This window comes from Paenibacillus sp. ISL-20 (assembly GCF_018613005.1).
GTDB lineage: Bacteria > Bacillota > Bacilli > Paenibacillales > Paenibacillaceae > Paenibacillus_AQ.
The window spans coordinates 1-57,671 of sequence record NZ_JAGGRD010000053.1 but is presented as its reverse complement, the minus strand read 5'-3'; the positions used below and the strand labels follow the sequence as shown (position 1 = coordinate 57,671).

The 57,671-nt window shown below is 50.8% G+C and carries 49 protein-coding genes and 3 riboswitches (1 of these 52 running past the window's edge); of the genes, 36 read left to right on the top strand and 13 right to left on the bottom strand.

The genetic code is table 11. From position 1 onward, the window contains the following. The 6 genes from J7E85_RS26660 to J7E85_RS26635 form a co-directional block, all read left to right on the top strand. On the top strand, window positions 1-1,022 hold the 3' portion of the coding sequence (locus J7E85_RS26660; protein ID WP_215162993.1) for an extracellular solute-binding protein. The gene continues 556 nt to the left of window position 1, outside the view; the window shows 1,022 of its 1,578 coding nt (coding positions 557-1,578); its start codon lies beyond the left edge, outside the window; its stop codon occupies window positions 1,020-1,022. A gap of 109 nt (window positions 1,023-1,131) precedes the next feature. Further along, window positions 1,132-2,181, top strand: a complete 1,050-nt coding sequence (locus J7E85_RS26655; protein WP_215162992.1) for a response regulator transcription factor — start codon at window positions 1,132-1,134, stop codon at window positions 2,179-2,181. Further along, on the top strand, window positions 2,178-4,049 hold the full coding sequence (locus J7E85_RS26650) for a cache domain-containing sensor histidine kinase (RefSeq protein WP_215162991.1): 1,872 nt from the start codon (window positions 2,178-2,180) through the stop codon (window positions 4,047-4,049). The genes J7E85_RS26655 and J7E85_RS26650 overlap by 4 nt, the downstream gene beginning before the upstream one ends. Before the next feature lie 15 nt (window positions 4,050-4,064). Further along, on the top strand, window positions 4,065-4,832 hold the full coding sequence (locus tag J7E85_RS26645) for an SDR family NAD(P)-dependent oxidoreductase (protein WP_215162990.1): 768 nt from the start codon (window positions 4,065-4,067) through the stop codon (window positions 4,830-4,832). A gap of 8 nt (window positions 4,833-4,840) precedes the next feature. Continuing rightward, entirely contained in the window at window positions 4,841-7,084 is a 2,244-nt protein-coding gene (locus J7E85_RS26640; protein ID WP_215162989.1) for a heparinase II/III domain-containing protein, read from the top strand. Next, a complete protein-coding gene (locus tag J7E85_RS26635; RefSeq protein ID WP_215162988.1) occupies window positions 7,068-9,437 on the top strand; it encodes a DUF4962 domain-containing protein in 2,370 nt (789 codons plus the stop codon). Before J7E85_RS26640 ends, J7E85_RS26635 begins: the two co-directional genes overlap by 17 nt. A 173-nt stretch (window positions 9,438-9,610) precedes the next feature. On the opposite strand, the gene J7E85_RS26630 is transcribed toward J7E85_RS26635, so the two are convergent. Beyond that, window positions 9,611-10,498, bottom strand: a complete 888-nt coding sequence (locus tag J7E85_RS26630; RefSeq protein ID WP_215162987.1) for a helix-turn-helix transcriptional regulator — start codon at window positions 10,496-10,498, stop codon at window positions 9,611-9,613. 187 nt (window positions 10,499-10,685) lie between these two features. Between J7E85_RS26630 and J7E85_RS26625 the strand changes: the two genes are divergently transcribed. From J7E85_RS26625 to J7E85_RS26585, 10 genes are all read left to right on the top strand, one after another. Next, window positions 10,686-11,726, top strand: a complete 1,041-nt coding sequence (locus J7E85_RS26625; RefSeq protein WP_215162986.1) for a Gfo/Idh/MocA family protein — start codon at window positions 10,686-10,688, stop codon at window positions 11,724-11,726. A 433-nt stretch (window positions 11,727-12,159) separates the two neighbouring features. Then, on the top strand, window positions 12,160-12,534 hold the full coding sequence (locus J7E85_RS34325) for a hypothetical protein (RefSeq protein WP_251036067.1): 375 nt from the start codon (window positions 12,160-12,162) through the stop codon (window positions 12,532-12,534). A 270-nt stretch (window positions 12,535-12,804) separates the two neighbouring features. After that, window positions 12,805-13,002: a glycoside hydrolase family 88 protein gene (locus J7E85_RS34680; RefSeq protein WP_353049562.1), complete on the top strand. Its 198-nt coding sequence runs from the start codon at window positions 12,805-12,807 to the stop codon at window positions 13,000-13,002. Between the two features lie 164 nt (window positions 13,003-13,166). Continuing rightward, a complete protein-coding gene (gene iolD / locus J7E85_RS26615; RefSeq protein ID WP_215162985.1) occupies window positions 13,167-15,032 on the top strand; it encodes a 3D-(3,5/4)-trihydroxycyclohexane-1,2-dione acylhydrolase (decyclizing) in 1,866 nt (621 codons plus the stop codon). Window positions 15,033-15,221: 189 nt separating this feature from the next. After that, window positions 15,222-16,118, top strand: coding sequence for a myo-inosose-2 dehydratase (iolE, locus tag J7E85_RS26610; protein ID WP_215163020.1), 897 nt, complete (start codon window positions 15,222-15,224; stop codon window positions 16,116-16,118). Between the two features lie 269 nt (window positions 16,119-16,387). Further along, window positions 16,388-17,401, top strand: a complete 1,014-nt coding sequence (iolC, locus tag J7E85_RS26605; RefSeq protein ID WP_215162984.1) for a 5-dehydro-2-deoxygluconokinase — start codon at window positions 16,388-16,390, stop codon at window positions 17,399-17,401. A gap of 252 nt (window positions 17,402-17,653) precedes the next feature. Continuing rightward, on the top strand, window positions 17,654-19,099 hold the full coding sequence (locus J7E85_RS26600) for a CoA-acylating methylmalonate-semialdehyde dehydrogenase (RefSeq protein ID WP_215162983.1): 1,446 nt from the start codon (window positions 17,654-17,656) through the stop codon (window positions 19,097-19,099). A gap of 24 nt (window positions 19,100-19,123) precedes the next feature. Beyond that, on the top strand, window positions 19,124-20,155 hold the full coding sequence (gene iolG / locus J7E85_RS26595) for an inositol 2-dehydrogenase (RefSeq protein ID WP_215162982.1): 1,032 nt from the start codon (window positions 19,124-19,126) through the stop codon (window positions 20,153-20,155). Window positions 20,156-20,368: 213 nt separating this feature from the next. Continuing rightward, the gene (iolB, locus tag J7E85_RS26590; protein ID WP_215162981.1) at window positions 20,369-21,169 is read left to right on the top strand and encodes a 5-deoxy-glucuronate isomerase; all 801 of its coding nucleotides are present in this window, start codon (window positions 20,369-20,371) and stop codon (window positions 21,167-21,169) included. 149 nt (window positions 21,170-21,318) lie between these two features. Continuing rightward, window positions 21,319-22,329 (top strand): LacI family DNA-binding transcriptional regulator, encoded by a 1,011-nt coding sequence (locus tag J7E85_RS26585; RefSeq protein ID WP_215162980.1) that lies wholly within the window; start codon window positions 21,319-21,321, stop codon window positions 22,327-22,329. Between the two features lie 208 nt (window positions 22,330-22,537). On the opposite strand, the gene J7E85_RS34955 is transcribed toward J7E85_RS26585, so the two are convergent. Next, complete coding sequence (locus J7E85_RS34955) at window positions 22,538-22,777, bottom strand: helix-turn-helix transcriptional regulator (RefSeq protein ID WP_215162979.1); 240 nt, start codon at window positions 22,775-22,777, stop codon at window positions 22,538-22,540. A 173-nt stretch (window positions 22,778-22,950) separates the two neighbouring features. Here J7E85_RS34955 and J7E85_RS26575 point away from each other — a divergent pair, with 173 nt between their 5' ends. Together J7E85_RS26575 and J7E85_RS26570 are read left to right on the top strand one after the other, a co-directional pair. Then, window positions 22,951-23,142, top strand: a complete 192-nt coding sequence (locus J7E85_RS26575; protein WP_215162978.1) for a hypothetical protein — start codon at window positions 22,951-22,953, stop codon at window positions 23,140-23,142. Between the two features lie 64 nt (window positions 23,143-23,206). Further along, window positions 23,207-23,797: a TetR/AcrR family transcriptional regulator gene (locus tag J7E85_RS26570; RefSeq protein WP_215162977.1), complete on the top strand. Its 591-nt coding sequence runs from the start codon at window positions 23,207-23,209 to the stop codon at window positions 23,795-23,797. Window positions 23,798-23,937: 140 nt separating this feature from the next. On the opposite strand, the gene J7E85_RS26565 is transcribed toward J7E85_RS26570, so the two are convergent. Further along, the gene (locus J7E85_RS26565; RefSeq protein WP_215162976.1) at window positions 23,938-24,918 is read right to left on the bottom strand and encodes an oxidoreductase; all 981 of its coding nucleotides are present in this window, start codon (window positions 24,916-24,918) and stop codon (window positions 23,938-23,940) included. A 170-nt stretch (window positions 24,919-25,088) separates the two neighbouring features. Here J7E85_RS26565 and J7E85_RS26560 point away from each other — a divergent pair, with 170 nt between their 5' ends. Next, window positions 25,089-25,502, top strand: a complete 414-nt coding sequence (locus J7E85_RS26560) for an Lrp/AsnC family transcriptional regulator (RefSeq protein WP_215162975.1) — start codon at window positions 25,089-25,091, stop codon at window positions 25,500-25,502. Between the two features lie 172 nt (window positions 25,503-25,674). On the opposite strand, the gene J7E85_RS26555 is transcribed toward J7E85_RS26560, so the two are convergent. Continuing rightward, window positions 25,675-26,283, bottom strand: a complete 609-nt coding sequence (locus J7E85_RS26555) for a TetR/AcrR family transcriptional regulator (protein ID WP_215162974.1) — start codon at window positions 26,281-26,283, stop codon at window positions 25,675-25,677. 225 nt (window positions 26,284-26,508) lie between these two features. On the opposite strand from J7E85_RS26555, the gene J7E85_RS26550 reads away from it, so the two are divergent. The 8 genes from J7E85_RS26550 to J7E85_RS26515 all read left to right on the top strand — a co-directional run bounded on the left by J7E85_RS26550 (window position 26,509) and on the right by J7E85_RS26515 (window position 35,940). Further along, window positions 26,509-27,267, top strand: a complete 759-nt coding sequence (locus tag J7E85_RS26550) for an SDR family oxidoreductase (RefSeq protein ID WP_215162973.1) — start codon at window positions 26,509-26,511, stop codon at window positions 27,265-27,267. A gap of 195 nt (window positions 27,268-27,462) precedes the next feature. Further along, window positions 27,463-29,466, top strand: a complete 2,004-nt coding sequence (locus J7E85_RS26545) for a Na+/H+ antiporter (protein ID WP_215162972.1) — start codon at window positions 27,463-27,465, stop codon at window positions 29,464-29,466. A gap of 141 nt (window positions 29,467-29,607) precedes the next feature. Continuing rightward, window positions 29,608-30,057, top strand: a complete 450-nt coding sequence (locus tag J7E85_RS26540) for an RrF2 family transcriptional regulator (protein WP_098746062.1) — start codon at window positions 29,608-29,610, stop codon at window positions 30,055-30,057. Window positions 30,058-30,180: 123 nt separating this feature from the next. Continuing rightward, the gene (locus J7E85_RS26535) at window positions 30,181-30,816 is read left to right on the top strand and encodes a nitroreductase family protein (protein WP_215162971.1); all 636 of its coding nucleotides are present in this window, start codon (window positions 30,181-30,183) and stop codon (window positions 30,814-30,816) included. A gap of 444 nt (window positions 30,817-31,260) precedes the next feature. Then, the gene (locus J7E85_RS26530) at window positions 31,261-31,506 is read left to right on the top strand and encodes a hypothetical protein (RefSeq protein ID WP_215162970.1); all 246 of its coding nucleotides are present in this window, start codon (window positions 31,261-31,263) and stop codon (window positions 31,504-31,506) included. 235 nt (window positions 31,507-31,741) lie between these two features. After that, on the top strand, window positions 31,742-33,529 hold the full coding sequence (locus J7E85_RS26525; RefSeq protein WP_215162969.1) for an ABC transporter ATP-binding protein: 1,788 nt from the start codon (window positions 31,742-31,744) through the stop codon (window positions 33,527-33,529). Continuing rightward, complete coding sequence (locus J7E85_RS26520; protein ID WP_215162968.1) at window positions 33,526-35,388, top strand: ABC transporter ATP-binding protein; 1,863 nt, start codon at window positions 33,526-33,528, stop codon at window positions 35,386-35,388. Before J7E85_RS26525 ends, J7E85_RS26520 begins: the two co-directional genes overlap by 4 nt. 75 nt (window positions 35,389-35,463) lie before the next feature. After that, complete coding sequence (locus J7E85_RS26515) at window positions 35,464-35,940, top strand: GNAT family N-acetyltransferase (protein ID WP_098746052.1); 477 nt, start codon at window positions 35,464-35,466, stop codon at window positions 35,938-35,940. Window positions 35,941-35,982: 42 nt separating this feature from the next. On the opposite strand, the gene J7E85_RS26510 is transcribed toward J7E85_RS26515, so the two are convergent. Next, complete coding sequence (locus tag J7E85_RS26510; RefSeq protein WP_215162967.1) at window positions 35,983-36,828, bottom strand: chemotaxis protein; 846 nt, start codon at window positions 36,826-36,828, stop codon at window positions 35,983-35,985. A 238-nt stretch (window positions 36,829-37,066) separates the two neighbouring features. Here J7E85_RS26510 and J7E85_RS26505 point away from each other — a divergent pair, with 238 nt between their 5' ends. Both J7E85_RS26505 and J7E85_RS26500 read left to right on the top strand, forming a co-directional pair. Beyond that, complete coding sequence (locus J7E85_RS26505; protein ID WP_215162966.1) at window positions 37,067-37,894, top strand: sensor histidine kinase; 828 nt, start codon at window positions 37,067-37,069, stop codon at window positions 37,892-37,894. Beyond that, window positions 37,891-38,544 carry a response regulator gene (locus J7E85_RS26500; protein WP_215162965.1) on the top strand — a complete coding sequence of 218 codons (654 nt, stop codon included), beginning with the start codon at window positions 37,891-37,893 and terminating at the stop codon, window positions 38,542-38,544. The genes J7E85_RS26505 and J7E85_RS26500 overlap by 4 nt, the downstream gene beginning before the upstream one ends. A gap of 87 nt (window positions 38,545-38,631) precedes the next feature. Here the strand turns inward: J7E85_RS26500 and J7E85_RS26495 are convergent, their stop codons facing one another. The 3 genes from J7E85_RS26495 to J7E85_RS26485 form a co-directional block, all read right to left on the bottom strand. Further along, window positions 38,632-38,979: a hypothetical protein gene (locus J7E85_RS26495; protein WP_071218526.1), complete on the bottom strand. Its 348-nt coding sequence runs from the start codon at window positions 38,977-38,979 to the stop codon at window positions 38,632-38,634. Window positions 38,980-39,228: 249 nt separating this feature from the next. Further along, entirely contained in the window at window positions 39,229-40,935 is a 1,707-nt protein-coding gene (locus tag J7E85_RS26490; protein WP_215162964.1) for an ABC transporter ATP-binding protein, read from the bottom strand. Between the two features lie 63 nt (window positions 40,936-40,998). Beyond that, window positions 40,999-41,340, bottom strand: a complete 342-nt coding sequence (locus J7E85_RS26485; RefSeq protein WP_215162963.1) for a hypothetical protein — start codon at window positions 41,338-41,340, stop codon at window positions 40,999-41,001. A 205-nt stretch (window positions 41,341-41,545) separates the two neighbouring features. On the opposite strand from J7E85_RS26485, the gene J7E85_RS26480 reads away from it, so the two are divergent. Next, entirely contained in the window at window positions 41,546-42,046 is a 501-nt protein-coding gene (locus J7E85_RS26480) for a nucleoside deaminase (RefSeq protein WP_215163019.1), read from the top strand. 42 nt (window positions 42,047-42,088) lie between these two features. Here J7E85_RS26480 and J7E85_RS26475 read toward each other — a convergent pair whose 3' ends face one another. The 4 genes from J7E85_RS26475 to gcvT form a co-directional block, all read right to left on the bottom strand. Beyond that, entirely contained in the window at window positions 42,089-42,871 is a 783-nt protein-coding gene (locus tag J7E85_RS26475; protein ID WP_215162962.1) for an arylamine N-acetyltransferase family protein, read from the bottom strand. A gap of 361 nt (window positions 42,872-43,232) precedes the next feature. Beyond that, window positions 43,233-44,690, bottom strand: coding sequence for an aminomethyl-transferring glycine dehydrogenase subunit GcvPB (gene gcvPB, locus J7E85_RS26470; RefSeq protein ID WP_215162961.1), 1,458 nt, complete (start codon window positions 44,688-44,690; stop codon window positions 43,233-43,235). Continuing rightward, a complete protein-coding gene (gene gcvPA, locus J7E85_RS26465) occupies window positions 44,687-46,036 on the bottom strand; it encodes an aminomethyl-transferring glycine dehydrogenase subunit GcvPA (protein WP_215162960.1) in 1,350 nt (449 codons plus the stop codon). Before gcvPA ends, gcvPB begins: the two co-directional genes overlap by 4 nt. Next, window positions 46,033-47,145, bottom strand: coding sequence for a glycine cleavage system aminomethyltransferase GcvT (gene gcvT / locus J7E85_RS26460; protein WP_215162959.1), 1,113 nt, complete (start codon window positions 47,143-47,145; stop codon window positions 46,033-46,035). Before gcvT ends, gcvPA begins: the two co-directional genes overlap by 4 nt. Window positions 47,146-47,256: 111 nt before the next feature. After that, a riboswitch (glycine riboswitch) is annotated at window positions 47,257-47,362 on the bottom strand. Window positions 47,363-47,365: 3 nt separating this feature from the next. After that, a riboswitch (glycine riboswitch) is annotated at window positions 47,366-47,467 on the bottom strand. A gap of 186 nt (window positions 47,468-47,653) precedes the next feature. After that, a riboswitch (glycine riboswitch) is annotated at window positions 47,654-47,775 on the top strand. Window positions 47,776-47,969: 194 nt separating this feature from the next. On the opposite strand from gcvT, the gene gcvH reads away from it, so the two are divergent. Then, window positions 47,970-48,359 carry a glycine cleavage system protein GcvH gene (gcvH, locus tag J7E85_RS26455; RefSeq protein ID WP_215162958.1) on the top strand — a complete coding sequence of 130 codons (390 nt, stop codon included), beginning with the start codon at window positions 47,970-47,972 and terminating at the stop codon, window positions 48,357-48,359. A gap of 115 nt (window positions 48,360-48,474) precedes the next feature. Here the strand turns inward: gcvH and J7E85_RS26450 are convergent, their stop codons facing one another. After that, the gene (locus tag J7E85_RS26450; protein WP_076321722.1) at window positions 48,475-49,389 is read right to left on the bottom strand and encodes a DMT family transporter; all 915 of its coding nucleotides are present in this window, start codon (window positions 49,387-49,389) and stop codon (window positions 48,475-48,477) included. A 97-nt stretch (window positions 49,390-49,486) separates the two neighbouring features. Between J7E85_RS26450 and J7E85_RS26445 the strand changes: the two genes are divergently transcribed. The 5 genes from J7E85_RS26445 (at window position 49,487) to J7E85_RS26425 (ending at window position 57,471) form a co-directional block, all read left to right on the top strand. Continuing rightward, a complete protein-coding gene (locus J7E85_RS26445) occupies window positions 49,487-50,968 on the top strand; it encodes an aminotransferase-like domain-containing protein (RefSeq protein ID WP_215162957.1) in 1,482 nt (493 codons plus the stop codon). Window positions 50,969-51,207: 239 nt separating this feature from the next. After that, the gene (locus tag J7E85_RS26440; RefSeq protein ID WP_215162956.1) at window positions 51,208-53,277 is read left to right on the top strand and encodes a catalase; all 2,070 of its coding nucleotides are present in this window, start codon (window positions 51,208-51,210) and stop codon (window positions 53,275-53,277) included. A gap of 371 nt (window positions 53,278-53,648) precedes the next feature. After that, the gene (gene tnpA / locus J7E85_RS26435) at window positions 53,649-54,122 is read left to right on the top strand and encodes an IS200/IS605 family transposase (RefSeq protein WP_215162955.1); all 474 of its coding nucleotides are present in this window, start codon (window positions 53,649-53,651) and stop codon (window positions 54,120-54,122) included. 170 nt (window positions 54,123-54,292) lie between these two features. After that, window positions 54,293-55,576, top strand: a complete 1,284-nt coding sequence (locus J7E85_RS26430; protein ID WP_215162954.1) for a histidine--tRNA ligase — start codon at window positions 54,293-54,295, stop codon at window positions 55,574-55,576. Between the two features lie 116 nt (window positions 55,577-55,692). Beyond that, window positions 55,693-57,471 carry an ABC transporter substrate-binding protein gene (locus tag J7E85_RS26425; RefSeq protein WP_215162953.1) on the top strand — a complete coding sequence of 593 codons (1,779 nt, stop codon included), beginning with the start codon at window positions 55,693-55,695 and terminating at the stop codon, window positions 57,469-57,471. Window positions 57,472-57,671 lie beyond the last annotated feature (200 nt).

The following is a 57,671-nucleotide window of genomic DNA, read 5'->3' as shown; positions in this document are numbered from 1 at the left end:
TGGAGAAAGTAGGCAAGGAGATCCCGACAACGGTGGAAGAGACGATGGATGTGCTGCGCGCACTCAAAGAAGCCGGAGTGGAGCAGCCTTATGCTGGACGACAGAATTTCAAATACGCGGATACCTTTTTCGGCGCCTATGACGTGCTGGGTTACCTGAACCAATTCAAGGTGTTCCCGGACGGGAAAGTAAAGCCAACCTTTTTTGATGAAGAAAATATGAAGCAAGCGATCCAAATCTATAAGACAATGCACGAGGAAGGATTGATCAGCAAGGAGTTCGCGACCATTGAAAGCGCGGATTTCAAATCCATCGTCACGAGCGGTAAAGCGGGCATGTGGTCCATGAATGCCAATGAGCTCCCGATCTGGGGCACCCAGCTGAAGGAGAATGTGCCGGACGCGAAAGTGGCGCTGATTCCTTCGCCTGTAGGACCTGACGGTAAAGGGGGATATGCCCATTACAATCCGGTAACGCGTTCCTTCTTCATCAACGCGAAGGCGAAGGATAAAGCGGAGGATATCGTGAAGTTCTTCAACTGGATGGTCAGTGAAGATGCGGAATTGTTCTTCAGCTTCGGCATTGAGGGCGAGGATTATCAGGTAACCGACGGCAAACCGGTCTTCGAGGTTCCAACGGACACCGCAGGTGCGGATAAGATGCGTTATTTGAACTACTGGCTGTGGCTGGTGCAGGACACAACCTACAACAAACGCGTATCCGAGTTGTCCGATTCCGGCAAAGAGCTGATTGAGGCTTTTGATAACTTGCTTTCGAATGAGGGCCGCCGGGGCATTGAATTCGATCCGCGACTGGAGGCGATGGTGAAATATCCGGAGCTGAATCCGAAGTCGGATGAAATGCCGCAGCTGATTCTGGAGCATGTGCTCCGCATGGTATACGGCAGGGAGCCTATCGATAACTACGGCAAGGTGCTCGAGGAATATCTGTCCAAAGGCGGCAACGAGATTATTGAGGAAGCCACGAAACGATATAACGAAAAAGAAAACGCTTTCGAATAAGCGGAGCATGTTTTAGTATAGTGTTGAAGAATGACTCCTCTGCTTGTCTGGCAGAGGAGTATCTTGCTAAACCTAAACTACTCTCGCTGTCTTGAAAGGGGAATGGGTGATGTACCGCATTCTGGTCGTTGATGATGAACCTATGATAAGAATGGGCTTGGCGAAACTGATCACGCAGACGGATCCGGCCATGATTCAAGCGGCAACGGCCGGCAACGGCATGGAAGCATTGGAAGCGATCCAGACGGCACGACCGGACTTCATTTTTACGGATATCAAAATGCCCAAGATGGACGGCCTGGAGCTAAGCAAGCAGCTATATGAAACATACGGCGATATCACGGTAGTTGTCATCTCCGGTTACAGCGATTTCGAATATGCCCAGAAATGCATGTCGTATGGGGTTAAGGAGTATCTGCTCAAGCCCGTGACCAAATCGGTGGTACATAACACCATGAATAAATTGATGGCGGATCGAAAGTCCATGCAGGAGAAGCAGCGGTTTTATTTTCCGCTCTCCAAGCTGGAGGATTGGCTGGAGCAGCTCGAGCTGGCCGTATGGCATTTGCAAATGAACGATATCCAGGCGAAGCTGCAGGAAATCGAGGATTATTGCAGTGAGCGCCGGCTCGAATCGATTCAGCTTCAGGAGCTGCTGGATGAGCTGTACGCGAAACTGATCAAGCAGTTAAACGGCAGGGACGTGTATTCGTTTGAACGCATGACGGGAATCTCGGGGGCTGAACCCGGAGGGAACCATCATTATTTCGAGAGATTTCGTCAGGCCGTGGATCAGACGGTAAAGCTCATACGCGACAAGAGAAAAGGAAATGCCAAGGAGCCTGTCGAGGAAGCAAAAGCCTACATTGAGCGCAATTTGTCCCGCGATCTCTCGCTGGATGAGGTTGCCGATATGCTCGGGCTCAATCCGTCGTATTTCAGCCAGCTGTTCAAACAGATGACGGACGAGACCTTTGTCCATTACCGGATCAAGAAACGAATGGAGAAGGCGAAGAAGCTCCTTGCCATTCCGCATTATAAAATTACGGACATTTCGTTCGAAGTGGGGTATGCGGATCATCCCCATTTTACGAAAACCTTTAAGAAGGTCACCGGATACACCCCTTCCGAATACCGGGAGATGCTGGGGATACAATGATGCGGAGGAGCCTGTCCCGTCAAATCTTCCTGTACTTTTTCATCGTCGTGATGTTCTCGCTTACGACGGTCGGCGTCTTCTTCTATATGAAATCATCCGAAGCGATTGACGAGCAGGTCGAGAAGTATATGACCACCGTCATCACGAACGCCGCAAGGCAAACGGATAATCAGCTGAAGATGTTTGAGCGGATCAGCGATACGATTTTGCTGCAGGATTCGGTGAAGCGATTTTTGGATATGGACCCCAGCGACAGCTACGAGCATTACCGGTTCACCCATCTCATTCGAAAGGATGTCTTTCAGAAGATCTTCATTCAATACCCCACGCAGACCCATATGATGTACATACTGGGGTTCCATGGCCGGTCGATTTTCGATCAGAATCAGAATTTCTCCGCCATGTCGATCGATCCGTCGGACCGACTTCGTGAATTGACGGAGAAGACGCCGGGGAACGGGGAGATCGTCATCTTGAAGACCAGCCTGCTGGAACAGGATCGCGACAACGTCATTACGGTTGCCCGCAAAATCCGGGGAATGGATTCCTACGACGTTAAAGGCGTGCTCGCGGTGGAGTTCAATGAAGATCAGTTGTCGGGTTTATGGAATGGTGTCGATCTCGGAGAACAGGGTTTCTTCTTCATCCTGGATCGCGAAGGCGAGGTCGTCTATGCCCCAGATCACGTGGATATGGAGGGAATTACGACCGCGGACCTGCCGAAGCGCATTATCGCTAAGGGTGATCATCGCTTCATTGAACCGGTGCTAGGCGAGAAAGCGATGATCATCTCGCGCCAGTCCGAGTATTCGGGCTGGAGCCTCGTCATTATGATGCCGCTGGATGAGCTTCGGGCGCCGATTTCGGGCATTCGCTCCACCACCATTATCGTAGGCTTCGTTACCCTGATCATTGCGCTCATTCTTGCCTATCGATTCGGCAAATCGATCGTGAACCCGATCCGCAATCTGAAGAACGGAATGAGGCAGACGGAGAAAGGGAACTGGACGCATATCACCGATGTGAAGCCGCGGGAGGACGAGATCGGCGGATTGATCCATAGCTACAATCTCATGGTCAGCCGCTTGTCCGATATGATCGAGCAGGTATACGACACGGAGCTCCACAATCAGAAAACGCAGCTGGAGCTGCAGGACATCCAGCTGGAGCGCCAGCGGGCAGAGTTCCAGGCGCTTCAATTACAGATTAATCCGCATTTTCTCTACAACACGCTGGAAACCATCAATTGTTATGCGATCGTTCAGGATTCCGACGAGATCTCGGACATGGTGGAGGCCATGGCTTTCATGCTTCGATACTCCATTCAGACGAATCTGGAGGAAATTACGATCGCGAACGAGCTCAATCATGTACGGCATTACATGATGATCTTGAAGCATCGAATCGGGCGCGATTTCGAGATCGAGGTGGCAACGCCACCCGAGCTTCTATTGGAGAAGATGGTCAGGCTCTCCTTGCAGCCGATTGTCGAGAATATTTTTCAGCATGCTTTTCCGGAAGGGATCGAAGCATGGCACTACATTCGGATCGACACGAGAATAGAACAGGACAACTTGCTGGTTATCGTCGAGGACAACGGGGCAGGTATAGCGGACCGTAACCTTCATAAACTGCGCAAGCGGCTCGAGGAAAACCGTCTGGTCGATGATGATGACGGAATACATGTTAGGCGTAAGGGCGGAATCGGCATCGTCAATGTCCATCGGCGAATTCAGATGGTTTACGGCGAAGAATACGGGATTACGGTGCATAGTTCGCCGGATCAAGGCACGAGCATTGTCATGACGATGCCGCGAATGGAAAGAGTGCGTGAACAAAAAAACAGACTGAAACAGCTGCAAACCTAATCAGGAGGGATCAATATGCATATTAACTTATCGGGTAACATCGCATTAGTCACAGGTTCGAGTGGAGGGATTGGTCGTGCAGTTGCGTTGAAGCTGGCAAGAAGTGGGGCTAAGGTAGCTCTGAACTATCTGAGCAGCAAGGATGCCGCTGAAGAAGCCGTAGCGGAGATTCGAGGTTTTGGCGGTGAGGCTCATGCATTTCAAGCAGATGTTACGCATGTGGAGCAGGCAGAGGCGCTCGTAGCTGAAGTAGAGAAGGCATTCGGCGGCCCGGTTACGATTCTGGTTAATAATGCAGGGCATTTGGTTGAGCGTCTGGCGAATGCCGAAATGACCGAGGAGCTCTACAGCAAGGTCATGGATGTAAATATGAAAAGCACGGTATTCGTGAGCAAAGCCGTCATTCCGGGTATGAAAGCCGCAGGTCAAGGTCGCATTGTCAATATGACCTCCGTTGCGGCACATAACGGCGGCGGGCCCGGCGCAAGCATTTATGCAGCCAGCAAAGCTGCTGTCCTGAGCTTTACCAAGGGGCTGGCAAAGGAGCTTGCTGCAAGCGGCATTAACGTAAACGCCGTATCGCCAGGTTTTATCGGACAAACGGCATTTCATGCCACCTTTACCCCGGATGACGCGCGAAAAGCAACAATCAAGGGCATTCCGCTCGGCAGAGAGGGCACCCCGGACGATGTCGCCGGCTCTGTTCTGTTCCTCGTCTCGGAGCTGTCTTCTTATCTGACGGGGGAGACAATCGAAATTAACGGCGGCATGTTCATGCGATGAGGGATTGGATGAAGGTCAACGCGAAGTCGAAATTCTATCCGTGGAGCGAACGCACAGTCGATATCCTGAAGGCCGAGCTCGATCAAGTCATCGATCGGAGGCTGGATGTTCCCGTTGATCCAGGCGGCTGGTGGCACCAATACGTGTGTCCCGAACATCATACGGAACTGATGTTTGATCCACTGGAGGCGGACTGCAGCACCTTTCGTTGTCCGTATGGTTGCGAAGTGGAAGGAGAACCGTACAGGGGGGCATGGCTGGTATTCAAGCATCAGTCCATGGCCCGATATGTCCTGCAATCTGCCGCCGTCTATGCCGGTACCGAAGAGAAGGCCTACGCCGATCTTGGAAAAAAGTTGATTGTCCGCTATGCGGAGCAATTTCCGCTATACCCGGTACATCCCGATGCCCAGCCCTGGATGCTGAAAGGGCGGGCATTCCATCAGGCTTTGACCGAGGCCATCTGGGCCACGACATTGCTTCGAGGCTATCTGCTTTTGAAGGATGCGCAAGTGTCGTTCGACGAAGCTGATCAACACAAGATTGATGAATTCCTACATATGCTGGAGAGCAGCATGACGGAATATCATGATATGTTGACCCGGGAGCGCGGAAATCCTGAGAACAACTATACCGCCTGGCTGATTGCCGCGCTGTTCAGTATCTATGCGGTACAAGGCGAAACGGAGAAGCTGCGGCAGCTGGTCGTGAAGGAAGGCGGCCTGCGGCATCATCTCAGCATTGCTATCAGGCCGGATCAGCTTGAATTTGAAGGCAGCATGTATTACCACGTATTCGTACTACGTGCTTACCTGATTGCTGCGGAAATGGGGACTCGGGCTGGTGAAGAGCTGTTTTCCCTGAGAGGAGAGCAAGGCCAATCCATGCAGGGCATGCTGACGGTACTGGTTCGATTGGCAGACCCAAACGGCTTCCTGCCAGCACTTCACGACGGTCCTTATTGCAGGGCTCCTTATGCGCGAGAAATTGCCGAGATTGCGGAAATCGGTTTATCCGTATTTGGAGACAAGAGCTATCAACGACTGCTAGACAATGTGTATCGTGAACTGAATGGAGAAGCCGGCCGGGTTGGCATGCTGGAAGCTCTGTTATACGGAACGGGCCATTGGGATGGAAGATCCGGAGTGGCTTCTTCTGAGACGAAGGGTTCTCATAGGGAGATAGCGGGAGGAGTATGGGAAGTAGGGGACATCATCGAAGTACGAGTTACACGAGAAGTCCAAGAGGCAGGCGATACAGAACATGCAGACCAAGCAGGTCATGAACCTGAAGGTAATGAAGCATGGGACATCGAAGGCCGAAATGAGGACGGTTTCCCTGATGTGTTTACTCCTTCCGTCTTTCTTCCTCACAGTGGATTTGCCCTGTTGAAGTCGCAGCCTTCGAATGGGCTTCAGGCGTTGGTCGATTTTGGCCCTCATGGTGGATCACATGGTCACTTCGATAAACTGAATTTGATGATTCATGTCGGGAACCAGCAGCTTTCGCCAGACCGTGGAACCGTACCATACGGTTCGATTCTAAAGAAGGATTGGTATCCCCATACAGCCTGCCATAATACCGTCTCGGTTGGACGTCGCTCCCAGAATCCAACCGAGGGTAAATGCATTCGGTATGAATCCGGTTCGAATTTTTCCTATCTCTGGGTTCGGTCTGATCAGGCTTATGAACATGGCGTTCTGGACCGGCACCTGATATTGACGGAAGAGTGGCTGCTGGATTGGTTTGAAGTGGAATTGGATGAACCGGCAGTCGTGGATTGGTGGTTCCATTACGTTGGCATGGGACAGCTGAGCGGACTTCAAAATGCTGATCAGGGCCGCGTTAAAACGGATCTTGGAAACGAAGATGGATACGCATATGTAAAAGAGAGGTGCACCCACGTCTTGTCCCAGGATGGCTTGCAATTCAATCTCCACATTGCCAATGCATCAGGGCCACTCGCGGTAATCTCATTTATCGCCTTCGAGGGTATGGAATGCTCACAGGTGGAGTCACCTGGGCTTGCTGACGATCCCAGCCGCCTCATGGAAGGAATCCGGCTTCACCGATTAGATTCGAAAGCCCGCTTCATTGCCGTTTACCGTACCGGCACCGAGCCGCTCACATTGGAATGGAACCGTTCGGAGAATGGGGACTGTCTCAGCTTATCCGATGGAAGGATCGCGAGAAGCTTCACGATGACCAACAACGGGTTGAAGGAGAGGGTACTCGATGAAAACCTTGTTTGAACCGAAAAGCGGATTATTGTCCGTGCCATATCAACCGGATGAAGAGAGTAAGCTGCTTGAGAATCCTCCCCGTTTCACCTGGATGCCTGGACAGCTGGAGAACGACCGTTATATGCTGCAAATTTCGACCTCGCCCTCGTATGAAACGGAAGCGACAACGACGATATCGCGGATTCCCTATAACTTATACACTCCGGAGCAACCGCTGCAGCCGGGTACTTATTATTGGCGATATGCCTTGCTGACCGGGGAGCAAGTGGAGGATACGGCAGATTTGGACCATAACCGTTCTTCTTGGAGCCAATCCCGAATGTTTCATGTCCCGGAGGGGCTGCCAGAAACTCCCCTGCCTGGCAGAGGGGAGCGGTACGAACGCACGCATACCGGTCATCCGCGGTTATGGCTGGACGAAAAGGGGATTGAGGCGTTCCGGGAAGGTCTCCGAAAGGATGATGATTACTGCGGCTGGCGCGCTTTTCACGAGAAATCGGTCCTTCCGTGGCTGGATAAGCCGTTAATCCCGGAGCCGGAACGTTATCCCGGCAATAAGCGTGTCGCCAAGCTGTGGAGAAAAATGTACATGGATTGCCAAGAAACGCTGTATGTTATCCGGCACTTAAGCGTGGCAGGGGTCATTTTGCAGGATGATGTTTTAATAGCCAAAGCGAAGACTTGGCTGCTCCACGCGGCCCGGTGGGATACGGAGGGAACAACATCCAGAGATTATAACGATGAAGCCGCGTTTCGGATGGTGGGTGCACTTGCATGGGGATACGACTGGCTCCACGATTACCTCAGCGCAGAGGAGATTAATCTCGTCAGGGGAGCTCTTCTGCGACGTACGGAGCAGGTGGCCTTCCATGTGATGGAGCGCTCGAAAATCCATCATGTCCCTTATGACAGCCATGCTGTTCGTTCGCTGTCCTCCGTGCTTGTTCCGGCCTGTATTGCCATGCTTCATGAAGAGGCTGAGGCACAGACATGGCTGGATTACACGCTGGAATACTACGCCTGCCTCTATTCGCCTTGGGGCGGAGAAGATGGAGGCTGGGCCGAAGGGCCGCTCTATTGGACAACGGGCATGGCATTTGTGATCGATGCGCTCAATCTCATTCGCAACTACGTAGCCATCGATTTCTATCAACGGCCGTTCTTTGGGCGCACGGGCGATTTCCCACTCTACTGCAGCAGTCCGGATACGATCCGGGCCAGCTTCGGGGACCAGTCCTATCTCGGCGAACCCGTCAGTCTGAAGACGGCTTTCAATATTCGCCAGTTTGCAGGCATTACAGGGAATGGATTATATCAGTGGTATTATGAACAAGTAGCTAAGGTGGATACGGACGCCGACTCCAAGTTTTACAATTACGGCTGGTGGGATTTCCGCTTTGACGATATGCTGTATCGGCATGATTACCCTCAGGTGGAAGCTGTTTCTCCTTCTGTTACCGTTCCGTTTTCTATAGATAACGTCTCGGAAGCGAAGGATGGAACCATCCAAGCCGTCAAATGGTTCCGCGATATTGACTGGGTGGCGATGCATCACCGCATGGATGATCCGGATGAGCACATTATGCTGCTTGCAAAGAGCAGCCGTTACGGTTCCATGAGCCACAGTCACGGTGACCAGAACGGATTCCTGCTGCACGCGTATGGTGAACCTCTCGCAATTGAAAGTGGATATTACATCGCTTTTGGAAGCACGATGCATATGAATTGGCGCAGGCAGACGCGTTCCACGAACAATATTCTCATTGATGGCCATGGTCAGTATGCGGGAAAAGATAAGGTGCTTTGCATCGAAGCCAGTGGAAAGGTCGAGCAAGTAGTTGCGTCATCGGGTTATGGGTACGCCCGTATGAACGCTACGCAGGCCTATCGGGAGAATGTCCCTTATCTGGAGCGGTATGTGCGCGAGATCTATTTTTTTGACGAATCTTATTTTGTCATCGTGGATACGGTGGATCTTGCCAAGCCAGCCAGCATCGAGTGGCTGTTTCATACCCTGAACCGGATGAAGCTGTCGGGGCAGACGTTTCGGGTGATGGGCAGCAAAGCGGAAATGGAAGGGCGATTCGTATACAGTTCATCCGGCGACTTGTCGCTGAATCAGCATAATCAGTTCACCGATGTCGACCCCAAAGAAATCGATGGGCTGGATAATCAGTGGCATCTTCATGCTGAGAGCAAATCAGCCGCAAGCCATCGCATTGCGACTCTCCTGGTTCCTATGAGGGCGAATGAAAGTAAATACGTCTCGTATTTTCTGGACGATCAGGACCATGGGGTTCATATCTATTTCACGAATGAGGATGGGAACACCAGAAAGGTGGAAGTGCCTAAGGCATATTAGGTCTTAGAGGCGCTGATTCGATCCAGAATTCACAAAAAGACTCTACTTCAGCGAAAGCTGCTGCATGTGGAGTCTTTTTTTTGCATATTCGTCACCATGCTTATGATTCAACTGGCGTTTCGTACAGGTTATGGCCGCAGATTCTTCGCTAAGGAGTGTTCTGGAACCCGGATCTATAACTGCCTAGCCTGAGAAGGCGTCATGCTCTTGTACTGTTTGTACAGCTTGGTAAAATAATTCGGGTTGCTGCAGCCGACGATGCCGGCAATCTCCGTGATGGTTAACGTCCGTTCACGAAGCAGCTTCTCTGCTTCATTCATCCGGGTCAGGTTGACGTAATCGACGAATGTGCGCCCTGTTAAACGCTTGAACATTTTGCAAAAATGAAACGGATTCAAACCGACCTCTGCAGCAGCGGTCTCTACCGACAATTTCTCACCGATGTTGCTCTCGATGTGCTGAATGAGTTTTTTATAACGATCCCGATTCGCAAAATACGGCTCGGCCGACTTCTCCGTGAACTGTGTGGGCATAAGTGTACGTGCCAGCAGAACGAACACCGTGTACAGCTTGGACTTGGCAATGAGCTCATAGGCCGGACGGCGGGCAACAAGCTCTTCAATCACTTCATCCAGCAGCGGATAGCAGTCTGCGCCAGCAGGGTGGTTCTCGGCAGGCTTGACCGGGAAACGGAGCTGGCCTTCCATATAGGGAGCGACATAACGCACATGAATCGGATCATGGAGGAAATCGTTAAAGAGGGATGCATTCACCACGACACAATCAAATCGCACGTCGCCATCTTCAAGGGCATATCCCACGTGCAGGCTGCCGCCGGGGATGATGATCATTTCTCCAGCCTTTACGTCATACGGAGTTGTATCAATATGGAATACCGCATGCCCTTGGCGCATGCTAATGATCTCAAAATGTTCATGCCAGTGGAGATACAGGATACAGTCTTTCGTTTTGGCATGGGAGCAGAAGTTATTAAATACCTGCACAGGATAGGCTTTATAGTCTAGTCTCGTATTTTCATGAAGCTCTTTTGGATTGGACATGTGATTTCACCTCGGACCGCAAGATAAGAGTGGTAATGCACAAGGTTGTATAGAGAAATTGTTGAGTTTCGCCATTATAATGAAGTTGCTTCATTTACATTAAGCCAATATTGGAATGATGACAACGGGTTAGGATGTGAAATTGTAAGCGGTTTACAACATTATGACGTATTCAGAGGGAGTTAGCATGACCACGACATTTAAAGTTGTGATAGCAGGATGCGGCAGTATGGCGAATACATGGGCGGAATATGCGAAAGGGCGAGAGGACGTTGAAATCGTGGGCCTCGTGGATATCCAAGAGAAATTTGCAAAGGCATTTGCTGATCGGCATGAACTTTCTTGTCCCCTATATACCAATATTACGGAGGCCCTTACTTCAAGCGAAGCGAATATCGTATTTGATGTGACCATTCCCGCCAGCCACTATGGGATTAGCACGGCAGCGCTTAAGCACGGGTGTCATGTATTCAGCGAAAAACCGTTAGCGGAATCGATGACGGAATGCCTGGATATTGTGAGGCTCGCAGAGTCGGCAGGCAGAACTCATGCCGTCATGCAAAACCGCCGATTTGATCCGCGAATTCGGGCATACAAGGATTTGATTGAAGGTGGAGTGATTGGAAAGCCCGGGTTCATAGGGGCGGATTTTTTCCTTGGCGCCCATTTTGGCGGGTTTCGGGACCTGATGGACAGTCCCCTGCTGCTTGACATGGCCATTCACACCTTCGATCAGGCCCGAATGATCAGCGGTGCCGATCCGGTATCCGTGTACTGTCAGGAGTTTAACCCGCCGGGTTCCTGGTATGCCGGAAACGCGATGGCGATATGCATTTATGAAATGTCGGACGGCTCCGTGTTCAATTCCCGCGGTTCCTGGTGCGCCGAAGGAGCCCAAACCTCCTGGGAAGCCGCATGGCGCGTAACGGGAGAGAAAGGAACGGCGATCTGGGACGGCCATGATGATATTTATGCGGAGATCGTGGCGGAAGGGGATCAATCAGGAAACTTTATCCGGAAGTATGAACGGATTGAAGGTACGCTGCCCGAAATGGAGAAGACTGGACATCACGGCTGCCTGGAAAATATGTTTCATGCTCTCGAAGCCGGCATCAAGCCGGAGACGGATTGCAGCGACAACGTCTACAGCATGGCGATGGTGCTGGCTGCATTGGAGAGTACCAAGACGGGACGAAAAGTCATGATTTCGGAGTTCATGAAGGGTTGAAGGGAACGAGAGAGTAGCCTTAGGACATTTTGATACAACTTTGGCCTTGGCTGGACGGTAGCCTGCTCATGCAGGTGTTGTTGGTGACGAAAACATATAGGGTAAATGAAGCCGCGGATTCGCGGCTTTTTTGTTTTAAGTACCGTGTTGAGAAGATGATTGACTGTACCTGCTTTTTCGGTGCGAATGATGCATGAAGCAGGAAGAAACCGATTGCATTCAAGTGTTAGAGATGGAGAGGACAGTATTCGTAAAATCTTGCACTAATAACATCGTCTGAGTTGGTTTCTCGAATCAGAATGACCATGGTGTAAGGTAAAAGATGCCTTTCAGGAGTCCTTCCTTTGGAGTCACTGCTCTTCCATTGAGGGACAAAGCCGTGCTACAATATAGCACAAGCATAAGTAAAACGCTTAACCTGGAAGAGAAAGTAATGACCTCTTTGCAGCAAAACTGGTATCGCAAGCTGCTTCTTTCCTATTTCCCCATTTTCCTTATCACCATTACGCTTATCGTGTTTCTTTCTTTTATTATGTTTAACAAGGCCTCACGCGAAGAGGCGGCCAAGGCGAACGGTATATCCACCAGATTTATTATGGAAGACCTTGACCGCTCCATCCATGCGATTGAGATGAATGTGCTGAACGAAGTGGAGGCAAGTTCCCTATACTCAAGCTATCTGTTCAGGACCCCGTCATCCGACCAGAATCTGATGTACTCGCTGGTGAAACGACTTCGCGTGCTGCAAACGGACAGCGACTTGATTGATCAGTCTATTTGTACTGTCATTCGGATCAATCAGTGCTGACCACCAGCGGACAGAGTTCCCTCTCATCGTTTCCGGACCGTTCTTATATCGAGCACGCCGCGAAGGAGCACGATTATCGGGGTTCGTCGGCCGTACGCTCCATGACGGGTCTGGGGGAGAACGAACCGAAGCAGGTCGTCTCCATGTACAAAAATTTGCCGCTCCCCTTTGGAAGCCAGGGTCTGCTGGTGATAAACGTCAGATTGTATCGGTTGGAGCAGATGATTAATCTGATAATAAATGACAGCGTTTCCTTTTTGAAAATTCTGGATTCCATCGTTCGCCGATATCGCCATTCGGGCATGGCAGGGGCTGACCGGAAAAGCCAACGATCGCCGCGGGAGCGTGCACGGGGTATGCAGCGGGTCCCGTTATTCCTTTACCGGGGATTATTACAAGCAGGATCTGCTCATGGTGGCGAATGACAATCACGGGACCGGCATCATGATGCTGGCGGGCGTATCATAAAATTAAAAGGCATGCTGGGCGGCCAGTAAGGCATACACTTTCTGTAAAGCGCTTAACTCTTAGATGGTTAAGCGCCTCGATCCAACAGGTTAAGCGCTTAATTCACATTAAGTTTTATCCATAGGATGCAACGACGATGAAAAGCTGAAAAGGAGATGAACCGGTTGACGACGACACGATTAACGATGGCGCAAGCACTGCTGAAGTTTTTGGATGCACAGTATATTTCTGTTGATGGAGTGGAGACAAAATTCGTGCACGGTGTGATGGGGATATTCGGACACGGGAATGTAACCGGTCTTGGGGAGGCCTTGGAACGAAGCTCGGGAGACCTGGTTTATGTTCAGGGCAAAAACGAACAGGGTATGGTACATACCGCCGCGGCATACGCAAAGCAAAAAAACCGGCGGCAGATATGGGCCTGCACCTCGTCCATCGGACCCGGTGCGCTCAATATGGTCACCGCCGCAGCTACGGCAACGGTGAACCGCATCCCGGTACTGCTGCTGCCTGGCGACAACTTTGCCTGCCGCCAGCCTGATCCGGTGCTGCAGCAGATTGAGGCCCCGTCGGATTACACCGTGTCGGCCGCAGATGCATTCAAGCCGGTGAGCCGGTATTGGGACCGGATTTCCCGGCCGGAGCAGCTTATCGCGGCCGCCCGGCAGGCGATCCGCGTGCTGACCGATCCGGCGGAGACAGGGGCGGTTACGCTGGCGCTGCCTCAGGACGTGCAGGCCGAGGCGTACGAATATCCGGATTCGCTGTTTGAGAAAACGGTACACGTCATCGACCGCCGCCCGCCGTCGGCGGAAGGACTGAAGCGTGCGGCGGCACGGATTGCAGCCAGCAAGCGTCCGCTCATCATTGCAGGAGGAGGCGTTCACTACAGCGATGCTGCCAAGGACCTGGCTGCATTTGCGGAAGCTTTCGGCATCCCGGTTGCTGAAACGCAGGCCGGGAAAAGCGCGCTTTCTTGGAAACACCCTCTGAACCTCGGCGCCATGGGCGTAACGGGCTCACTGGCGGCGAATCGCGTCGCGGCGTCTGCTGATCTGATTATCGGCGTCGGCACCCGGTATTCGGACTTTACAACGTCCTCCAAATGGGCGTTTCAAAGGGAGGACGTATCGTTCCTGAACCTGAATGTCAACAGCGCGGACGGCGCCAAGCTCGGCGGCGAAGCACTGATTGCCGATGCGAAGGAAGGGTTGAAAGCGCTGCATCAGAAGCTGTCTAGGGACGGCTTTCAAGCGGGTTACGAAGAAAACGAGCTTGCCAGTTTGAAAGCAGAGTGGGACAGCGAGGTGGACCGCCTGTACGCTGCCGAGCATCCGGACGGCTTGTCGCAGACGAGAGCCCTTGGCGTCATCAATGAGGTCATCTCCCCATCTTCCGTCATCGTCTGTGCGGCAGGCAGTCTGCCGGGAGACCTGCACCGGTTATGGAGACCTTCCGAACCGAAGACGTACCACATGGAGTATGGCTTCTCCTGCATGGGGTACGAGGTGAGCGGCGCCTTGGGTGCGGCCCTCGCGGAGCCGGACCGTGAAGTCTATGCGCTGGTCGGCGATGGCAGTTACCTGATGATGCATTCGGAGCTGGTCACCAGCTTGCAGGAAGGGCGGAAGATAACGATTGTGCTGTTCGACAACCACGGTTTCCAATGCATTCATAATCTGCAGCGGAGCAACGGCAGCGACGGGTTCGGCAATGAGTTCCGACGCCGCGAAGAGGGGACTGGTCGCTTGACCGGAGAGTACATCCCGATTGATTTTGCCGCGCACGCGCGTGCGCTCGGCGCTAAAGCCTACAAGGCCAACACGCCGGAGGCACTGCATGAAGCGCTACTCCTGGCGTTGAAGGAAAACGTGACAACGCTGATCGAGATTCCGGTCGTTCCGGGAACGAACACCGACGGTTATGAGTCCTGGTGGCGCGTAGAGGTGCCGGAGGTGTCGGCCTCAAGCAAGGTGACCGAAGCGCAGCGCCAGATGGCGGCCCGAAGCAGGGAAGCAAGGCCCTACTAACGACTGCAGCAGCAAAGCAAGTAAGATCTTGCTAACGACCGGAGTAGGGGCAATATGAAGCCGGCTCGAGGCAAGAAAAGTCCGGGGCAAGGAATGGCTATACAAGTGCCTCGAGCAAGGAAGCTGGTTCGACTGAGGGATCTGGACAAGGAAGCAACCCCTACTAAACAAAACAAAGGAGCGCTGGTTATGAGCAACAGGCTGTTCAAGCTTGGGATACATCCGATTAACTGGGTCGGCGAGGACGTTAGGGAGCATGGAGACGACACGACGTTTGAGATGATTGTGGATGATATTGCGGCTTTGGGTCTGACAGGCACGGAGATGGGAAGGAAATTCCCCAAGGATCGGGCAGTGCTGAAACGGGAGCTGGATGCGCGCGGCATTCAGTTGGTCTCCCAGTGGAAGTCGGTGCTGTTCTCCGATCCCGACTATCGCAGGCAGGAGCTGGAGGATTACCGACGGCACGCAGAGTTTCTGGCCGGGTTCGACAGCAAGGTGATCAGCACGGCGGAGGTAGGGGGATCACTTCACTTCGATCCCCGCCGGACGCCGAATGAGAACATCGTTCTCCGTCTGGATGACGCCGGATGGGAAAGCCTGGCGGAAGGACTGAACCAGGCTGGAGGGATTGCGGCAAGCTACGGCATGAAGCTGGCTTATCATCATCATGGCGGCACGGTTGTGGAGCAGCCGTACGAGATCGACCGGCTGATGTCCATGACTGACCCTTCGCTGGTGTCTCTCCTGTACGACACCGGTCATGCCTATTACGGGGGAAACGACCCGCTGGAGCTGCTCCGCAAGCATTATGACCGGATCGCGTATATCCATCTGAAGGATATCCGGCTTGATGTGCTGGAACAGGCGCGCCTGGACAACTGCGATTTCGTAAGCTGCATCCGCAGGGGCGTGTTTACGGTTCCTGGCGACGGATGCATCGATTTTGCGCCGATTATCGGAGAGCTCGTTGAACGCAGCTATGACGGCTGGGCGATGCTGGAGGGTGAGCAGGATCCTGCGCTTCATCCGGCCAAGGAGTATGCTCAACAGGCGATTGAATACCTGGACGGCCTGGAGACCTGACATAGATGCAGGGCTGAAGCCACGGCTCGAGGGTCGAGCCAGGCTCAAGGCGATGCGACTGAGTTCGAGGGTGGAATCGTAACATACTTATCGGACAAAAGTAAACTCATTCAAGTGCGGGCGGATCTATCTGGGAGTGTCTATCGGTTGGAAGTATTTTTGAACTGTAAGTATTACGAGAGCTGCAAATGATTACGGCCATTAGCGAACGGAGTCATGCAGTCATATGAAGTCTCAGCCGCGGCCGATCTGATCAAGGAGGTTTATCCATGAGTGAAATCACGTTCAATAACGCAAAACCGATGGATTTTGTGGCTGTAGGGAGGCTGTGCATCGACCTGAATGCCAATGAGATTAACCGGCCGATGGAGGAAACGACCACGTTTACCAAATATGTCGGAGGATCACCCGCCAATATCTGTATCGGGATGGCCCGCCTGGGCCTGAATACAGGCTTCATCGGCAAGGTGGCGGACGATCAGATGGGGCGTTTTATTACAAAGTACCTCGAAGATAACCGGATTACGACGAAGGGCGTGACAATCGATCGTACGGGAGCCGTAACGGGTCTTGCCTTTACCGAGATCAAGAGCCCGACCGACTGCAGCATTCTGATGTACCGCGACAACGCCGCGGACTTACTGCTGGAGACGGGAGATGTGAGCGAGGAGCTGATCGCCTCCGCCAAAATGGTACTGATCTCTGGAACCGCGCTCGCGGCCAGTCCTTCCCGGGAAGCCGTGTTTCTGGCTCTGGACTATGCCAAGCGCCACGGCGCCGTGATCGCGTTTGACCTCGATTACCGTCCGTACACATGGAAATCCCCGCAGGAGACGGCAACCTATTACAATTTAGCGGCGGAAACATGCGACATTATCCTCGGCACGCGCGAAGAGTTTGACATGATGGAGCAGTTCGGGGGTAATCCGGAGCGCAGCGATCGCATCACGGCGGCCAAATGGTTTGATTATAAGGCCAAGATCGTGATTATCAAGCACGGCAAGGAAGGCTCCATCGCATATACCCCAGGCGGTGCCAGCCATACGGCTCGGAGCTTTCCGGCGAAAGTCATCAAGACGTTCGGGGCGGGGGATTCATACGCTGCCGGCTTTCTGTACGGCCTGATGCAGGGCTGGACCATCGAGCGCTGCATGGAATTCGGCAGCGCGGCGGCTAGCATCGTCATATCCAGCCACAGCTGCTCCGATGCGATGCCGACGAGCGCGGCGGTTCACGATTATATCGAGCGCTGCAAGCGAGGCGAGATTACTGCCAATACCTAAGTTTAGTCCATGCTCAGGATCTTTATTGAGATCTATCAATACTGAGATTTCGCCCGTTCATAAGATTTCGTGCTTTTGAGATAAGGCCTGTTTTGTGATTACCCTTGTTCGTGAGATTACTCCTGTTCTTGAGAGTGTATTCTTTCTAGGAATTTCACCCCTTCTTGTGATTTTGCTAATCTTCATTTCTTGTAGAGCAGAGCATTCATTTTTTCTATCTTTACTGATCCAATCGAAAGGGGCATACCAGCCATGACGCAAACCCTGAGCAATTATATCGGCGGACAATACGTTCCATCCCGATCCGAAACAACTGATCCCGTATACAATCCGGCAACGGAAGAGATTCTTGCTTACGTCCCGCTATCCACGAAAGAGGAAGTGGATCAGGCCGTACAGGCGGCCGCCAAAGCGGGACGTACCTGGGCCAAGACGGCCGTGCCTCGCCGCGCGCGCATTCTGTTCAAGTATCAACAGCTGCTGGTGGAGCATTGGGAGGAGCTGGCGCGCCTGATTACGGCGGAGAACGGCAAAAGCTATGCAGAAGCCTACGGCGAAGTACAGCGGGGCATCGAGTGCGTGGAGTTTGCCGCCGGTGCGCCTACGCTGATGATGGGCAAGCAGCTACCCGATATCGCCACCAACCTGGAGTCCGGCATGTACCGGTATCCGATCGGCGTAGTGGCGGGAATCACACCGTTCAACTTCCCGATGATGGTACCGTGCTGGATGTTCCCGCTCGCCATCGCTTGCGGCAATGCGTTTGTGCTGAAGCCGTCAGAGCGCACGCCGCTCTTGGCACAGCGTCTGGCGGAGCTGTTCGCCGAAGCCGGTCTGCCAGACGGCGTCCTGAACGTCGTTCACGGCGCGCATGATGTGGTCAACGGCATTCTGGAACATCCCGGCATCGCCGCCGTATCCTTCGTGGGCTCCCAGCCGGTGGCGGAGTACGTGTACAAAACCGCTTCTTCCCACGGCAAGCGCGTGCAGGCTTTGGCGGGGGCGAAGAATCACAGCATCGTGATGCCGACTGCGGACTTGGATGGGGCCGTGACCCAGATCGTCAGCGCGGCCTTCGGTTCTGCCGGCGAGCGCTGTATGGCCTGCTCCGTCGTCGTGGCCGTGGGCGACGTGGCGGAACCGCTGATGGAGAAGCTGAAGCAGGCGGCCGATGAGATTACCATCGGCAACGGAGCGGACGAAGGCGTTTTCCTCGGGCCGGTTATTAGGCAAGCTCACAAGGAGCGCACGATCCGTTATATCGAGGCGGGCGAGCAAGAAGGCGCTAAGCTGGTGCGCGATGGTCGAAGCGACGAGGCCGTGAGCGGTGACGGATATTTTGTCGGACCGACGATTTTTGATGAGGTGACCAGCGAGATGAAGATTTGGAAGGACGAAATTTTCGCCCCGGTGCTGTCCGTCATGCGGGCGGAATCGCTGGAGGAAGCGATTGAAATCTCCAACCGCTCGGACTTCGCGAACGGGGCCTGCCTGTTCACGCAGGATGGCAGCGACGTGCGCCAGTTCCGTGAGCATATCGATGCTGGCATGCTTGGAGTCAACCTCGGCGTTCCAGCGCCGATGGCGTTCTTTCCGTTCTCCGGTTGGAAAAATTCTTTCTATGGGGATCTGCATGCGAATGGAACGGACGGCGTGGAGTTCTATACCCGCAAGAAAATGGTAACAGCGCGCTGGTAGCCTTTAAGCAGAGGAGACGTTCATATGAAAACTATTAATATCGGCATTATCGGTGTTGGACGAATCGGCAAAATCCATGCGGATCATCTGCTGCGCACGCCTGGTGCGAAAATTGCGGCCATCAGCGATTTGTTCGCCGGCGACGAGCTGAGGGCCTGGGCCGCGGAACGCGACATTCCTATGGTTACGACTAATAGTAACGATATCATGGAGCATCCGGATATCGATGCCGTGTTGATCTGCTCCTCGACCGATACGCATGTCCCGCTGATCAAGCAGGCTGCGGCGAAAGGCAAGCATATTTTCTGCGAGAAGCCGGTCAGCATGAGCGTGGATCAGACCCGCGAGGCGCTGGCGGCCGTGGAAGCGGCCGGCGTAAGTCTGCAGATCGGCTTCAACCGCCGGTTTGACCATAACTTCAGCAGGGTTCAGGAGATTGTGTCAGAGGGAAGAATTGGGGAAACGCATCTGATTAAGATTACCTCGCGCGATCCTAACCCGCCCCATCCGGATTACATTAAAGTGTCCGGCGGGCTGTTTATGGATATGGCCATTCATGATTTCGACATCGCCCGTTTTCTATCGGGCAGCGAGGTGATCGAAGTGTACGCCCAGGGAGCGGTACTGGTGGACCCTGCTATCGGAGAGCTAGGCGACATCGACACCGCCCTCACCATGCTCCGTTTTGCTGACGGAGCGCTCGGCGTCATCGACAACAGCCGCAAGGCCGTCTATGGTTATGATCAGCGGATCGAGGTGTTCGGCTCCGGCGGAAGCGTCTCCGTCGACAACGACTATCCAAGCACCGCTGTCGTCAGCGGTCCGGATGGCGTTACCCGCGACAAACCGCTGTATTTCTTTCTGGAGCGGTACAAGGAAGCGTACATGAACGAGATGCGGCAATTTATCGAAAGCTTGCAGAACGGCACCCCGGTGCCGGTCAGCGGCCATGACGCCCTTCAAGCAGAGCTGATCGCCCTGGCGGCCAAGCGTTCGCTGCAGCAGGGCCGCCCGGTAAAGCTGGCCGAGCTCACCACCGGCATTTCGGCAGGCTAAATCTGGAGAGGCTGTAATTGGCAGCATGATGTAGGGAGATGCCTAAGCTGTCTGAACAAGAAGAAATAACCGTTTGTATTCGCTAAGTATCTGCTTGAAATCGGTATATGAGAAGCTGTTGCCCAAGCGCTGGAATATCTTGCTCAAACGGGAGAGCGTATCTATTGAAACTACATCATTAACAGACCAGATCCATAAAAGAGGAGGAACACCATGCCGAACTTAATTGTATTCATAACGACGCCGGACCTGGACGGGCGCGTGCTGTCCATTACGCCGGAAAGCGCAGGCTGGGCATATGTGGGCTTTGAAGTATTTCGTTTAAGGGAAGGACAGACGCTGAGCCGAGCCACGGGAGATCAAGAAGCGGCTCTTGTTCTGTTAACCGGGCGAGCCGACGTGAAGGCAGGGGGAGAGAGCTGGGACAACATTGGCAAGCGCATGAGCGTGTTTGAAAAAACGCCTCCCTATACGGTTTATGTGCCATCACAGAAACAGTTCGAGGTCACGGCATTAACCGAAATGGAGCTGGCCGTGTGTCTTGCTCCGGGGAAAGGCACTCACCCGGCCCGTCTCATCGCGCCGGAAGATGTCGGCGTGGAGAACCGCGGGAGCGGGAGCATGTCGCGTCTGGTGCATAATATTTTGCCGGAGCAAAAGCCGGCGGATAGCCTATTGGTGGTCGAGGTGTTTACGGATGGGGGCAACTGGTCCAGCTACCCACCGCACAAGCATGACCGCGATGAGCTGCCGGAGGAATCGCTGCTGGAGGAAACCTACTACTACCGGGTTCAGCCGGAGTGCGGTTTTGCCGTTCAGCGGGTCTATACCGATGACCGTTCGCTGGACGAAACGATGGCGGTTAAAGATGGCGAGGCCGTAATGGTGCCCGAGGGCTACCATCCGGTATCCGCGCCTCCCGGGTATAATGTGTACTACCTGAACGTCATGGCGGGGCCGAAGCGAATATGGAAATTCCGCAATGATCCGGATCATGATTGGCTTATGAGATAAAGCAAGCTAAGTCAGGGAACGTGCTATGGACCAGGATCCTAGGTGTGCATGTCTGCAGGCAGTATTAACGACAAAACGGCCTTGCGTTAAACGAGATGAAAGCCCATAATAAATTGAAATGCCAAAATTAAACAAATGGAGCACAAGGGATGATAAGAGCGACTATTTATGACGTTGCGCGCGAAGCCGGCGTTTCCATTGCTACCGTCTCTCATGTCATGAACGGCAAGGGCAAGATCAGTCGCGAACGTCGTGAGGAGATTCTGGATATCATGCAGCGCCTGAATTATCGGCCGAACGCGATTGCCTCAGCCCTCGCCGGCAAAAAAACCTATACCCTGGGATTGCTCGTCCCCGACATCTCCAACCCCTTTTTTGCCGAGATTGCACGCTCGGTCGAGGATCACGGGCATCAGCTTGGATACAGCGTGATCATCTGCAGCACGGACAACCAGGAAGAGAAGGTAAAACGCTATGTCAGCCTGCTGAGGCAAAAGCAGGTGGATGGCGTTATTATCGGTACGGGCGTATCCCATGGTGAGCTGCTCAAGCCGTTTCAGGAGCATTCGCTGGCTATAGCGCTTATCGCCCGGGACAATCCGGCACTTGGAGCCAGCAGCGTTCGGGTTCATGACTTGGAAGGGGGCCGTCTCGCTGCTGAGCATCTGCTTCGTCTCGGTCACCGCAGGCTGGCCGTACTTGCCGAGCATGAACGGGTGACGAGCAGCAATGAGCGGGTAAGGGGTTTTGTCGAAGCTGCCGCCTCGTTCGGTTTAGGGCTTTCCCCCGACTATATTGCGGCCTGTGACCATAAGATCGAGGACGGATTCAGACGAGCCAAAGTTATGTTGGAGCTGGAGGAACCGCCTACTGCGCTGTTTTGCTGCAACGACATGCTGGCGATCGGCGCCCTGCGGGCGATTCGCGAGCTCGGGCTGCGCGTTCCTGAGGACTGTTCGGTCGTCAGCTTTGACGATACGATTCTGGCCCGAGTAACAGATCCGCAGCTCACTGTTATTGCCCAGCCGATGGAACAGATGGGCCGCCTGGCGGTGGACCTTGTGGTCAGGAATCTGGCCAGCCAGGGAGAACCTGTACAGCGCATTGTGCTCCCCCCGGAGTTGATCATCCGCCGATCCACGGCCCCGCCACCGGGATAAAAAATCTTCTGGAGACAATAGGTTACAAAAAAGAATCATTTTCTAGTTAAAACGGACAACAGAGTCGTTATCATGGGCATTGGCAGTCGATTTGCTGCTATCTGCTAAATAACGTCTCTAAAGTCCGTTTTTGGTTTAGAATTTTATTTCGATTACATAAGGTTTTCTTAGATTCGAAAGTACACGCCGAGACACCAATTAGCAACCGTTACAGGGCTGAATGATCCGCATCTTTTGAGGTTTTGCGGAACTCCGCGGGTGCTATACCTTTGTACTTGTGAAATGCTTTACTGAAATGAAATTCATCATGAAATCCGCATGTGTTGGCGATAAACCTCAGGGTATACGACGTGTATGCCAAGTAACGCTCTGCATGACGCATACGGATGTCGGTCAGGTAGTCCTTGGGAGAAACATGCAATTCGCAAATACGACTCCGAAATGGCATGTTTCTTAGCCAACGCTCCAATATGAAGCGGATCGGCGTAATGGTCCTCGATGTCGGTTTTAATCCGCTGATATGCCTCAGGGGACGGGTTCTACGGATTCCGCAGTCCGAATCGGGAGAAAGGCTCTGAGGAACGGCAGGCCGATATTATCGCGAGCAATCTGAAGGCATACATGGAGCGAAAATACATATCCGGGATGTTTATATGGCAATTTAGCGATTGCCGAGTGACGGAAGGGCTTGGATGGCTGCTGAATCGTTCATGCACGCGGAACAGCAAAGGTATTGTAGATGAATATCGTCGTCCGAAGCTGGCGTATGAAACCGTTCGACGAATCTTTTCGGGGGAACCCGATAATATTTGACTGAGTGGTACATAAACCCTATACTTTTAGGTAACAAAGATCATGTTCAAAAGGGATGAGGGGAATGACCACGAACGGAAGACCGCGTGAGTTCAAGAAGGAAGCTGTCATTGATGCTGCCACGGACGTATTCTGGTCCAAGGGTTATGAGGCGAGTTCCACGCAAGAGCTGTGCGAGAAGACAGGGCTGGGTAAAGGGAGCCTGTACAATGCGTTCGGCAGCAAGAATGAGTTATTCGAGCAGGTGCTTCAACGTTACAATGATGAAGGCCTGGAGATATCCAGAGAGATTCTGGGCCGGTCCATCCCGGTTAAGGATAGGCTGCGCGCCTTGTTTGAATGGGCAATCGGCATGGATTTTTCGGACCCGAACCACCGCGGCTGCATGGCGGTTAATATCAGTATGGAACGGGCTGGGCGGGACCCGATGGTTGAACGGATATTCGGGCAATATATTTATGATCTTGAGGAAGACTTGATCAGCGTGATGGAAGAGGCGATACAATCGGGGGAAATTCCGGCTGAACGCTCTGCGAAGCAGCTGGCTAGCTTATTCTTAAGCAGCTACTATGGACTGCGGGTGATGAACTCCGCTACGATGAATCGCGAGCTGGCCGATCGAATCGTCGAAAGTACACTCGACGTTATTTTCTAGATTATAGATGAAATTGATCGGTATTAAAGAAAAGGCCGTATCCAAGGGTGGTTCAAACCTACCTACCTTTGTGGATGCGGCCTTTGGCTTTCTTATTGAAGTGGGCAAATAAACGAATATATGTCACTTGAGATGGAGTATTAGGCTAAGGACAGCATTTTTTCACCGAAATTGGCATCCTCCAGCAATGGGCGGCCGATGGCTATCATATCTGCTATCTCATCTGCTAGAATGAAATTGGCGAACGCTTGGGTGCGGATATTGCCGACCGCGATCACCGGTATTTTTACATATTGTTTGATCACTGCAGCATAAGGTGTTTGGTAGCCCTCCGGTGTGGCTAAAGGTGCAGCAGGAACGAGACCGCCCGAAGATACGTGCACGGCATCCAGTTCGGATTCCAGGTAAGTCAAGGCGAGTGCAACCTCTGCTGGTGTCAGGCCGCCATCGGCAAAGTCGGATGCAGAAACCCGCAATTGCACCGGGTAATTGATCCCTACTTCGGTTCGGATGGCCCCCAGAACTTCTTGGATCAATCGGACTCTGTTCTCCAGGCTTCCTCCATATGTGTCTGTTCGCTGATTTGACAGCGGAGAGAGAAACTGGTGGAGAAGATGACCGTGGGCGGCATGAAGCTCGATTCCATCAAAGCCAGCCTGCAGGCTTCGATGAGCAGCCATCCGGAACTGTTCGATGACTGCGTTAATGTCGGCTTGGGACATCGTTTGTGGCAGTCCATATTCATCGTCGTAGGCAATCGAACTAGGGGCTAATTTTTTTTCGGTGACGCTGGGCCATGCTTTTCTGCCGGCGTGGGTCAATTGGATGAAGATGGGCGTTCCTTTTGAATGGACGTCATCGACAATCCTGCGTAATGGAGCCGTATGCTGTTCGGTATATATCCCGATATCATCCGGGAACAGACGGCCATTTGCGGACACCACGGTAGATTCGATAATGATTAAACTGACATGTTCTGCCCGTTCACTGTAAAATTTCACATGATGATCGGTTGCATAAGAATCCGGCGTTCCCTGATTTTGCTGCATAGGAGCCATGATCATTCGGTTCTTCAATTGTACCGTTCCGATCTGTATAGGATCGTGCAGGTTGATTGTCATTGTATATTCCTCCTTGAATGAATGCTTGTTAACCTAGCTCTATTGTATAAATCATAGCCCTATAGTTACAGATGAAACCCAAGGAATCCCTACCGTATTACTTTGAATTTATAAGCGTTTCGCACATCCAACTTTGAAATTGATTTTGGGTAAGACAGGGGAGTGTAATCATGGATCAGATTGATCTTCAAATCTTGGAGCTGTTAAAAAATAATGCAAGAATCTCCTTCTCCGAATTGGGGAGAAAGGTCCATATGACGCAGCCTGCGGTATCCGAACGTGTGAAGCGTCTGGAGGAGAAGGGCGTAATTACGGGGTATCGTGCGGTTCTATCTCCTGACAAAATGGGGAAGGGCGTAACGGCCTTCATCCTGATTCAAGCCAGTCATTGTGACCGGCTGACGGCATTCGCCAAACAGTCGCAGGAGGTCACCCAGATTTATCAAGTCAGCGGACAATACAATTTTCTTATGAAAATCGAAACTGCTTCCATGAAGTCTCTGGAAGCCTTCATCTATGATTGCAGCGAGTATGGACATACAACGACCATGACGGTTCTCTCCACTCCTCTGGAACAAGAATAAGAATATCCGCGGGAGATAAGACTGGTTCACGATCTGGACCGGATCGGCGGCAGGGGGCTTTGTAAGAAAAATCGTTAATTCAGCAACCAAAACCATCAACCCGTTCAATTTGCGTTTTGAACGGGTTGATGGTTTTTCTACGTTATTTTTCTACGTTATCCGCTCATTGATTTCAAGTAAGGTCCGTGCGCTTAATCTGTGTTCTTACGCTTCTCGGCCTCCAGTTGATCATGAGAACCAGTTGATCTCTCATATAAGGGACGGGGTATTGGAAATTGTTCTCGATCCAGTGGAATACCAGGCCGAGTAAGGCGTGCATGTTGTAGATGATGAGTAGTTCATGGTTGAGTTCTCCCCTGGGGTAGTCCAAATCCTCCATGGCGATTTGTTTTAATGCCGAGAACATTTTATCCCGGACAAGGGGTAGAACATCGCTTTTGAATAAGGCCGTATATACGTCTGCATTTTGGTGAATATAATCAAATATTTTTACCGCATTGGCAGGCAGCTCATCGATATGAAACACGTCGACTTCCCCGTAAGGAGCCCTGAAGGATGCGATCAGCTCCTCCATTAAAGGAGTCAGGATATCATCGAGAAGAGCCTTTTTGTTGTCGTAGTGGGTATAGAAGGTTCCTCGATTGTAATTGGCTAACTCTACGATTTCCGTAATGGAAATGCTGGAAAAGCTCTTCTGCGAGAGGAGTGATAGAAGCGCTTGCTTTAAAGCTTCTTTGCTGCGGACGATGCGACGATCGGTCATTTTATTGCTCGATTGCATAGATTCGAGTCCTTTCGGTTAAAAATATAACGAATTTAATAGTTAAAATCTAAACAAATTTACGCTTTTTGTTCGGTATCGTACAATTCCACGCTATGTAATCATTGTGACCTAAATCATACTACGATTATACTAGAATTGACATATGTCGTGTACTGTACAGTTGTTGATTTGTTGTCCCTGATTTCCAAAATGATATCACAACCTATTATGGGGGTATGGAACGTGAGATTATCTGGTAAAGTTGCGATTGTTACAGGTGCTGCTTCCGGTATGGGAAAAGCGACAGCGGAACTGTTTGCTGCCGAAGGCGCAAAAGTTGTCGTGTCTGACCTGCGTCTTGAGGCGGCGCAAGCCGTTGTTGACGAAATTACAGCAAAAGGCGGCACGGCCCTGGCACTGGTAGCGAATGTGGCCAAGGAAGAAGATGTGCAGCAGTTGGTTGATGCTACTGTTAATGCATATGGAACGCTTGATATTTTGATCAACAATGCCGGCATTATGGACAACTTCGTACCGGCTGCGGATCTAACGGATGAGTTGTGGGATCGCGTATTTGCCATCAATACAACAGGACCGATGAGAACTATTCGTAAATCATTGCCAGTCTTCCTGGAGAAAAAGAGCGGGGTCATTGTCAACATTGCTTCTGCCGGAGGGCTTATGGGGTCCAGAGCAGGTGCAGCGTATACGGCCGCTAAGCATGCTGTTGTCGGATTAACCAAAAATGTCGGTTTTCAATATGCAACGCAGGGAATCCGGTGTAATGCGGTTGCTCCAGGCGGCGTCAGCACGAATATCGGCACCACTCTAAACGCGCCGAATTCGTTTGGTATGGAAAGAGCTATGGCTGGTATCAACCTGAACCCACGGGCAGGGGAACCGGAAGAGATCGCAAAAGTGGTATTGTTCCTGGCTTCAGATGAAGCCAGCTTTGTAAACGGTACTGTTGTTACAGCCGATGCAGGCTGGACTGCCTATTAATAAGCATTTGCAAGCACTAGGGCTTTCTAAAGGACATCTCCTTTAGGAAGCCTTGTTTTTTTGTGGCGGCATGAAGGTTGAAACTTTTCCAGCTCATAAATAAACCTTTACTATTCTACACAACCTAAATCAGTCTATTGACAGACATGCCCATGTTACATAAGTTATTCTTCTCGAGGAAGGAGCGGATGCACTGTGGAAATATTTCTTATGGTACTTATTTTTCTGGTTCTTATCGGTATTTCCAACATCATCAATCGATTTCTGCCATTCATTCCTGTCCCGTTGATCCAAATTGCGCTTGGGATCGGGGCCGCCTATATCCGCGGGTTCCATCACGTGCCACTGAATCCGGAATTGTTCATGGTCCTGTTTATCGCACCGCTCTTGTTTAATGATGGGAAGCTGACCCCACGGAGCGAGTTGTGGAAGCTCAGGTCCAATATTCTGCTGCTGGCACTAGGTCTCGTATTTGCAACCGTTCTGATCGCGGGACCTTTCATTCATTGGCTTATTCCGACCATACCGTTATCAGCTGCCTTTGCGTTGGCTGCGATACTCTCGCCTACCGATGCGGTTGCGGTGGGCTCCCTGTCAGGCAGAGTGAAGCTGCCGGGGAAAATCATGCATTTACTTGAAGGCGAAGCGCTTATGAATGATGCGTCCGGTCTCGTTGCGTTTAATTTTGCGATTGCAGCTACAGTGACGGGTTATTTTTCTTTAACGAAAGCCATCGGCAGTTTTTTTGTCATTGCAATTGGAGGCATCGTTGTCGGGGCGCTTCTAGGGTTTCTTGTGATTTGGTTCAGAATGCTGCTGCGCCGGCTCGGTATGGAGGACGTCACGCTTCATATGCTGATCATCATTCTGACGCCATTTATCATCTACCTTATAGCCGAGGAATTTCATCTGTCCGGGATTCTGGCTGTCGTTGCGGCGGGTGTCACCCACGCCGTGGAGAGGGATCGTATGCGATCAGCATCCATTAAACTTAGAGTTGTATCGGACAGCACCTGGTCTGTAATCCTGTTCACGTTAAACGGGCTGGTGTTCATTCTGCTCGGGCATGAAATCCCGGGGGTCGTCAATCAAATATGGAGTGATCCTACCTATAACAATGGACAAGTCGTCGGTTATATACTCCTGATAACTGCTGTTCTGATATTGCTGCGTTTCATATGGGTATGGGCTTCAACGAACCGCCAGTTCAAGTCTTCCCTGCTGACTGCACTGTCGGGCGTACGGGGGGCATTAACGCTGGCTGCGGCTTTCTCCATCCCGCTCACCCTTGCGGACCATCGTCCATTTCCAGAGCGAAGCTTAATGTTATTCATCTGCGCTGGTGTCATCCTGTTAACTCTGGTCATCGCGAGCGTGCTGCTTCCGCTGCTGACACGTGAGAAACCTGTGAATACGGCCGCAGTGATTGATCGTGAGAAAGAAGCACGGCTTCATATGCTACAAGCGGGAATACGTACCGTGCGGGAAGAAATGACGGATGAAAACAGGGAGGAGGCGGTTCAGCTTATTTATGCGTATACCAAGCGGCTTCAGCAATCTCAAATAATGGATAAGAGCGACATGCGAGAGTTCTGGGAAGCCACGATCACCGTCAGAAAAATCGGACTTACTGCGGAACGGAACGTTACAGAAACATGGCTTAAGGAACATAAAGCTTCTGCAAGGGTCGCGGAGCAATTCCTGTCCTCGCTGAACAAAGTTGAGATGCTGCTGACCAGCCGATATAAGTTCAGGCTGCTCACGAAGAATTTATGGCGGAATTTAAAGCGCTTGTTGAAAAAAAACGAGTCCAAAGAAATGCCCATGTCTCCGGATCACCCGGATTGGGAGATGTATAAGGCATTGAAGCTGGAGGCCATTCGTACAGCAATCCATGAGATCCAAACGGTGAAGCCGGCGCAGAGGCAGGAAGTCCTGCAAGCGGTTATTGCAGACTATCGTGCAATGGAGCATTTTCTTCAGAATGATCGTGTATGGAGCCGAAGAAAGCAGAAGCTTAGCACTGAACGCAGGGAACTGGAACTTAAAGCCATTCAGTCAGAGCGTAACGAGATTCAAAGCATGTTCGAACATGGCGATATTGACCGGGCACTTGCGAGCCATCTGAGAATGGATGTGAATTACCGAGAGGCGAATTTGTATGAGTCCCAAGCGCTGGTTGAAGACGAGGGCCATTAGATGATGGTCCTTGTTGTGCTTGATGGAGTGTCAGGTTTACGATACAATAATGAAAAAGCTAAGATGGGAACATCTGCTTCTGCTGCAAAACACCTATTAAAGGTTTAAAGGCAATCTCATTCTTAAAAAGGGGGTAGGAACATGAGCGTAAATAAAGAAGTGGCCTCCAAGAAATCGACAATGGCCTGCCCGTCCACCTATAAAACCTTCAGTCTCGCCGTGCAGGCGCTTGTGACGCTTGAACGTCACTCCGGCAAATGCTCAAGCGGCGATATCGCCTCGTATCTGCATTCGGAATCGACGTTGATTCGACGCGTACTGAAAACACTCGCGCAAGCCGATATGATTGAATCGCGTGAAGGAAGAGATGGTGGATACCGGCTGAAGAAGAACGCCTGCGATATTACTTTGGCTGAAGTGTACTCGATTCTCCAGGTCCACAGCTCAATCAGCGACAGTATGCTGGACGCAGCTTCCGGTCATTGTTTTGCTGAGGAAATCAAGGAATCCTTTGTTGGCATTTTATCCGAGATTGAGGACAGTACCTTGAAAATACTGGAATCGCGCACGATTGCGGACATCGCTCAGTGAACCTTTCAAAATGTTGTTGACAAAGAATTTCAGTCTGCTATATACTGTGCATTAAATAACACAGTTAACTTGCGATCTAAACTGTGCAAAAAAATGCACAATATAATTTTGGAGGGATAAACCATGTCTACCATAACAAAACCCGATTTTCAAACCGTGATTCAGGAGCGCCACTCGGTTCGTCAATACGACCCGTCGGTAAAGATTCCAAGAGAAGAGATGGAAGCGATCCTGATGGACGCTACACTGGCACCTTCTTCAAGCAACCTGCAGCCATGGCGCTTTCTTGTGATCGATGATGCTGAGCTCTTGAAGAAGCTGCATCCCATTGCCAATAATCAGGAGCAAGTACTTCAAGCCTCAGCCGTCATTGCTGTGCTGGGAGATATGAAGTGGTATGAGAAGGGCGAGAAGATATATTCCATGTCTGAAGAAGCGGGGTATATGACCGAAGAGATCAAGCAGCGCTTTATCTATACGGCCGAAAATCTTTATGCGAATATGGATCAATCCGTAAAAGAAAGCATCGTGGATGTGGATGCCGGATTGATCTCCATGCAGCTGATGCTGAGTGCACGTGCCAGAGGGTATGATACCGTACCGATGGGTGGATATAACAAAGTTCAGTTCGTGGAAGAGTTCAATATTCCTTCCCATTACCGCAGCGTCATGTTGATTGCCATCGGAAAAGCAGCCGCTTCAGGTCGGCCAACGGTAAGATTGCCGCTTGAAGACGTTGCTTTCTGGAATGAAATCTAAAACCTTAATCGTAACGAAATAAGGAATTCTTGTGACAACCGCCTCATCTTGAGGTTATGTAAGAGATGAGGGCGGTTGTTGCCGATTTTGACGAGCATGAACAGAGTCTGGTAATATAAGGGAGAGGGATCTCTTCCGGACTGAAGGATCCCGAGCGATGCGGCGCATTGCTTGGACGTGGAAGTACGATTCCTTTCTATTCGGATAAGCTCGATCAAATTTGGAAGTATTCCACATTGAATATCACATAATTTATATTATGTAAACCGAGGATTGGCGTCTGTCAATAAAAAAATATAGGTCGTTTTACAAAGGTGTTGGAATTTCATGGATATAATCATATCCTCACTTTACTTAACTGGATTTTAGGTTGCCTTCATCTCTCGTTAAGGTTTGGACCTTATACTAAGTATGTCACTACAAGTGATGGAAGGAGCAACGCAGATGAACAAGAAAAACAAAATGAGTATGTGGTCGTTAGGACTTGGAAGTGCTTTTCTGATGATGATGTTAGCTAACCATGACAATGTGCATGATGGACAAGCCAGATCCGGTATCGCTTCAAGTGGAGCTAGATCCAATGTGGCCATCCAATCTGTTAATAAGAGCTCGGCAGTCAAAATGCCCGAGAACCAGGAAATCACCCCCGAAATGATTAATCAGTTCTTAAAATTAGTGGCAGAGACATAAGATGTTGATTCTCTATACGTAAACGGTTTTGAAGACCAGTCCCATGCTCAAGTGGCTGGTCTTTTTGGCGTGGGTTCAAAAGAGTTCTTAATCAGAGCGATTTTGCAGGCAGATGTGTCGCTAATCAATCGGCTGTAAATTATTTTAAAAACAGGAACCCATGTTCTTGTCATATCTTCCCAGGAGGCTTATTATTATCAAGAGGGTTAACCTGAAGCGGGGGGATTATAGACGAATGCAAAGCGATCACACGTTAAACAGCAAGCGAAGGACCACGGGGATTGGCATGTACCGGGAGATGCTATTCCGATACGTATTCCCGCATAAGAAACTGCTGGCAGCCCTAACGGTGCTGCTATTATTTTCAATCGGGCTGCAACTGATTAATCCGCAGATCATCCGGTATTTTATCGATACGGCTCAAGGAGAGGGAAATTTGACATCCCTTTATTATGCGGCAGGTTTTTTTATCGTATTTTCTTTACTCCAACAAGGCGTTTCCATTGCGGCTGCTTACTACAGCGAGAATCTGGGCTGGACGACAACCAACAAGCTTCGGGCTGAATTAGCGGAGCACTGCCTCTCGCTGGATATGAGCTTTCACAAAATCCACACGTCCGGCTCTTTAATAGAACGGGTCGATGGCGATGTGAATGCGCTTGCGAATTTCTTCTCCAGCTTTATTATTCATCTATTCGGCAATCTGCTCCTTATGATCGGAATCCTGACTCTTCTATATCGGGAGAACTTCTGGATTGGTTTTGTCATGACGGTGTTTGTTATCGGCAGCATCTACGCTATTCAGCATATCCGTCGATTTGCGATACCGGTTTGGAAGCGTTGGCGTGAGCTGAATGCGGATTTCTACGGATTCATTGGCGAGCACCTCGAAGGCACTGAAGATACGCGTGCCAACGGGGCGGCTGGATATGTCATGAATCGATTCTACGAGATGGCCAGACGCATGCTGCCGGTTCGAGTTCGTGCATTCATCGGATTTTTCCTTATGTGGAGCACAACAATATTGGTGTTTGCGCTGGGCAATGCGGCCGCATTTATCGTCTGCGCCATACTGTGGAAGAATGGACATGGCGGTTTGACGATCGGCTCCATCTATTTAGTATTTTATTATACCGAGCTGTTAGCCAAGCCGATTGAGAAGATTCGTACCCAATTAGAGGACTTACAAAAGGCAGATGCCAGCTTGATGCGGGTCCGGGAATTGCTGGCAACCGAGCCCCAGATCAAAGACGGACCTGGAGCTCCGCTTCCATCAGGTCCGTTGTCGGTGGAATTCCGCAACCTAAACTTCTCATATGAAGAGGGCGGGCAGGTTACGCTCGAAAATCTGCAGCTGCGGCTCGAACCAGGCCAGACTCTAGGGCTGCTCGGGCGTACAGGCAGCGGCAAAACGACGATCGCCCGCCTGCTGCTGCGTTTCTATGATCCCCAAGAGGGAAGGATCGAGCTTGCAGGAACGGATATCCGGGCCTTCAAGCTTCATGAACTGAGGCGCAAAGTCGCCATGGTTACGCAGAATATTGAGATTTTGGAAGGGACTGTTCGTGATAATCTGACCTTGTTTGATGAAGGTATCGCGGATAGCCGCATCATATCCGTGCTCGAGGAGCTTGGGCTTGGGGACTGGTATGCTTCGCTTCAGGAAGGGCTCGATACGAACCTGGCCTCAGGCGGGGGGAGCCTGTCGGCTGGTGAGGCCCAACTGTTGGCGTTTGCCCGTGTCTTTCTGACGGATCCGGGTCTCGTCATCCTTGATGAAGCATCATCCCGCCTCGACCCGTTAACGGAATACCGGATTGAAGCAGCCATTACGCGTCTGCTGCAGGAGAAGACGTGTATTATCATTGCCCACCGCTTGGCTACGGTTCAACGTGCAGACCGGATTCTTATTCTGGAGAATGGTCGCATGCTCGAAAGTGGTCGCCGGGAAGAGCTTGCCTCAGACCCGCAATCACGGTTTAGCCGCATGCTGGCCGTTGGAATGGAGGAGGTGCTGGCATGAAAACAAGACATTTTTTCTGGCGGTTGATTCTGTACCGGCCTGGCTTGTATCTGATCAACCTGCTGGCATGGTCCCTTATCCATATGGCACCACTGATCCCCGGACTGTTAACCAAGGCTTTCTTTGACCATCTGGAAGGTACATATGCTTTTCCCTACGGCGTTTGGGCGATTGCCGTGCTGCTCATTGGCGCTGCTTTAGCCCGGATTGCGCTGATCTTCGGCGGTTTCATGACAGACGTGCATTTTCGCTTCCGGATCAGCACCTTGCTTCGCCGCAATATGCTGTCCCATGTCATGAAGGAGCCTGGAGCTCGGGCGATACCTTGCTCCCCAGGTGAAGCCATCAGCAATTTTCGGGATGACGTCGATCAGGCCGAAGAAGCGACTAGCTGGTCGGTGGATACTTTAGGACTGGTCGGATTCGTTATCGTTGCCAGCTGGATTCTTATATCCATTGATCTGCAGCTGACGATTCTCGTGTTCGTTCCTTTGATCCTCGTGGTCACCGCAGCCCAGATTGCGACCGCACGCATCCAGAAATACAGGGCGGCAAGCCGGGAATCGACGGCCAAGGTAACCGGTGCGATTAGCGAAATGTTTGCCAACGTGCAAGCCATTCAAGTCGCAGGGGCTGAGAAACGCGTAGTGGAACGGTTTGTAAGCCTTAGTGAGAAACGGCGCCAATCCATGGTGAAGGATAAGCTGTTAACGGAAACTTTATCTTCCGTATTCACCAACTCCGTCAACCTCGGCACAGGATTGATCCTCGTGCTTGCGAGTCTTAAGATGCGAAGTGGCGATTTTACGGTTGGGGACTTGTCGCTCTTTGTATATTATTTAACTTTTGTCACACAGCTAATATCGAACGTAGGCAACTTCATGACCTACTACAAGCAGATGGGCGTCAGTTTTCAGCGCATAAAATCCATGCTGCAAGGGGCACCGGCTTCGCTGCTTACAGCAGCCAATTATATCGGTATCGGTAAGGTTAAGAACAAACAGAATAAAGAGAAGGAAGCTAATCCTAATCGTAGGACACAGAAAGATTTGTTGACCAATGAAAGATTCCATCCTTCCACCATTTCTGCAGCCGAAGACGGCGTGGAAACGGCTTATATCGAGGCATCACCTCTCTCGCTGCTTGAAGCGCAAGGGCTGTCGTATCAATATCCCGAAACCGGACGCGGTATTTCGAATATTAATCTGACACTGAAGCGTGGTACTTTTACTGTCGTTACAGGGATGATTGGCAGCGGTAAAACGACGCTAGTTCGCACATTGCTGGGCTTGCTGCCTGCCGAAAAGGGTGAAATCCGGTGGAACGGCGAGAGGGTAACAGAGCCTGCTGATTTCTTTATACCTCCACAGAGTGCGTATACTGCGCAGATCCCTAGGCTGTACAGCGATAAACTGCGAAACAACATCCTGCTAGGCATAACCGAGGAACCTGGCAGTCTGGACCGTGCACTACATGCGGCTGTAATGGAAGAAGATATCAAGCATCTGCAGCATGGGCTGGAGACGATGGTAGGTCCACGCGGAGTCAAGCTGTCCGGTGGTCAAGCTCAGCGGACTGCGGCCGCACGGATGCTGGTAAGGGACGCGGAGCTGTATGTATTCGACGATTTATCCAGCGCATTGGACGTTGAGACCGAGCGTAAGTTATGGGAACGGCTGTTCAGCGAGCGCGGCGGGGCGACTTGCCTTGTCGTATCACATCGAAAAGCAGCACTTAACCATGCGGACCATATCATCGTGTTAAATGGCGGAGAGATTGAGGCCGAAGGCACGGCGGAACAACTGCTGGCTTCAAGCGAAAGCTTCCGGCAGCTGTGGTATGGCGAAGAAACAGGATAATAAGTAAGATCAAGATTGCAATCGATAGAGTAAAAGATGTATCCATTTCACCATAGACAGAGGAGATATCCCCCCATGCAAAAAGCGGAACAAATTCAGCTGGAATTCCGTTCGGCAGAACACCTGCCTATCTTGAATGAATTCGAGCTTCCGGATGATCAAGTCCAATTTACCGCTCATCCGAAAGAAGCATTAAACCTAGTGGAAGGTCAGTTTCCCATCGTCATTTTAGCTGATGATCATCCTGTCGGCTTCTTTATCCTGCACGCCACGGAGCGCGTCAAGGAGTATACAAGCAATTCTCATGCCATGCTGCTTACTACCTTATCCATTGACCATCGTCAGCAGCGTAAGGGGTATGCCAGAAGAGGGATGCTTGCGCTGCCATCGTTCATTCGAAGTCAGTTTCCTTCCTGCGATGAAGTGGTGTTGGTCGTGAACCATAAGAATGTTCCGGCTCAGCAGCTGTATGAACGGGTTGGTTTCGAAGATACGGGCAGAAGAAGGATCGGGCCAACGGGAGAACAATGGGTTATGAATATAGCCATCTGATATAAAAATGCCGCAAAGACACCTGGTCTTTGCGGCATTGCTTTATTTTACTTGGTTGACGCTCCGCCAGGTAGCTTCCAAACCTGAAGCAATATACTCCAGGATCGGTTTGCTGTAGAAATAACCGCTGTGGGACAAGGGATTCCAGCATGTCAACCAGTTTCCCACGTTAACGGATACATCGTTTCGTACCGTGCGATCATATGCTTCATTTATACTCTTAAGGGGATAAGCAAGGATATCGTCTTTATCATAGAAATTGACCCATTCCCCCAGCAGTTGATCATGATAGTGCTTCAGATGCCCGGAAGGGACGTTGATCGGCTTGTCAAAATCGCGGTACCGCATGCTCCACAATGGCAAGGTGGTTCCCAGCGTATAGAATAAGGTCAGGAGTTCTCCTCGCTCCAACGGAGCTTCCGGGTCAATGACCAGACGATGCCCGCGGGAGGAGAATTGCAGATCATAGAAGAAATTGCTGGCGATTACAGATCCCAGGCTATGAGAGATTACGCATAATGGAGCCTGTGGGCCGGCAGAGAGGGCAAGTCGGTGCAGCGCTTCACTGATTGTCCGATGAATGGCCTCATAGTTCTGATCATCGGATTCCACGGGCTGGTAAGCAACGGCATCCGCCAGATTGTGGATCACGTACTGCCGAAGGTGCTGATAACGTAAACGGTAAGGTTTAATGCTGCTGTTGATTAACTCAGACTCGCGTGCCGCAAATACATCGGCCCAATGCACAGCCTCCATGGCCAGTTGCTCATGCGGAATACCGGAGGTTTGAGAGAAGGTTTCTCTCAATTTTTTCATAAATTTATCCGCATAGTCTTTCTTTTGTGTTCCCAATCCGTGTACAATGATCACTGCAATTTTTTGCTTCATCTAACTGCAGCTCCCTTCATCGGAAATGGAATGAATGGATATCTTTTACTCTTTATACGCGATTTATACTCGAATTGTAAATAGGTTATTACAGTACGGTGAACCGGTAAGGTCAGTAGCTCTTTAGAGTCATTCCGTTCATAGCCAAATTTGATTACAATGAAGGGATATCTAGTGGTAACATGATAGGTAAAGAGGCGGGTATATTCATGTTTTAGATTGAAATAGGAGGAGAGGTATGTCCTATAAACAAATGAAATGGTTGATTCTGATCATTCCTACGTTTACGATTGGCATTTGGGAGTATGTTCGGCATGAGTTCCTGCTGCCTTATATATCGATGGATCTTGGCAATCTGCTGGCACCTGTTATCGTGTTCTTGGTTTCCATACTGTTTCTTACTCAATTGTTCGCATTGATTGAACGCAATCAGGAGGAACTGAACCAATCTAGGGCATTGCAAGCCGCCATGCATGAACGGGAGAAGATTGGCCGAGAGCTTCATGACGGAATCGCCCAATCCTTATTCTTGCTGAACGCACAAATTGATCGAATTGAGAAATCGGGAGTAACCGGAGACATTCCATACCAGGAAATTAAGGAAAGTGTCCACCGAACCAATACCTACGTTAGAGAAGCCATTGCTAATCTCCGATATCCGGCAGATCCGCAAGCCATTCCGTGGATGCATAGCATGAACAGTTTAATTGAGGAAATCAAGCAGGAGACCAATCTGCATTTCGACGTTCAATGGGAAATCCCCGATGCCATGCTGTCCGCCAAAGAAAAGGTGGAGCTGTTGGCTTCGATCAGGGAATCCTTGTTGAATATTCATAAGCATGCCGAAGCGAACCATGTGAAGATAACCGCGACAGCGGCGGATTCGAGCTGGCATTGCTCCGTCAGCGATGATGGCAAAGGTTTTGATTTGGACAAGCCGCTCGGCAGCAACCGGTATGGAATCAAAATCATGAAGGACCGGGCCGAGGCCATGGGCTGGAAGTTCATGGTGGAAAGATATAACAACAAGACGATAATCAGCATTCGGAAGGAGAATACCGCATGAACGAGCAGCCTTTTCGCGTATTAATCATCGATGACAGCGATCTTGCGAGAGAAGGGATTCGCACCATTCTAAGCAGCGACCCGACCTTTGAGGTCGTGGCCGAAGGACAAAGCGGCGAGGAAGCGCTGGAGCTGACTGAAATATGGATGCCTGATATTATCCTGATGGATATTCAGATGCCTGGGATGGACGGATTGGAAGCGACCAAGCGAGTGAAGGACAAATTTCCTTACGTTAAAATTGTCATGGTTACGGTGTCCGACGACATCGCTCATTTGTTTGACGCCCTGAAACGTGGAGCGCAAGGCTATCTGCTGAAGAATCTGAATCCCGAATCATGGCACGAGTACCTCAAAGCCATTGCCGTGGACGAAGCACCGATGAGCAGGGAGCTTGCTTTCCGTATCTTGAAGGAGTTTTCGCAGCATGACAAGCCGAATCCAAGCAATAGTCCATTAACGGCGCGGGAAAAAGAAATTTTGGGACTCGTAGCCGAGGGGTTGTCCAACCGCGATATTTCGGCTGCCTTGTGTATATCCGAGAATACGGTCAAGAACCATCTGAAGAACATTTTGCAAAAGCTCCATTTGGAAAATCGGGTACAGCTGACCCGTTATGCCTTTGAACAAGGGTGGATGGGGAAGAGGTAACGGTCACGCCCGCGTCTATTTATCCGCTAAGATAACTCAAAGGATGACTTTAAGCGAGCGAGAGAGACGTCCAAGGAGTGTACGTGTTCATTTCTGTTTAACAAGGAATATGCCCAGCGCAATGATCCCGATGCCGGCCCAATTTTTCCATGTTGGAACTTCCTTCAGGAACAAGTAAGCCACTCCTAACGAAATCAGGATTTCCAGGCATTTGGAGAAGATCAACGTATAGCCTAACTGGTCGGTGGCTTTATATCCATAACGGATTCCGTATCCGATGCACATGTTAGCAATGAGAAACAGAGGAAGCATGAATAACTGAAACTGCAGCGTTGGCCAGAACAAATGCTGGATATGCTTGGTTTGGTACGAGAAGACAAGGTTGATGATCGACAGCCCGCCAAAAAGTAGACCGACACTGTAGATATAAAACATAAAGCGCCTCCTGAAACGATGTCATTGTAGTACGCCATTAATGTTTCCGTGCGGCAACTTTTTTATCCAAGGACAATGAGACAAAAGTTCTCTCGTGTTATATCATGACAGCTTGCCATAGCGATTAGATTCATAAGTATTATCGAAAAAAAGGATGACTCCCTTCCGTGCGGAGTCATCCTTATTTGTTGCGGGATATTCATGACTATCAGTTTAATATCCATGAATAACATTGGATCGTTGGCTTTGTTAGTGAGCTTGATGAAGCCTGCTGTACACACCGCCGGAATGAATCAATTCCTGGTGCGTTCCCTGCTCGGCAATACCATCGGAATTGACTACGATAATCCGGTCCGCGCTTTGAATGGTGGTCAGTCGATGAGCGATTACCAGCGTTGTTCTGCCGACGGACAGCTCAGCCAAGGACTTCTGGATTTGCGCTTCAGTCTCTGTGTCGAGTGCCGACGTGGCCTCGTCCAGGATCAGGATAGGCGGGTTCTTAAGGAACATTCTCGCGATGGACAAGCGCTGCTTCTGACCGCCAGACAGCTTAACCCCACGTTCCCCGATCACCGTTTCCATACCTTCCGGCAGGCTTCGGATCAGTTCATCCAGCGAAGCACGCCGTGCGGCTTCCCAGATTTGCTGGTCCGTTGCATGTAAATCGCCATAAGCGATGTTGTCGCGGATCGTACCGGAGAACAGGAACACATCCTGCTGCACGATGCCGATATGTTTGCGGAGGTTTTGCAATTTGATATTCCGGATATCGATTCTATCCACCGTGATCTTGCCCTGATCCACATCATAGAAGCGGGGGAGAAGGCTGCAGATGGTGGTCTTTCCCGCACCTGACGGTCCGACAAACGCGACCGTTTCTCCAGCACGGATCGTGAGATGTATGTTATTCAGTATCGTCCGGGTTGGTTCGTAACCGAAGGTAACACCTTCAAAGCGGATATCTCCCCGCACTGAGGACAGGGATACGGCGTCAGGCACATCGGCGATCTCTGGATCGGTATCCATAATCTCCAGGTAGCGTTTAAAGCCGGCAATGCCTTTGGGATAGCTCTCAATGACGGCATTGATCTTCTCGATCGGACGGAAGAAGATGTTGGAGAGCAGCAGGAAGGCCATGAATTCACCCATTTCAATTTTGCCTTGAATGAAGAACCACGCGCCGCAGATCATGACGAATACCGTGATCAAACGCATCAGCATATAGCTGATGGACGAGCTTTTTGCCATCGTTTTATAAGCCAGCAGTTTGGTGGCCCGGAATTGCTTATTCTCTTCCTGAAACAGTTTATTCTCATGCTCTTCGTTCGCAAACGATTGGACCACACGGATACCGCCAACATTGTCTTCGATGCGGGCATTGAAATTCCCTACATTCCGGAACAGTTGACGATAGGTCGTGGTCATTCTGCTGCCGAACTTAATGATCAGCCATGCCATCAGCGGCACGATGATAAAGGTTAGCAGCGCTAGCTCCAGGTTGATGTAAGCCATTAAGGAGAAGGAACCGAGCAGCGTCATAACGGCGATGAACACGTCTTCCGGTCCATGGTGGGCTACTTCTCCGACATCATTAAGATCATTCGTGATGCGCCCCATAAGATGTCCAGTTTTGTTGTTATCAAAGAAACGGAAGGATAACTTCTGAATGTGGGAGAACATTTTCTCCCGCATATCCGTCTCGATATTAATGCCGAGCATATGCCCCCAGTAAGTCACGATGTATTGCAGCGCGGTATTCAGCGCATAGATGGAGAGCAGGAAGATGCAGGCAATCAGGATAAGCGGCCAGTCCTGGCTTGGCAGCAGATCGTCAATGAATTTGCTGACGGCAAGCGGGAAGGCAAGCTCCAGCAGTCCGGCAATAACGGCACATGTAAAATCCAAAATAAACAATCCCTTGTAGGGCCGATAGTACGAAAAAAACTTTCTGATCAAGAATTATCACGCTCCAGGTTCTACCTCTGTCAGGGTTATTGGTTTAAGATTAGCGGACAGCCATTAGGGGCTGTCTTGCGATGGTTTCGTATCATACAGCTCAAAAGCCTGAATGTACTCCTGAATGATCTGGTCCACTGCTTTCAACTCTCCGCTGACCACTTCTCGGATGGCTTCAAAGTCCGGGTCATTGACTTGCTTCTTCAAGGTCTCCCGTTTCACAACTAAATGGTCCAGAAAAGAAAGCGCGCGCCCCCGGCGGAACGTCTGCGCCATCTTACCGCCTTCCCTGCCCCCGTGGCCTTCCTCCCGCCGTCTTCCGTGTCTCCCGCCGTGCCGGTGGCTATCCCGGTCGCTAGGCTCCGACCGTTCTGGGCTCGATGTATCCTGTTCCTCTTGGCGCATATAACATCAACCTCCTCGAATAAAATAACGTATACGTTTGTATACCGCTTAAAATGATTGTATACATTTGTATACGATACGTCAATCTGTTTTTCTCCATTAGATTGGAAAAATTGAGGAGATCAAAGGAAGATATGCTATGATGATAGTTAGCTGTCCCAGGAGATTGGCATGGATGAGTACGCACACCGGGATCAGAATGAACATGGGAAGGGAGCTGTACCCAGTGAGTGAACATGATCATGAGTACTGGATGCATCAAGCGATTGCAGAGGCCCATCGAAACGTTCAACATGTGGAGGGTGGTCCTTTTGGAGCGATTGTGGTGAAGGATGGTCAAGTGATTGGCAGGGGCCGGAATCTGGTTACCGCGCTGAACGACCCGACGGCTCATGCCGAGGTGCAAGCCATAAGGGAAGCATGTCTGCACTTGGAGGATTTCCAATTAAAAGGTTGTACGATTTATACCAGCTGCGAGCCTTGTCCGATGTGTCTGGGGGCCATCTACTGGTCCAGGCCCGATGCCGTTTATTATGCAAGCACGAAGAAGGATGCGGCTGAGATCGGATTCGATGATCATTTTATATACGATGAAATCGCGATGCCGATGGACCAGCGCTCCATCCCTATGAAGCAGGTTCAAACAGCGGATTATTTGCTGCCATTTCAAGCGTGGAGCTCCGCCGAGCGCAAAATCGAATATTAATAATAAAACCGGGCTCCCTGCATGGGAAAGCCCGGTTTATTGTTATTTATGGATAGGGATGCCGAAATATGTATAGAGCGCTTCGGCATATTCCTGCGCATTGCCCGGTTTAAAGGTGTGGACGCCGCCGGCTTTGTAAATTCTGAATTCGTCATCATCCACGGTGTTTCTGCCTTCTGCCGTACGTATGGATACCCGAGCCGTTTTATTAAAGGGCGAATCGGGGGCATACTCGCACCAGAATGAGGTGGTGATAAAATCTCTCGGTAAGTTAGGTTCCTCCGTAAAGGAGAAGACGGGATCCCAGGCTTCTTTTTTCCACTCTTCGAGCATCCATCCATACGCTTCGGTTTGGACGAGCCGATAGGTCTCGTTTCCTTGGGTCTGCACAAGGCCATCAACTAATTCCAGAGGGTGGCGCGGCCCGGCTCCTCCGACGCCGACATCAGCAATATATCGCTGTTCTTCGATATCCACCTGCAGAATATGATGCCGACGCTTGGCAGGCGTATCGGTTTCATCCCGCCAGAAGCGTCCGAAATAATGAGTGACCTTAAATCCCAGTTCCTGCAGCAGCCAGCCAAATAGCGCATTGAGCTCGAAGCAGTAGCCGCCGCGATGCCGGGTTACGATTTTGTCGTAAAGATCGGGGATATCCAGGGAAAGTGGAATTCGATCAAGGATATCGAGATTTTCATAGGGTACGGTATGCACATGCTGTTCCTGCAATCTGGCGAGCATATAAGCGCTGTTTACAATCGGGCCCGTGTATCCAATACGCTCAAGATATTGGTTTACGTCCAGGCCATGTATAGGGTTACTCATTCGATCACCGCATCTTTCGTCTTTGGTCAGCTTGGTAGAAGTAAGCCGTATATAATTATATACTTTATATCATATATTTGGGCTTTCTAATAGAGAACAAGAAGGAGGAGGAAGGGACTCTGCTAATGGATAGCATGGATAGTTTGTGGAATGACCGTAGGTTTATTGGGCTGGAATGGGAATGACCCCCCAATTTTATCCGGGGGTTAGTCCCATCGTATGAGGGTAAGTTGGCTGCTGCTGAAATAGTCATTAAACAGGTGACTAAATCCCTATGTTGTCCAGCACAAAAAAGGGTGTCCCTACCGCCGCTTCTACGGCGAGGGACACCCTTTTTTAAGGAGTATAGATCAACTCAATATTAACTACAGGTGCAGTTCAGAACCGGTTTGCGCGCTGCCGTCGTTTCATCGAGTCGCTTCACGACTGTGGTATATGGGGCGCCTATGACAATCTCCGGCGTGGACTCGGCTTCTTTTGCGATCTGGATCATCGTGTCGATGAAACCGTCCAGCGTTTCTTTGCTCTCCGTCTCGGTCGGCTCAATCATGATACATTCCTCCACGTTGAGCGGGAAGTAGATGGTTGGCGGATGGTAGCCAAAATCGAGCAGCCGCTTGGCAACATCCAGGGTTCGCACGCCGTACTCCTTCAGCTTTCTGCCGGACAGCACGAATTCGTGCTTGCACAGCCCCGGGTAGGCAACTTCGTAGTATGGGGCCAGACGATGCATCATGTAGTTGGCATTCAGTACGGCGAGCTCCGAGACGCGGCGAAGTCCTTCCGGTCCATAGGTGCGAATATACGTGTAGGCGCGGACCAGGATGCCAAAGTTGCCATAGAACGCCTTCACGCGCCCGATCGACTGTGGACGGTCGTAATCCCAATAGAAGGTGCCGTCCTCGCGTTTGGACACGATCGGTTTGGGCAGGAACGGGATCAACAGGCTCTTCACGCCGACTGGGCCTGCACCGGGACCGCCGCCGCCATGCGGCGTGCTCATCGTTTTATGCAGGTTGAGATGGACCACGTCGAAGCCCATGTCGCCTGGGCGGGTAATTCCCATGATGGCGTTGGAATTGGCTCCGTCATAGTACAGCAGGCCGCCGGCGTCGTGCACGATTTCCGCAATTTCCACGATCTGCTCTTCGAACAGACCCAGTGTGCTAGGGTTCGTGAGCATTAAAGCCGCCGTATCGTCACCAACGACAGCACGAAGGGCATCCAGATCCACCATGCCGCGCTCATTGGATTTAATTGTGATCGTGTCGTAACCGGCTACCGTTGCGCTGGCGGGGTTAGTACCGTGCGAGGAGTCGGGAACAATGACCTTGGTTCGCTTCTCGCCACGGCTTTCATGGTAAGCACGGATCAGCATCAGCCCTGTCCATTCCCCATGCGCTCCCGCAGCGGGTTGAAGCGTTACTTGATCCATTCCGGTCAGTGCAGCGAGATCATTCTGCAGGGTATAGAGCAGCTCCAGAGCGCCTTGAATGCTTTCTTCAGGCTGGTACGGATGAATCTTGGCAAAGCCGGCTAAACGGGCAACATCCTCGTTAATCTTCGGGTTGTATTTCATTGTGCATGAGCCGAGCGGATAGAAGCCGTTATCGATGCCGAAATTACGCCGCGACAGCTCCGTATAGTGACGGATGACATCCACTTCATATACTTCCGGCAGTTCAGCTGGTTTGCTGCGCAGCAGGCCCTCCGGAATCAATGAAGCGGCGTCGGTCTCTGGAACGTCGCATTCGGGAAGGGAATAGGCGACACGGCCGGGCTTGCTGAGTTCAAATATCAAGGCTTTTTCCGGTTTCATACGATCGCCTCCAATTCACCAATAAATTGGTCGATTTCTTCCTTCGTCCGCCGTTCGGTCACGGCGATCAGCATGCATCCTTGAAGCTCAGGGTACGCAGCGCCAAGATCATAACCTCCGATATAACCTGCACCCAGAAGCTTCGAGTTGACCTCCTTCACGTTTGTTCCTTCTGGCAGCTTTACCACAAATTCATTGAAGAACGGCGAGCTGAACGGGAGGGAGAGGGAGCCGTTTGCGACACGGTCGGCAGCGTAATGGGATTTGCGCACATTCAGCAGCGCTGCTTCCTGCATGCCGGCTTTACCCAGGGTAGACATATATACGGACGCGCACAGCGCGAGCAGCGCCTGGTTCGAGCAGATGTTCGACGTTGCCTTTTCACGGCGAATATGTTGTTCCCGCGCCTGCAGTGTCAGTACAAATCCGCGTTTGCCGTCCTGATCGACGGTTTGACCCACAATACGACCAGGAATGCGGCGCATCAGCGGCTCGGATACCGCGAAGAATCCGCAGGTCGGTCCGCCGAGAGATGCCGGAATGCCAAGCGGCTGGGCATCGCCGACAACGATGTCAGCTCCAAGCACGCCAGGGGATTCCAGTAAACCGAGGGACAGCGGGTTTACACTCAGCACAAGCAGCGCTTTTTTCTCATGAACCAGCGGCTCGATCGATTTCACGTCTTCGATGCAGCCGAAGAAATTTGGTGATTGCAGCAGCACGGCGGCGGTATCATCCGTTATGGCTGCAGCGAGTGCATCCTGGTCGGTAATGCCATTGACGATGCCGACTTCCACGACTTCCAGATCGAGACCTCGGGCCGAAGTCAGAACGATTTCCCGGGCTTCGGGATGGACAGCACGCGAAATGACGATTTTCTTCCGTTTGGTTGCCCCGCTGGCGAGCGCCGCAGCCTCAGCAAGTGCCGTGGAACCGTCATACATGCTGGCATTGGCCACTTTCATGCCGGTCAATTCACAGATATAGGATTGAAATTCAAAAATCGCTTGCAGCTCACCTTGGCTGATCTCGGGTTGGTATGGTGTATAGGCCGTGTAGAATTCAGAGCGGGAAATCACATGATTGAGCACGACCGGAATATGGTGGTCGTACAAACCAGCCCCCAGAAAGCTTGTATAACGGTCAAAATCGGCATTGCGGTCCGATAGGCGGCGCATATGCTTCAGAAGCTCAGGCTCACCCAGCCGTTTTGACATGGGGAGGACGCCGTTGTAACGGACCGCTTGGGGGATATCGGCAAACAGATCTTCGATCTTTTCCGCGCCGACTACAGCAAGCATATCGGCTTGATCCTGATCCGTCATAGGCAAGTAACGATGCTTCATGTTAAGGCAGCTCCTCTTTTGTAAAATGGTGTCTTTACCACTTTGGCTTGTAACTTCTTACCGCGGATCTCGACCCATAGCTCGGTATCGAGGCTCGTATATGGCGTTTCGATCAGGGCCAATCCGAGATTTCGCTTGAGTGAAGGGGATTGGGTACCGCTGGTAACTTCACCGATCGGTTCACCTTCATGGTTGTATACGGGATAGTGGGAGCGCGGAATTCCGCGCTCGATGAGTTCAATGCCGACGAGCTTACGCGGTACACCGTCTTGCTTCTGCTGTTGAAGCGCTTCCCGACCGATGAAATCGCCGCTGTCCAGCTTCACGAAGAAACCGAGACTGGCTTCAAGCGGAGAAATCGTGCTCGAAAGCTCTTGCCCGTACAAGGGCAGTTTCGCTTCGAAACGGAGTGTATCGCGTGCGCCGAGTCCGGTTGGAACAAGACCATGGGGTTCTCCGGCAGCTAATAGTTCTCTCCAAATTGCGGGAGCATCCCCAGCGGAGCAATAGATTTCAAAGCCGTCTTCTCCGGTATAACCGGTGCGGGAGAGCAGGGCGGTGCAGCCGCATACCTGTGCGTTCTGAATAAAATGGAAAGAAGGGAGTTCGCTTGGCGCCTCATTGGTTACCTGTGACATGATGTTCACGGCGGCAGGTCCCTGAAGTGCAATGAGAGCCGTCTCAGCGGACACATTACGGATGGTGACATCACCTGCAAGATGATCTTGAAGCCACTGGAGGTCTTTGTCGATGTTGGATGCGTTTACAACCAGCATGAATCGATCTGCCGACAGTTTATACACAAGCAGGTCATCTACGGTACCGCCGTTGTCGTAACACATTAACGTGTATTGGGCCTGGCCAATCGATATGCGGGTTACATCATTTGTGGTCATCTTCTGGATAAAAGCTTCAGCGTCTTGTCCGGTGACGATAAATTCACCCATATGGGAGACGTCGAACAGGCCGGCTTGCTTTCGTACGGCTTCATGCTCTTGCACAATGCCGGAAAATTGCACGGGCAGTTCCCAACCGCCGAAGTCGATGCAGCGGACAGAAGGAAATTCGGAATAAAGCGGGTAAAGCGGTGTACGTTGTAATGAACTCATCTCTTCACCTCTTCTAATTGGCATGATCAATTGGGGGAAACACCAAAAAAGGACAGACAGAAGGATAACAAGCCGTGCTAAAAAAAGCCCGCTCGTTGCGTAATCCTTCTGCTCTGTCCTTTGTACCTGAGAGTTACCCCACATGTCATGTAAGTATAATGTCAAGCGTGTGTGAGTTTCCCCGTGGGTGATTCTACATTCAGAATTCTCTCCAGAGGTGCGTCCGGTAAAGGTCCTTTTGCCTGAGAGATTCACCGTGTTACGGCTTACTCCTTCGGCGCTACCTGTCAATCTTGTCGGTAATCTCTCCCGCTACCATCATCCGCGTGAAAATTATTGAGTTGTCAGATCTTTCTACGTTCTTGTGATTATTATAAACGTGCCTCTCCATAAAGTGTCAACCTTTATTTCACCAAAATATTTTCATTCTTAAAATTTTTGTCAGATATCTTGACATCACTGCATCCCTGTTTTATTCTGTGGGAGAATAAGCCAACCGAATATGCGGATGATGATGGATGGGAGAGACCGCCACGAGAAGGTTCAAACCTTGGCGGCACCGAAGGAGCAAACCGTTACGCCTGCCAGGCTGACGAGTAATCTCTCAGGTAAACGAACCGCCATCTGACGCAGCTCTGGAGAGTGCGCAAGCCACCCAAGGGGAAAGGTCGAACCGAAAATAAGAAGGGTCGATCATAAACTCTCAGGTACCGAGGACAGAGAGAAGGCGAATGCCTTTTTTCGCGTCCTTTTTTTCATTTATTCACCTTAATTTCATTTATTCACCTTAATTTCATTTCTTTAAGAAAAGAGGAGTATCCGTAATGAGTGAAATCAGAGAGAATTTGGTGTACAGCGACGATCATGAGTGGGCCTTGAAGGTAGATGGGAATGTGGTGCGCGTTGGTATTTCTGATCATGCGCAATGCCAACTGGGCGATATCGTATTCGTAGAACTCCCCGAGGCGGGCGCTGTCGTTGCCGGAGGTGACAGCATCGGTACCATTGAGTCGGTCAAAACCGTATCGGAACTGTATTCCCCTGTATCCGGTACCATCACGAAAGTGAATACTTCCCTGGAAGATCAGCCGGAGCTTGTGAACGGAGAGCCGTACGAAGGCGGATGGATTATTGAGGTTGAGGTAGAAGGTGACCTGGAGGAGGCACTCGGAAAGCTGCTCACCGCAGAGGCATATCGTGCCAAAGTGGATTAGGTATTGAAGTATAACCTTGAATAATGAAACATAACGGCTGCTACTCGTGATGAGGTTTACGAGTTGCAGCCGTTTTAATTTTTGCGTTAATCCTTGGAGCCTTGCAGGTTCGATATCAAGTGCTTGAAGCCACACGGCGCGCGGTCCGGCGTGCTCGAAGCTCAGGCAGATTCACGATCAGAATCCCGCCGATGATGAGCATGCTGCCAATGATGGAATAGGAAGAAATTGCTTCGTCGTACAGAAATGCGCCCAGCCCCAACGCGATGATTGGAGAAACAAAGAGCCAGGTGGACGGGAAAAAGGCATTCGTTGCTTTTAGCAGCCAGGCATATAGACTATGGCCCAGCATCGAGCCAACCATCGTCAAATACAAGACAGATCCGATGGCTGGCAACGTTAGAATACCATTCCATTGTACCTGTTCACTGAACAGGGATAACAGCAATAGGGCTGCGCCGCCATACATCATCTGCACCGCATTGATCGTAATCGGTGAGACATTCGGCATGTCAAAGGACAATTTCCGGGTAGCCAGGGAGCCCACACTATAACCGATTTCGCCTATAAGAATTGCGATACAGCTCAGAATCCAGATGAGATCGCTCCCCATCGCTAGCTCGGGCATAATGAGCAAACATACCCCCGCAAAACCGACCGCGCACCCCCAATAATCACTGCGCCGGGCATTCTTCCGCATCACAACCGATTGAATCATCAGAATCATCATGGGGCCTGTTGCCGATAGGATGGCGGCGATCCCTGAGGACACGTGCTGCTCGGCCCAATACAGCGTTGCAAACGTCAAGAATGTGCTGGTCATCCCGATTAGAAGGAATTCCTTTCGCAGGAGAAGGCTCGGTTTTGCCTTCCGCTGCCATATCATCCATAGGAAGATGAAGGCGCCCGCCAGAAGAAATCGAAGCCCCGCTGAGAGAAACGGCGGCAGTCCTGCTTCAACGCCAATCTTGATGGCGAGAAACGTCGTACTGAAAATGGCGCACATAAGCAAGTAGTTAAAAATAATCATGTAGCATCCTCCTTTTTCTATACTATAATAGGTAGTTAATAGAACAGATTGGCGATAGGTAGAACAGATATGATTTATGTGGATTGGGGAGGAGCAGATGGAATTATCAACGCTGGACGACAAAAATCATGGTAAGCGAACATTACTGCAGTTGGTCTATGACACGATACTGGAAGGAATAGCTCGGGGAGAGTGGAAGGAGACTGACAAAATCCCATCCGTGAGGGCGATGGCGGAGCGTTTGAACGTTCACCGATTAACGGTGCTGAAGGCTTATCAGCTGCTGCTTGAGGACGGGATCGTGGAAGTGAAATATAAATCAGGGTACTTCGTAGCGGGTAAGACGGAAGACACATTACCGGAATCCCTTACAACCAGCCCGCGATGGGCATATCAGGCCAAATCGGTGTATGTCAATCGCAGCCGCTTGTCCGACATTCACAGGCATCAGGTCGAATACCAGATGTCGGAAGCGCTGATTGATCCTGGGCTGCTGCCAAATGCATTCTTGTCCAATCACGTGAAACAAGTGTTTGACATGTATCCGAAAGTATTAAGCACGTATTCTTCCGTGTCCGGAGATTTGGAGCTGCGCGAGGAGATGGCTCGCTATTTTATGGACAAACAAGGCATAACGGTCCATCCGGAAGAGCTGCTCATTACAACGGGATCCCAGCAAGCGATCGACCTGATCTCGCGTTCGCTCGTCAAAAGCGGAGACTGTGTATTGATCGAACGGCCGACGTATAGTCCGGCGATCGATGTTTTTGTGCAGCAAAATGTCAAACTGCTTCCAATTGAGATTACACCGGAAGGGTACGACCTTGAACGAATTGAAGGTCTTATGCGAGCGGAGAAACCGAAGCTGTTCTATATGAACCCAACGTTTCAGAATCCGACGGGATATACGGTGCCGATCACACAGCGCAAGGCGCTGGTGGAACTGGCGGAGCGATATCAGTGCATTCTGGTGGAGGATGAGGTGTATCACGACATTTATTTTGGAGATCCGCCGCCGCTGCCTTTTTTTTACTACGACACCGAAGGCTATGTCATTCACATTCGAAGCTTCAGCAAATATGTGGCCCCCGGCTTGCGGATATCGGTGCTGGCTGCCCGTCCGGAACTGATGAATGTCATCCTTCCGATCAAGGCATTGTCGGACAACGGGACGCCGCTGCTGACGCAAAAGATTTTCCAGCACTATTTCTTCTCGAGCAGACTTCAGGAGCATGTGGCCAAGCTGCGAATTGCGCTGGAGCTTCGTAAAGAGAGGATGGAGAAGCTGCTTGAGCCTACAGAATGGCGATGGAACAGCCCCGGTGGCGGTTTGAATTTGTGGATACAGCTGCCGGAAAACGTCAACGTGGATGCGTTGCTGCAGCAATGCCTGGCGGAATCGGTAGCTTTTGTGCCGGGGCGTATCTGCGACCCGCTGGATCAGATGGACTCGTGGATCAGGCTGAGTTATTCGTATATCAGCGAGATTCAGCTGGAAGAAGGGATCCGTCGTCTCATCGAGATATCGGAGCGGGTGTGTTATGTGCAAAATCGCAGCATATGTTTGGAAAATCGTTGAAGTACAATCAGAGCAGCCCACCTCTAGGAAGGGGGGCTGTTTTTTTTTGCTGGAGACAGGAGATGCAGGCGCGAAACCCAATCGAACGGTTAGATGAGCTTTTCATGAAGGAAGTTTGAAACTGGATTCGTATTCCATTTTGCAGGGTAATTACATTTCGGGTTCGCGAGCGGATCTATTACCAAGTGCAACTTCGTCAGACACTCATCTACTACCTACATACCAGGAGGTTCCGACAAATGGACAATTCAAACGCCAATTCGAATGCTAACAGCAGTTACAACAAGACGAGCAAGGACCAACAGCTGGAACAATTCACGGTAGACAATGACGCTAAGGAACTGACAACCAATCAGGGACTAAAGGTCTCTGAGGATGAACATTCGCTTAAAGCGGGGGAGCGCGGTCCGACCTTGATGGAGGACTTCCATTTCAGAGAGAAGATGACGCATTTCGACCACGAGCGGATTCCGGAACGGATTGTACATGCCCGCGGTTTTGGGGCTCACGGTTATTTTCAGCTATATGAATCCATGAAAGATTATACAAAAGCCAAATTTCTGCAGGACCCTTCCGTCGTCACCCCGGTGTTTGTCCGGTTCTCCACGGTTGCGGGCTCCAGGGGATCTGCCGACACCGTCAGGGACGTACGCGGTTTCGCAACCAAGTTTTATACGGAAGAAGGGAATTATGATCTGGTTGGTAACAATATGCCGGTCTTTTTCATACAGGATGCCATGAAGTTTCCTGATTTTATTCACGCTGTTAAACCTGAGCCTCATAACGAGATTCCGCAGGCGCAATCCGCCCATGATACGTTCTGGGATTTTGTCGCAAACAATTCGGAAAGCGCGCACATGATTATGTGGGCGATGTCCGACCGCTCGCTTCCGCGAAGCTTCCGAATGATGGAGGGCTTCGGCGTCCATACCTTCCGTTTCGTGAACGAAGAAGGACAAGCGCATTTCGTGAAGTTTCACTGGAAGCCTGTGCTCGGCACGCATTCCCTCATATGGGATGAAACGCAGAAGCTGGCAGGCAAGGATCCTGACTTTAACCGCCGCGATCTGTGGGACGCGATCGAATCAGGGAATTATCCGGAATTTGAGTTTGGCGTTCAAATGATTCGGGAAGATGAGGAATTCAATTTTGGTTTTGACATCCTTGATCCGACCAAGATTTGGCCTGAAGAACTCATTCCCGTCAAAATCATCGGTAAGATGACGCTCAATCGTAATACGGATAATTTTTTTGCGGAGACGGAACAGATTGCATTCCATCCGGGACATGTTGTACCGGGAATCGATTTTACCAACGATCCGCTTCTGCAAGGCCGTTTATTCTCGTATACTGACACCCAGCTTTCACGGCTCGGCGGACCCAATTTTCACGAAATTCCGATCAACCGACCGATTGCACCGGTTCATAACAATCAGCGTGACGGTATGCACCGCATGACCATCAATAAGGGACCGGTCAGCTATCATAAGAACGGTATTGCCGGTAACACGCCGAAGCCGGTTCCGGTGGAGCGCGGCGGTTACGAGCATTACACCGAGAAGGTGGAAGGGCGTAAGGTGCAGGCACGCAGTGACAGCTTTAAGGATCATTTCAGCCAAGCAGCCCTGTTCTGGAACAGCATGTCTGAGGTCGAGAAGCAGCATATCGTAGCCGCATTCCAGTTCGAGCTTGGTAAAGTGTTGCGAAAGGAAATTCGCCAGCAGGTCGTCGACCTGTTCGCGAACGTTGATAGCGAACTTGCCACCCGAATTTCGGAGGGCATTGGAACCATGCCTCCGCAAACCAGTGGCTCCGCTTCCAGCGAGTCTTCTCCGGCACTGAGCATGATGAATACCGTGAAGCTCCCGTTAACCCGTAAAGTGGCGGTACTGGCAGGCAACGAATTCACGGATGAACTGCCGTTTGTGCTTACGCAACTGCAGCAAGCCGGCATCATCACCGAAGTGGTTGGCGCCAAGCTGGGTGTAATTCAAGGCAAGGCCGGCGCGGAATTGGAAGTGAACCATTCGCTGCTGGGGGCGGATTCAGTCTTGTTCGATGCGGTGCTTGTCGCAGGCGGCGCGTTAAGTGTATCGGAGCTCCTGGCGGAGCAGAAGGTGCTGGATTTCGTCAAGGAAGCGTATCAGCATTTCAAACCGATCGCAGCCATCGCCGAAGGGGCTAATTTACTTCCTTCATCCAGCGGCGAAGGGATCGTTGTTGCTCAGGAGAATGTGGATCTGAAGCCGTTTGGCGAAGCCTTCATTGAGGCGATCGCGGCGCATCGCCATTGGTCGCGCACCATCTAAGATGGATTGCCCTTGAATTAATAAATGGATTGCGCTATAATCCCCCTTAATCACTGGCTAAAAAAGGTGAAGGGGATACTAATATGATAAACATTAAATTCAATCAACTTCATCATCACAAGCAGCGTTAGCACGCCTGTCATTCTACAGGGTGGGCTAACGCTGTTCGCGTTGGCCTCCCTGCCGCATATCAAGCGCGCGGGACCATGAGGTCCGGCGCGTTTTTTATTACGACTTTAGTCAGTTGAGCACGCGATAGCGTGCGAAACATAAAACCACCCGCTATGCGGGTGGAGGGAACGAGGGTTTGACCAACAAGACCATCCCGATAAAATTGAGATGTTCAGGCTCAATGAAAGGGATGGTCTTAGATGGCAAATAAGAGCTATAGTCTAGCTCACACGAAGTGGATGTGCAAATACCACATTGTGTTCACCCCGAAGTATAGACGGAAAGAGATCTATAATCAAGTGAGGAAAGACTTGATCGAAATCTTTAAACGTTTATGTAAATACAAGGGAGTGGAGATAATAGAAGGTCACATGATGCCTGATCATGTTCATATGTTAGTAGCGATTCCCCCAAAAATCTCAGTGTCATCATTTATGGGATATCTGAAGGGAAAGAGCGCCCTAATGATATTCGAGAAGCATGCCAATTTGAAGTATAAATATGGGAACCGAAAATTTTGGGCGGAGGGATACTACGTTAGCACGGTGGGCTTAAATGAAGCAACCGTCGCTAAATATATTCGTGAGCAAGAAGCACATGACCAAGCGATTGATAAACTGAGTGTGAAGGAGTACGAAGATCCATTCAGCGGAAACAGGAGCAAGAAAAAGTAAACCAGTTTAACTGGTAAGTGAAAGTGACAAATTACACTGAGCCTGAACAATTTTATTGTCAGGCTAGCGTCTTTAGGCGCAGTTTGGCAACAGGGGGTTATACCCCAAGTGCAAACCACCCGTTGGACGGGTGGTCATGATTTTCATTAGAACGAAAGGATGAGTTAGCGATGCAGAATATAAAAGGAACGTATGATTATTTTGGCCAAGAACAGGCGATCCGAAGAAAGGTGCAATCGACGCTGCGTGAAGTGTTTGAATGGTATGACTATGCTGAGACGGAGACAACCATTCTGAATGAAGCGGAACTGTTGTCTTCCAAATATGCAGGAGGGGAAGAAATTCTGAAGGAGATGTACCAGCTGACGGATCAAGGCACGCGACGTCTGGGGCTCCGGTACGATCTGACGATTCCATTCGCTAAGGTGATCGCGCTGAATCCCGCCATCAGCCAGCCATTCAAGCGTTATGAGATGGGGAAGGTATTCCGGGATGGTCCCGTGAAACGCGGCAGATTGCGGGAGTTTCTGCAGTGTGACGTTGATGTGGTAGGGATCTCGGGACCAGAAGCGGAAGTTGAGCTAATGCAGCTTGCAGCCGAAGTGTTTCGGAGACTTGACATTCTGATCATTCTCAGGTGGAACAATCGAAGCTTTCTGGGTGAAGTTCTTGGCGCTATGGGCGTACCGGAAGAGATGAAACCATCCGTCATGCTGACACTGGATAAGCTCGATAAGATTGGCAAAGAGGGGGTTCGGCAAGAGCTTGCGGGCAAGGTACTCGCTCCGGAGATTTGTCGTCAAATTCTGGATTTTGTTGATCTCAAGGAGCCGACATTTGAGCAGATAACAAGCAAATATATCGTGGACAACGAGCGCGGCGCACGGGAAGTACAGATCCTGCAAAATATGCTGCAGCGCGTCGGGTTGCAAGACATCTGCGTATTTGATCCATTTCTATCAAGAGGCTTGTCATTTTACACGGGAACCGTATACGAAATTTTTGACGCACTGCACGATTTCCGTTCAAGCTTGGGCGGTGGCGGCAGATATGATGCGATTATCGGGCAGCTCGTTGGACGTGAGGATATTGCCTATCCTACGGTGGGTCTTTCGTTTGGCATGGAATCCATCATGGAGATGATCCGGAACCGTCCGATTGAAACGAACAAGCCGCTCGTTGTGGTTATCCCGATAGGAGAAACCGTTCCGGAAGGATTGACGGTTGCAGCAGTACTTCGGAATCGCGGGATTCATACTCGATTGGCGGACAACCGACGCAAATTGAAAAAAGTATTAGCATCCGTTTCAGCTGAAAGCATCCCTTATGCCATCCTGATTGGTGAAGATGAAGCGGCGGCAGGCGTCCTTCGATTGAAGAAAATGACCGAGGGCACGGAGCTTACACTGACTCTGCAGGAAGCGGTAGAGCTTATCATTCAATCCTGTGAATGATGAATGCCTTTGTCTTTTTCGAATATAATGGTTTTCTACCGAAAAGGTACTCGCGCTCGAAACGATCTCCAAGTAGAATAAAGCGTATAGATTTTACCAGGGGGGAGCGGATTGCAATGCTGTACGAACAATTCTTCATGCTGCACCAGAAGCTTGCTGTTAACGCTCCAGCCAATACGGCTACGGAAGTGACGCTTGAGCAGATCGCCGATACGCTGTATTGCACAACGCGGAATGCCAAACTCGTTATACGCAAGCTCGAGGAGAAGAGTTGGATTATATGGAAGGCAGGACGTGGGCGAGGAATCCGTTCCAAGCTTACCTTTGTAGCCGATCAAGCAGATCTGCTTAAGGAAGCAGCGCAGCAGCTCGCGATAAGAGGGGAATATAAGCAAGCCTTCGAACTGCTGCGTACCTATGGTCAGGGTATGCACACCAATGATTCTTATGTGGAATGGATGAACGGGCATTTTGGCTTTAGTAAGGAGATGAACGAAGGGGAAGAAGAAGCAATGAATTCTCTGCGGCTTCCGGTTTACCGCCTGATTGAAACGTTGGATCCCGCCGAATGCTACTACAGTTTTCAAGCTCACATGATCCAGCAGATATTTGACCGGTTGGTGATATACGATAATGCAAATGATCAATACCTCCCCGTTATCGCGCATTATTGGAAGAGCAATGAGGATGGAACGATCTGGACCTTTCATCTGCGTAAAGGAATACGGTTCCATGACGGTAAAGAATTGTCGGCGGAGGACGTGAAATTCACGGTGGAACGCCTGGGACCGGATAAACGAAATGCTTGGATCGTGCGTGAACTGCAGCGGGTAGAGGTGGTGTCCCCTCGTGAGGTTCGTTTTATTCTTAACAAGCCGAATCGAATTTTCATTCGGTTTCTTAGCTCCATTTGCATGTCCATCGTGCCTAAACATTTGGTAAGCGTCCATGAAGAACAGTTCTGGAAGCAACCTGTTGGAACGGGCCCCTTTCGGGTAGAGGGATGGACCGATGATCGGCTGACCATTCATGCTAACCCCCATTATTATCATGGGCGGCCGCATTTGGACAACATCCACATTATCTTGATGCCGGAAGATGCGGAGCATTGCGAGGTCAGCTGGGAGCGGCTGCTGCGGAATCCGGAGCATATCGATCATAACGGTGAGAAGCATGCTGTTGATGTCATCGAATCCTCCGAAGGCTGCACGACGTTGATTACATGGAATATGAAAAAGCCGGGGCCCTATCAGTCCATCGAATTTCGCCGGGCATTCAGCCTCATTCTGAACCGTGCGGAGATGATACGCGAACTTGGTGACAATCGGCTTTACCCAGCCAAAGGGTTCATCATGGATGAGCAAGCGCCTTATCGTAAAGACCGATATGATCCCGAACTCGCAAAGTCACTGCTGAAACAGTCGGGTTATGACGGCTCTCCCATTACGCTGGCTAAGCATATTAAAGACGCCGAATGGGTTCAGAAACAATGCGCTTCCATCGGGATTCCATTGATCATCCGAGAGGAGAGGATGGATACCATGCACCAACTGGATGTGATGCACAGCATGGATTGTATCTTGCACGGCCTTGTTCTTCCAGGTGAAGAAGTATGTTTAATCGAGAACTACGTGCAGAAGGGAAGCGTAGTTAAAGAGTTCATGGATCCTTCGCTGCATCATTGGGTGAAAGAATGCATAGATGATGCGCTTGCCAGCGAATGGTATGAGGAGCGTTTGAGTATTTTATCCCATATTGAAGAGAGGCTTCGGGAGGAAGCGCATGTTTCATTCTTGACTCACACGAGATTTTACGCAAGCTTGGATCCTTCTTATAAAGGGGTTGTCATCAATAATCTGGGATGGCTGGACTTCAAGCAGATTTGGCGAGAATGATTTCTTCCCATAAAAAGAGCAAGCGCGAATAACCGCGCTTGCTCTTTATTTCTTAGTACGCCCAGCATGGGCGTCATCTCTAGGGTGAAAGTCCCGAACGGGGGCTGGCGAGCGCCTACCGTTAGCCAAGGGCAAGGGTGTCCACCGCGAGGTGGAATCTGAAGGAAGCCGGAGGCAAAAGCACGGGCCAAGGTACACTA

What these genes read in the sequence shown, in the direction of transcription:
- J7E85_RS26655 (WP_215162992.1), top strand. Translation starts at nt 1,132, where the DNA reads ATGTACCGCATTCTGGTCGTTGATGATGAACCTATGATAAGAATGGGC.
- J7E85_RS26650 (WP_215162991.1), top strand. Translation starts at nt 2,178, where the DNA reads ATGATGCGGAGGAGCCTGTCCCGTCAAATCTTCCTGTACTTTTTCATC.
- J7E85_RS26645 (WP_215162990.1), top strand. Translation starts at nt 4,065, where the DNA reads ATGCATATTAACTTATCGGGTAACATCGCATTAGTCACAGGTTCGAGT.
- J7E85_RS26640 (WP_215162989.1), top strand. Translation starts at nt 4,841, where the DNA reads ATGAAGGTCAACGCGAAGTCGAAATTCTATCCGTGGAGCGAACGCACA.
- J7E85_RS26635 (WP_215162988.1), top strand. Translation starts at nt 7,068, where the DNA reads ATGAAAACCTTGTTTGAACCGAAAAGCGGATTATTGTCCGTGCCATAT.
- J7E85_RS26630 (WP_215162987.1), bottom strand. Translation starts at nt 10,498, where the DNA reads ATGTCCAATCCAAAAGAGCTTCATGAAAATACGAGACTAGACTATAAA.
- J7E85_RS26625 (WP_215162986.1), top strand. Translation starts at nt 10,686, where the DNA reads ATGACCACGACATTTAAAGTTGTGATAGCAGGATGCGGCAGTATGGCG.
- J7E85_RS34325 (WP_251036067.1), top strand. Translation starts at nt 12,160, where the DNA reads ATGACCTCTTTGCAGCAAAACTGGTATCGCAAGCTGCTTCTTTCCTAT.
- iolE (WP_215163020.1), top strand. Translation starts at nt 15,222, where the DNA reads ATGAGCAACAGGCTGTTCAAGCTTGGGATACATCCGATTAACTGGGTC.
- iolC (WP_215162984.1), top strand. Translation starts at nt 16,388, where the DNA reads ATGAGTGAAATCACGTTCAATAACGCAAAACCGATGGATTTTGTGGCT.
- J7E85_RS26600 (WP_215162983.1), top strand. Translation starts at nt 17,654, where the DNA reads ATGACGCAAACCCTGAGCAATTATATCGGCGGACAATACGTTCCATCC.
- iolG (WP_215162982.1), top strand. Translation starts at nt 19,124, where the DNA reads ATGAAAACTATTAATATCGGCATTATCGGTGTTGGACGAATCGGCAAA.
- iolB (WP_215162981.1), top strand. Translation starts at nt 20,369, where the DNA reads ATGCCGAACTTAATTGTATTCATAACGACGCCGGACCTGGACGGGCGC.
- J7E85_RS26585 (WP_215162980.1), top strand. Translation starts at nt 21,319, where the DNA reads ATGATAAGAGCGACTATTTATGACGTTGCGCGCGAAGCCGGCGTTTCC.
- J7E85_RS34955 (WP_215162979.1), bottom strand. Translation starts at nt 22,777, where the DNA reads ATGCCATTTCGGAGTCGTATTTGCGAATTGCATGTTTCTCCCAAGGAC.
- J7E85_RS26575 (WP_215162978.1), top strand. Translation starts at nt 22,951, where the DNA reads ATGGAGCGAAAATACATATCCGGGATGTTTATATGGCAATTTAGCGAT.
- J7E85_RS26570 (WP_215162977.1), top strand. Translation starts at nt 23,207, where the DNA reads ATGACCACGAACGGAAGACCGCGTGAGTTCAAGAAGGAAGCTGTCATT.
- J7E85_RS26565 (WP_215162976.1), bottom strand. Translation starts at nt 24,918, where the DNA reads ATGACAATCAACCTGCACGATCCTATACAGATCGGAACGGTACAATTG.
- J7E85_RS26560 (WP_215162975.1), top strand. Translation starts at nt 25,089, where the DNA reads ATGGATCAGATTGATCTTCAAATCTTGGAGCTGTTAAAAAATAATGCA.
- J7E85_RS26555 (WP_215162974.1), bottom strand. Translation starts at nt 26,283, where the DNA reads ATGCAATCGAGCAATAAAATGACCGATCGTCGCATCGTCCGCAGCAAA.
- J7E85_RS26540 (WP_098746062.1), top strand. Translation starts at nt 29,608, where the DNA reads ATGAGCGTAAATAAAGAAGTGGCCTCCAAGAAATCGACAATGGCCTGC.
- J7E85_RS26535 (WP_215162971.1), top strand. Translation starts at nt 30,181, where the DNA reads ATGTCTACCATAACAAAACCCGATTTTCAAACCGTGATTCAGGAGCGC.
- J7E85_RS26530 (WP_215162970.1), top strand. Translation starts at nt 31,261, where the DNA reads ATGAACAAGAAAAACAAAATGAGTATGTGGTCGTTAGGACTTGGAAGT.
- J7E85_RS26525 (WP_215162969.1), top strand. Translation starts at nt 31,742, where the DNA reads ATGCAAAGCGATCACACGTTAAACAGCAAGCGAAGGACCACGGGGATT.
- J7E85_RS26520 (WP_215162968.1), top strand. Translation starts at nt 33,526, where the DNA reads ATGAAAACAAGACATTTTTTCTGGCGGTTGATTCTGTACCGGCCTGGC.
- J7E85_RS26515 (WP_098746052.1), top strand. Translation starts at nt 35,464, where the DNA reads ATGCAAAAAGCGGAACAAATTCAGCTGGAATTCCGTTCGGCAGAACAC.
- J7E85_RS26510 (WP_215162967.1), bottom strand. Translation starts at nt 36,828, where the DNA reads ATGAAGCAAAAAATTGCAGTGATCATTGTACACGGATTGGGAACACAA.
- J7E85_RS26505 (WP_215162966.1), top strand. Translation starts at nt 37,067, where the DNA reads ATGTCCTATAAACAAATGAAATGGTTGATTCTGATCATTCCTACGTTT.
- J7E85_RS26500 (WP_215162965.1), top strand. Translation starts at nt 37,891, where the DNA reads ATGAACGAGCAGCCTTTTCGCGTATTAATCATCGATGACAGCGATCTT.
- J7E85_RS26495 (WP_071218526.1), bottom strand. Translation starts at nt 38,979, where the DNA reads ATGTTTTATATCTACAGTGTCGGTCTACTTTTTGGCGGGCTGTCGATC.
- J7E85_RS26485 (WP_215162963.1), bottom strand. Translation starts at nt 41,340, where the DNA reads ATGCGCCAAGAGGAACAGGATACATCGAGCCCAGAACGGTCGGAGCCT.
- J7E85_RS26480 (WP_215163019.1), top strand. Translation starts at nt 41,546, where the DNA reads ATGGGAAGGGAGCTGTACCCAGTGAGTGAACATGATCATGAGTACTGG.
- J7E85_RS26475 (WP_215162962.1), bottom strand. Translation starts at nt 42,871, where the DNA reads ATGAGTAACCCTATACATGGCCTGGACGTAAACCAATATCTTGAGCGT.
- gcvPB (WP_215162961.1), bottom strand. Translation starts at nt 44,690, where the DNA reads ATGAAACCGGAAAAAGCCTTGATATTTGAACTCAGCAAGCCCGGCCGT.
- gcvPA (WP_215162960.1), bottom strand. Translation starts at nt 46,036, where the DNA reads ATGAAGCATCGTTACTTGCCTATGACGGATCAGGATCAAGCCGATATG.
- gcvT (WP_215162959.1), bottom strand. Translation starts at nt 47,145, where the DNA reads ATGAGTTCATTACAACGTACACCGCTTTACCCGCTTTATTCCGAATTT.
- gcvH (WP_215162958.1), top strand. Translation starts at nt 47,970, where the DNA reads ATGAGTGAAATCAGAGAGAATTTGGTGTACAGCGACGATCATGAGTGG.
- J7E85_RS26450 (WP_076321722.1), bottom strand. Translation starts at nt 49,389, where the DNA reads ATGATTATTTTTAACTACTTGCTTATGTGCGCCATTTTCAGTACGACG.
- J7E85_RS26445 (WP_215162957.1), top strand. Translation starts at nt 49,487, where the DNA reads ATGGAATTATCAACGCTGGACGACAAAAATCATGGTAAGCGAACATTA.
- J7E85_RS26440 (WP_215162956.1), top strand. Translation starts at nt 51,208, where the DNA reads ATGGACAATTCAAACGCCAATTCGAATGCTAACAGCAGTTACAACAAG.
- tnpA (WP_215162955.1), top strand. Translation starts at nt 53,649, where the DNA reads ATGGCAAATAAGAGCTATAGTCTAGCTCACACGAAGTGGATGTGCAAA.
- J7E85_RS26430 (WP_215162954.1), top strand. Translation starts at nt 54,293, where the DNA reads ATGCAGAATATAAAAGGAACGTATGATTATTTTGGCCAAGAACAGGCG.
- J7E85_RS26425 (WP_215162953.1), top strand. Translation starts at nt 55,693, where the DNA reads ATGCTGTACGAACAATTCTTCATGCTGCACCAGAAGCTTGCTGTTAAC.